Origin of the sequence: Pontibaca salina (assembly GCF_016307205.1) — a bacterium.
Lineage (GTDB): Bacteria > Pseudomonadota > Alphaproteobacteria > Rhodobacterales > Rhodobacteraceae > Pontibaca > Pontibaca salina.
Map to the genome: position 1 here is coordinate 1 of NZ_JAEIJD010000003.1, position 55264 is coordinate 55264.

60 protein-coding genes and 1 pseudogene (1 of these 61 cut by a window edge) are annotated in these 55264 nt (G+C 60.4%); 24 read left to right on the forward strand and 37 right to left on the reverse strand.

Annotation, left to right across the window (positions count from 1 at the left end):
* The 3 genes from JAO82_RS04895 to parC all read right to left on the reverse strand — a co-directional run.
* Positions 1-95: GTP-binding protein (locus JAO82_RS04895; RefSeq protein WP_198685248.1), on the reverse strand; the 95-nt coding region annotated here is incomplete at its 3' end.
* Positions 96-185: 90 nt separating this feature from the next.
* Positions 186-797: a hypothetical protein gene (locus JAO82_RS04900; RefSeq protein ID WP_198685249.1), complete on the reverse strand. Its 612-nt coding sequence runs from the start codon at positions 795-797 to the stop codon at positions 186-188.
* Between the two features lie 169 nt (positions 798-966).
* Positions 967-3306, reverse strand: coding sequence for a DNA topoisomerase IV subunit A (gene parC, locus JAO82_RS04905; protein WP_198685250.1), 2340 nt, complete (start codon positions 3304-3306; stop codon positions 967-969).
* Between the two features lie 150 nt (positions 3307-3456).
* Between parC and JAO82_RS04910 the strand changes: the two genes are divergently transcribed.
* From JAO82_RS04910 to JAO82_RS04940, 7 genes are all read left to right on the forward strand, one after another.
* Positions 3457-4044, forward strand: a complete 588-nt coding sequence (locus tag JAO82_RS04910; protein ID WP_332872485.1) for an SH3 domain-containing protein — start codon at positions 3457-3459, stop codon at positions 4042-4044.
* A gap of 70 nt (positions 4045-4114) precedes the next feature.
* On the forward strand, positions 4115-4942 hold the full coding sequence (locus JAO82_RS04915; RefSeq protein ID WP_198685251.1) for an SDR family NAD(P)-dependent oxidoreductase: 828 nt from the start codon (positions 4115-4117) through the stop codon (positions 4940-4942).
* Positions 4943-5012: 70 nt separating this feature from the next.
* Positions 5013-5216 carry a twin transmembrane helix small protein gene (locus JAO82_RS04920; protein WP_198685252.1) on the forward strand — a complete coding sequence of 68 codons (204 nt, stop codon included), beginning with the start codon at positions 5013-5015 and terminating at the stop codon, positions 5214-5216.
* Positions 5217-5220: 4 nt separating this feature from the next.
* Positions 5221-5793, forward strand: coding sequence for a cob(I)yrinic acid a,c-diamide adenosyltransferase (locus tag JAO82_RS04925; RefSeq protein ID WP_198685253.1), 573 nt, complete (start codon positions 5221-5223; stop codon positions 5791-5793).
* Between the two features lie 133 nt (positions 5794-5926).
* Positions 5927-6685 (forward strand): electron transfer flavoprotein subunit beta/FixA family protein, encoded by a 759-nt coding sequence (locus tag JAO82_RS04930; RefSeq protein WP_198685254.1) that lies wholly within the window; start codon positions 5927-5929, stop codon positions 6683-6685.
* Positions 6685-7614 (forward strand): electron transfer flavoprotein subunit alpha/FixB family protein, encoded by a 930-nt coding sequence (locus tag JAO82_RS04935; RefSeq protein ID WP_198685255.1) that lies wholly within the window; start codon positions 6685-6687, stop codon positions 7612-7614. Before JAO82_RS04930 ends, JAO82_RS04935 begins: the two co-directional genes overlap by 1 nt.
* Before the next feature lie 361 nt (positions 7615-7975).
* Positions 7976-8851, forward strand: a complete 876-nt coding sequence (locus tag JAO82_RS04940) for a 3-hydroxybutyryl-CoA dehydrogenase (RefSeq protein ID WP_198685256.1) — start codon at positions 7976-7978, stop codon at positions 8849-8851.
* A gap of 30 nt (positions 8852-8881) precedes the next feature.
* Here JAO82_RS04940 and JAO82_RS04945 read toward each other — a convergent pair whose 3' ends face one another.
* The 7 genes and pseudogenes from JAO82_RS04945 to JAO82_RS04975 all read right to left on the reverse strand — a co-directional run bounded on the left by JAO82_RS04945 (position 8882) and on the right by JAO82_RS04975 (position 13090).
* Positions 8882-9778, reverse strand: coding sequence for a lysophospholipid acyltransferase family protein (locus tag JAO82_RS04945; protein WP_332872486.1), 897 nt, complete (start codon positions 9776-9778; stop codon positions 8882-8884).
* A 29-nt stretch (positions 9779-9807) separates the two neighbouring features.
* Positions 9808-10077: an HPr family phosphocarrier protein gene (locus JAO82_RS04950; RefSeq protein WP_198685258.1), complete on the reverse strand. Its 270-nt coding sequence runs from the start codon at positions 10075-10077 to the stop codon at positions 9808-9810.
* A gap of 17 nt (positions 10078-10094) precedes the next feature.
* Positions 10095-10487 carry a PTS sugar transporter subunit IIA gene (locus JAO82_RS04955; RefSeq protein ID WP_198685259.1) on the reverse strand — a complete coding sequence of 131 codons (393 nt, stop codon included), beginning with the start codon at positions 10485-10487 and terminating at the stop codon, positions 10095-10097.
* Complete coding sequence (gene rapZ / locus JAO82_RS04960) at positions 10484-11380, reverse strand: RNase adapter RapZ (protein ID WP_198685260.1); 897 nt, start codon at positions 11378-11380, stop codon at positions 10484-10486. The genes JAO82_RS04955 and rapZ overlap by 4 nt, the downstream gene beginning before the upstream one ends.
* Positions 11377-11799, reverse strand: coding sequence for an HPr kinase/phosphorylase (locus JAO82_RS04965; protein WP_198685261.1), 423 nt, complete (start codon positions 11797-11799; stop codon positions 11377-11379). Before JAO82_RS04965 ends, rapZ begins: the two co-directional genes overlap by 4 nt.
* A pseudogene (locus JAO82_RS04970) lies at positions 11799-12287 on the reverse strand (histidine kinase dimerization/phospho-acceptor domain-containing protein); the annotation flags it as partial. The gene JAO82_RS04965 and the pseudogene JAO82_RS04970, both read right to left, overlap by 1 nt.
* 101 nt (positions 12288-12388) lie before the next feature.
* The gene (locus tag JAO82_RS04975) at positions 12389-13090 is read right to left on the reverse strand and encodes a response regulator transcription factor (RefSeq protein ID WP_198685262.1); all 702 of its coding nucleotides are present in this window, start codon (positions 13088-13090) and stop codon (positions 12389-12391) included.
* Between the two features lie 310 nt (positions 13091-13400).
* Here JAO82_RS04975 and JAO82_RS04980 point away from each other — a divergent pair, with 310 nt between their 5' ends.
* Positions 13401-14999 carry a phosphoenolpyruvate carboxykinase gene (locus JAO82_RS04980; protein WP_198685263.1) on the forward strand — a complete coding sequence of 533 codons (1599 nt, stop codon included), beginning with the start codon at positions 13401-13403 and terminating at the stop codon, positions 14997-14999.
* A 187-nt stretch (positions 15000-15186) separates the two neighbouring features.
* Complete coding sequence (locus JAO82_RS04985; RefSeq protein WP_198685264.1) at positions 15187-16884, forward strand: acyl-CoA dehydrogenase family protein; 1698 nt, start codon at positions 15187-15189, stop codon at positions 16882-16884.
* 8 nt (positions 16885-16892) lie between these two features.
* On the opposite strand, the gene recO is transcribed toward JAO82_RS04985, so the two are convergent.
* From recO to folK, 11 genes are all read right to left on the reverse strand, one after another.
* Positions 16893-17618, reverse strand: a complete 726-nt coding sequence (gene recO, locus JAO82_RS04990) for a DNA repair protein RecO (protein WP_198685265.1) — start codon at positions 17616-17618, stop codon at positions 16893-16895.
* A gap of 23 nt (positions 17619-17641) precedes the next feature.
* Entirely contained in the window at positions 17642-17971 is a 330-nt protein-coding gene (locus tag JAO82_RS04995) for a DUF1491 family protein (protein WP_198685266.1), read from the reverse strand.
* A gap of 5 nt (positions 17972-17976) precedes the next feature.
* A complete protein-coding gene (era, locus tag JAO82_RS05000; RefSeq protein ID WP_198685267.1) occupies positions 17977-18879 on the reverse strand; it encodes a GTPase Era in 903 nt (300 codons plus the stop codon).
* A complete protein-coding gene (gene rnc, locus JAO82_RS05005; protein ID WP_198685268.1) occupies positions 18876-19562 on the reverse strand; it encodes a ribonuclease III in 687 nt (228 codons plus the stop codon). The genes era and rnc overlap by 4 nt, the downstream gene beginning before the upstream one ends.
* Positions 19559-20395, reverse strand: a complete 837-nt coding sequence (gene lepB / locus JAO82_RS05010) for a signal peptidase I (protein WP_198685269.1) — start codon at positions 20393-20395, stop codon at positions 19559-19561. The genes rnc and lepB overlap by 4 nt, the downstream gene beginning before the upstream one ends.
* Before the next feature lie 57 nt (positions 20396-20452).
* Positions 20453-20872, reverse strand: coding sequence for a holo-ACP synthase (gene acpS, locus JAO82_RS05015; protein ID WP_198685270.1), 420 nt, complete (start codon positions 20870-20872; stop codon positions 20453-20455).
* A 13-nt stretch (positions 20873-20885) separates the two neighbouring features.
* On the reverse strand, positions 20886-21632 hold the full coding sequence (locus tag JAO82_RS05020; RefSeq protein ID WP_198685271.1) for a pyridoxine 5'-phosphate synthase: 747 nt from the start codon (positions 21630-21632) through the stop codon (positions 20886-20888).
* Positions 21633-21712: 80 nt separating this feature from the next.
* Positions 21713-22369 carry a DUF2062 domain-containing protein gene (locus JAO82_RS05025; protein ID WP_198685272.1) on the reverse strand — a complete coding sequence of 219 codons (657 nt, stop codon included), beginning with the start codon at positions 22367-22369 and terminating at the stop codon, positions 21713-21715.
* 23 nt (positions 22370-22392) lie between these two features.
* A complete protein-coding gene (locus JAO82_RS05030; RefSeq protein ID WP_198685273.1) occupies positions 22393-24531 on the reverse strand; it encodes a RelA/SpoT family protein in 2139 nt (712 codons plus the stop codon).
* 29 nt (positions 24532-24560) lie between these two features.
* The gene (gene rpoZ / locus JAO82_RS05035; protein ID WP_198685274.1) at positions 24561-24914 is read right to left on the reverse strand and encodes a DNA-directed RNA polymerase subunit omega; all 354 of its coding nucleotides are present in this window, start codon (positions 24912-24914) and stop codon (positions 24561-24563) included.
* Between the two features lie 97 nt (positions 24915-25011).
* On the reverse strand, positions 25012-25581 hold the full coding sequence (gene folK, locus JAO82_RS05040; RefSeq protein WP_198685275.1) for a 2-amino-4-hydroxy-6-hydroxymethyldihydropteridine diphosphokinase: 570 nt from the start codon (positions 25579-25581) through the stop codon (positions 25012-25014).
* Between the two features lie 139 nt (positions 25582-25720).
* Here folK and JAO82_RS05045 point away from each other — a divergent pair, with 139 nt between their 5' ends.
* Complete coding sequence (locus JAO82_RS05045) at positions 25721-26296, forward strand: LabA-like NYN domain-containing protein (RefSeq protein ID WP_198685276.1); 576 nt, start codon at positions 25721-25723, stop codon at positions 26294-26296.
* Positions 26297-26317: 21 nt separating this feature from the next.
* Here JAO82_RS05045 and JAO82_RS05050 read toward each other — a convergent pair whose 3' ends face one another.
* Entirely contained in the window at positions 26318-26779 is a 462-nt protein-coding gene (locus JAO82_RS05050) for a c-type cytochrome (protein ID WP_198685277.1), read from the reverse strand.
* A 140-nt stretch (positions 26780-26919) separates the two neighbouring features.
* Between JAO82_RS05050 and ispH the strand changes: the two genes are divergently transcribed.
* Genes ispH through rnhA form a run of 3 tightly spaced genes read left to right on the forward strand, consistent with a single transcriptional unit; the run spans position 26920 to position 28821 of the window.
* Entirely contained in the window at positions 26920-27870 is a 951-nt protein-coding gene (ispH, locus tag JAO82_RS05055; RefSeq protein ID WP_198685278.1) for a 4-hydroxy-3-methylbut-2-enyl diphosphate reductase, read from the forward strand.
* Positions 27870-28319: a DUF3429 domain-containing protein gene (locus tag JAO82_RS05060; protein WP_408635503.1), complete on the forward strand. Its 450-nt coding sequence runs from the start codon at positions 27870-27872 to the stop codon at positions 28317-28319. Before ispH ends, JAO82_RS05060 begins: the two co-directional genes overlap by 1 nt.
* Before the next feature lie 31 nt (positions 28320-28350).
* Positions 28351-28821 (forward strand): ribonuclease HI, encoded by a 471-nt coding sequence (gene rnhA / locus JAO82_RS05065; RefSeq protein WP_198685279.1) that lies wholly within the window; start codon positions 28351-28353, stop codon positions 28819-28821.
* A 254-nt stretch (positions 28822-29075) separates the two neighbouring features.
* On the opposite strand, the gene dapA is transcribed toward rnhA, so the two are convergent.
* On the reverse strand, positions 29076-29951 hold the full coding sequence (gene dapA / locus JAO82_RS05070) for a 4-hydroxy-tetrahydrodipicolinate synthase (protein ID WP_198685280.1): 876 nt from the start codon (positions 29949-29951) through the stop codon (positions 29076-29078).
* A gap of 137 nt (positions 29952-30088) precedes the next feature.
* On the opposite strand from dapA, the gene JAO82_RS05075 reads away from it, so the two are divergent.
* Complete coding sequence (locus tag JAO82_RS05075) at positions 30089-32047, forward strand: lytic transglycosylase domain-containing protein (protein ID WP_198685543.1); 1959 nt, start codon at positions 30089-30091, stop codon at positions 32045-32047.
* On the opposite strand, the gene JAO82_RS05080 is transcribed toward JAO82_RS05075, so the two are convergent.
* Both JAO82_RS05080 and mnmD read right to left on the reverse strand, forming a co-directional pair.
* Positions 32021-32893 carry a DMT family transporter gene (locus JAO82_RS05080; RefSeq protein WP_198685542.1) on the reverse strand — a complete coding sequence of 291 codons (873 nt, stop codon included), beginning with the start codon at positions 32891-32893 and terminating at the stop codon, positions 32021-32023. The genes JAO82_RS05075 and JAO82_RS05080 overlap by 27 nt on opposite strands.
* On the reverse strand, positions 32890-33555 hold the full coding sequence (gene mnmD, locus JAO82_RS05085) for a tRNA (5-methylaminomethyl-2-thiouridine)(34)-methyltransferase MnmD (RefSeq protein WP_198685281.1): 666 nt from the start codon (positions 33553-33555) through the stop codon (positions 32890-32892). The genes JAO82_RS05080 and mnmD overlap by 4 nt, the downstream gene beginning before the upstream one ends.
* Positions 33556-33623: 68 nt before the next feature.
* Here mnmD and JAO82_RS05090 point away from each other — a divergent pair, with 68 nt between their 5' ends.
* A complete protein-coding gene (locus JAO82_RS05090; protein WP_198685282.1) occupies positions 33624-34661 on the forward strand; it encodes an NAD(P)/FAD-dependent oxidoreductase in 1038 nt (345 codons plus the stop codon).
* A 36-nt stretch (positions 34662-34697) separates the two neighbouring features.
* Here the strand turns inward: JAO82_RS05090 and JAO82_RS05095 are convergent, their stop codons facing one another.
* Together JAO82_RS05095 and JAO82_RS05100 are read right to left on the reverse strand one after the other, a co-directional pair.
* The gene (locus tag JAO82_RS05095) at positions 34698-35354 is read right to left on the reverse strand and encodes an OmpA family protein (protein ID WP_408635504.1); all 657 of its coding nucleotides are present in this window, start codon (positions 35352-35354) and stop codon (positions 34698-34700) included.
* Positions 35355-35431: 77 nt separating this feature from the next.
* Positions 35432-36325 carry a methylated-DNA--[protein]-cysteine S-methyltransferase gene (locus JAO82_RS05100; RefSeq protein ID WP_198685284.1) on the reverse strand — a complete coding sequence of 298 codons (894 nt, stop codon included), beginning with the start codon at positions 36323-36325 and terminating at the stop codon, positions 35432-35434.
* Positions 36326-36538: 213 nt separating this feature from the next.
* Here JAO82_RS05100 and nth point away from each other — a divergent pair, with 213 nt between their 5' ends.
* Genes nth through JAO82_RS05115 form a run of 3 tightly spaced genes read left to right on the forward strand, consistent with a single transcriptional unit; the run spans position 36539 to position 38765 of the window.
* Entirely contained in the window at positions 36539-37183 is a 645-nt protein-coding gene (gene nth, locus JAO82_RS05105; RefSeq protein ID WP_198685285.1) for an endonuclease III, read from the forward strand.
* Positions 37180-38169, forward strand: a complete 990-nt coding sequence (locus JAO82_RS05110) for an adenosine kinase (protein ID WP_198685286.1) — start codon at positions 37180-37182, stop codon at positions 38167-38169. The genes nth and JAO82_RS05110 overlap by 4 nt, the downstream gene beginning before the upstream one ends.
* 2 nt (positions 38170-38171) lie before the next feature.
* Positions 38172-38765, forward strand: a complete 594-nt coding sequence (locus tag JAO82_RS05115; RefSeq protein ID WP_198685287.1) for a GNAT family N-acetyltransferase — start codon at positions 38172-38174, stop codon at positions 38763-38765.
* Positions 38766-38829: 64 nt separating this feature from the next.
* On the opposite strand, the gene JAO82_RS05120 is transcribed toward JAO82_RS05115, so the two are convergent.
* Complete coding sequence (locus JAO82_RS05120) at positions 38830-40776, reverse strand: AsmA family protein (protein WP_198685288.1); 1947 nt, start codon at positions 40774-40776, stop codon at positions 38830-38832.
* A gap of 184 nt (positions 40777-40960) precedes the next feature.
* Positions 40961-41683 carry a M48 family metallopeptidase gene (locus JAO82_RS05125; protein ID WP_198685289.1) on the reverse strand — a complete coding sequence of 241 codons (723 nt, stop codon included), beginning with the start codon at positions 41681-41683 and terminating at the stop codon, positions 40961-40963.
* Positions 41684-41835: 152 nt separating this feature from the next.
* On the opposite strand from JAO82_RS05125, the gene JAO82_RS05130 reads away from it, so the two are divergent.
* The gene (locus tag JAO82_RS05130) at positions 41836-42093 is read left to right on the forward strand and encodes a hypothetical protein (RefSeq protein WP_198685290.1); all 258 of its coding nucleotides are present in this window, start codon (positions 41836-41838) and stop codon (positions 42091-42093) included.
* Here JAO82_RS05130 and JAO82_RS05135 read toward each other — a convergent pair.
* The gene (locus JAO82_RS05135; RefSeq protein WP_198685291.1) at positions 42078-42356 is read right to left on the reverse strand and encodes a DUF167 domain-containing protein; all 279 of its coding nucleotides are present in this window, start codon (positions 42354-42356) and stop codon (positions 42078-42080) included. The two genes, JAO82_RS05130 and JAO82_RS05135, sit on opposite strands and share 16 nt — an antisense overlap.
* A 485-nt stretch (positions 42357-42841) precedes the next feature.
* Between JAO82_RS05135 and JAO82_RS05140 the strand changes: the two genes are divergently transcribed.
* Positions 42842-43420, forward strand: coding sequence for a nitroreductase family protein (locus JAO82_RS05140; protein ID WP_198685292.1), 579 nt, complete (start codon positions 42842-42844; stop codon positions 43418-43420).
* A complete protein-coding gene (locus JAO82_RS05145; protein WP_198685293.1) occupies positions 43417-44121 on the forward strand; it encodes an EI24 domain-containing protein in 705 nt (234 codons plus the stop codon). Before JAO82_RS05140 ends, JAO82_RS05145 begins: the two co-directional genes overlap by 4 nt.
* 3 nt (positions 44122-44124) lie before the next feature.
* On the opposite strand, the gene JAO82_RS05150 is transcribed toward JAO82_RS05145, so the two are convergent.
* Together JAO82_RS05150 and mce are read right to left on the reverse strand one after the other, a co-directional pair.
* Complete coding sequence (locus JAO82_RS05150; protein WP_198685294.1) at positions 44125-44400, reverse strand: DUF1467 family protein; 276 nt, start codon at positions 44398-44400, stop codon at positions 44125-44127.
* Between the two features lie 9 nt (positions 44401-44409).
* Positions 44410-44814, reverse strand: coding sequence for a methylmalonyl-CoA epimerase (mce, locus tag JAO82_RS05155; protein WP_198685295.1), 405 nt, complete (start codon positions 44812-44814; stop codon positions 44410-44412).
* A gap of 148 nt (positions 44815-44962) precedes the next feature.
* On the opposite strand from mce, the gene JAO82_RS05160 reads away from it, so the two are divergent.
* Positions 44963-45682 (forward strand): response regulator, encoded by a 720-nt coding sequence (locus JAO82_RS05160; protein ID WP_198685296.1) that lies wholly within the window; start codon positions 44963-44965, stop codon positions 45680-45682.
* Positions 45683-45787: 105 nt separating this feature from the next.
* On the opposite strand, the gene JAO82_RS05165 is transcribed toward JAO82_RS05160, so the two are convergent.
* The gene (locus tag JAO82_RS05165; protein WP_198685297.1) at positions 45788-46510 is read right to left on the reverse strand and encodes a GNAT family N-acetyltransferase; all 723 of its coding nucleotides are present in this window, start codon (positions 46508-46510) and stop codon (positions 45788-45790) included.
* Between the two features lie 66 nt (positions 46511-46576).
* The gene (gene aspS, locus JAO82_RS05170; RefSeq protein WP_198685298.1) at positions 46577-48352 is read right to left on the reverse strand and encodes an aspartate--tRNA ligase; all 1776 of its coding nucleotides are present in this window, start codon (positions 48350-48352) and stop codon (positions 46577-46579) included.
* Between the two features lie 241 nt (positions 48353-48593).
* Here aspS and JAO82_RS05175 point away from each other — a divergent pair, with 241 nt between their 5' ends.
* Both JAO82_RS05175 and carB read left to right on the forward strand, forming a co-directional pair.
* Positions 48594-49766, forward strand: coding sequence for a cyclopropane-fatty-acyl-phospholipid synthase family protein (locus JAO82_RS05175; RefSeq protein WP_332872488.1), 1173 nt, complete (start codon positions 48594-48596; stop codon positions 49764-49766).
* Between the two features lie 218 nt (positions 49767-49984).
* Complete coding sequence (carB, locus tag JAO82_RS05180) at positions 49985-53317, forward strand: carbamoyl-phosphate synthase large subunit (protein ID WP_198685300.1); 3333 nt, start codon at positions 49985-49987, stop codon at positions 53315-53317.
* 38 nt (positions 53318-53355) lie between these two features.
* Here the strand turns inward: carB and JAO82_RS05185 are convergent, their stop codons facing one another.
* The 3 genes in view from JAO82_RS05185 to proC are tightly spaced (each overlapping or abutting the next) and all read right to left on the reverse strand, a layout consistent with a single transcriptional unit that may run on beyond the window.
* On the reverse strand, positions 53356-54309 hold the full coding sequence (locus JAO82_RS05185) for a 2-hydroxyacid dehydrogenase (RefSeq protein WP_198685301.1): 954 nt from the start codon (positions 54307-54309) through the stop codon (positions 53356-53358).
* On the reverse strand, positions 54309-54647 hold the full coding sequence (locus JAO82_RS05190; RefSeq protein ID WP_198685302.1) for a tRNA-binding protein: 339 nt from the start codon (positions 54645-54647) through the stop codon (positions 54309-54311). Before JAO82_RS05190 ends, JAO82_RS05185 begins: the two co-directional genes overlap by 1 nt.
* Positions 54640-55264, reverse strand: the 3' portion of a protein-coding gene (gene proC / locus JAO82_RS05195) for a pyrroline-5-carboxylate reductase (RefSeq protein ID WP_198685303.1). 191 nt of this gene lie beyond the right edge of the window; 625 of the gene's 816 nt are visible here — the last part of the coding sequence; its start codon lies off the right edge, out of view; its stop codon occupies positions 54640-54642. Before proC ends, JAO82_RS05190 begins: the two co-directional genes overlap by 8 nt.

Sequence of the window (55264 nt, forward strand, 5' to 3'; positions counted from 1 at the left end):
ATCGCCGCCGTCAGCGTCGTCTTGCCGTGGTCAACATGGCCAATCGTGCCGATGTTCACATGCGGTTTGTTGCGTTCAAACTTTGACTTTGCCATCGCGTTGGCGCCCTTTTGCATTGATGGGGTCGCGCGGCGACCCGGTTTTCCCTTATACCGCGCGCCTAATATTCACTTCGCAAGTGAAAATCAAGCGTTTGATGCTTCCGTGTCTGGGTTGACAGCAGCAGCACCGGCAGCCGGTTTCTCTGTCGCTTCGGGCCGCTTGTCGAACCATCCGTTTTCACGATGCTGTTCGGCCAGCCACTTGCCGATCTGATCCATGGCATTCTCGGCAAGCCCCTGCATCTGTTGCTCTTTTGTGCGATTGCGACCCGAACCGCCGATCGCGGTTTCCGCTGTCGTATCTTCGAGCACCTGAAAGGTCTCGGTTTTCTCATTCAGCTTTTCACCGGCAGCGTCGTCCCAGACCGTCAGGTTGATGATCAGCATCGAGCGCGGGTTGTAGATCAGCGGCACGCCCTTGGGGGCCAGCATATAGCCCTCGACGCTCATCCCGAAATGATAGAGCTGATCGCCCTCGAACCCGCCGAACCGCCGATCCACGGCCTCGGTCAGCACATCAACCCATTCCTGCTCCGTTGCATCGCGCGAAATCGGGCCTTGCCGCATCTTGCTGGCCACGACGATGTTGTGGCCCAAATGAAACTCGCCCAGATCCTCGGGCGGCTGGCTCGGGTTCAGATTTGTGCAGGCTGTCATCGTCAACAGCGTCGCCAGCAAGGCAAGGATACGGGTCATGGCGTTCTCTCATTCATGCGTTTGGCGAGGAAAATAGTGTAGATATCGGCATGGCGCAAATATCTTGCGCAGATCGGCGGGTAGGACGGGGGCTGCTGCCCCCAATCGCCTACGGCGATTTCCCCCGCGGGTATTTTCAACCAGAAAGATGAAAACCGAGCGCAATATTTTAGGCAAACCGGTTGTTTCGCGGGAATCCATGGGGCGGACGTTTGCCGACGCCGGCGCGCTTGCCCAGCCATTCGCTGAGGTCTGGCTCGTGGCGCGTTCGGCCGCCGCCCATTTGCCAGGTCAGTCCGTTGGCCCAATCGAATGTGGTGACATCCGACAGCCCGCCATCAAGTTCCAGTGCCCCCTGCTTGCCCCGTGCCATGTTGTATTTTTGCATCCGCACGCCCTTGCCGCGCCCCATTTCGGGAAGTTCCGAAATCGGAAAAACAAGGAACCGCGCGTTTTCCGAAATCACCGCCACATGGTCGCCGGTGACCGGCTTGCAGATCCGGGCCTGCGCGCCGTCATTGACGTTCAGCACCTGCTTACCGGCCCTGGTCTGCGCAATGACATCGTTTTCGGTGACAACAAAGCCGTTGCCTTCCGAGGATGCCACCAAAAGCTTGCGATCCGGTGTGTGGATGAAAAGATCGACAATCTCCGCCTCATTGGGCAGATCGACCATAAGACGCAGCGGCTCGCCCATGCCGCGGCCGCCGGGCAGATTGGCCGCCGGGACGGTATAGAAACGCCCGTTCGAGCCGAACACCAGCAACCGATCCGTGGTTTCCGCATGGAAGATAAAACGCGGACCATCGCCGTCGCGGTACTTCAACTCGCGATCGAGGTCGATATGGCCGGTCATGGCCCGGATCCAGCCCATCTGCGAGCAGACCACCGTAATCGGCTCGCGGTCGATCATCGCCTCGAGTGGGACATCAGGCGTCTCGCCCGCTTCGGCCAGCAAGGTGCGGCGCGCACCGCCGGGGTAATCTTTGCCGAATTGCTTCTTTGTCTCTTTCAACTGCTCTGAGATACGCGCCCATTGCTTCGTGGCATCGTCTAATAGAGCTTCCAGTTCGGCGCGCTCCGCCGTCAAATCGCTCTGTTCGCGCAACAGTTCCAGCTCTTCCAAGCGTCGCAGCGAGCGCAGGCGCATGTTCAGAATCGCATCGACCTGCACTTCGCTTAGCGACACCTCGCCCGCCGGCGCGGGCGGCACGTAATCGGCCTCAGTCATGGCACGGACGTGTTCGCGACCCCAGTCCTCGCGCATCAGGGCCGCCCTGGGATCATCGTCATAACGGATGATGTCGATCACCCGGTCGAGATTGAGGAAGGCGATGATGAAGCCTTCCAGCACTTCCAGCCGGTGATCGATCTTGCCGAGCCGATGACGCGCACGGCGCAACAACACTTCTTGCCGGTGATCGAGAAAGGCGCGCAACACCTCCTTGAGCGAGCAAACGCGGGGCGTCACCCCGTCGATCAGCACGTTCATGTTCAGCGAGAAGCGCACCTCAAGATCGCTGCTGCGGAACAGCACACCCATCAGCACCTCGGGGTCGACATTCCGGGAGCGCGGCTCAAGCACCATGCGGACGTCATCAGCGCTTTCGTCGCGGATATCGGCGAGGATCGGCAGCTTCTTGGTCTGGATCAGATCGGCGATCCGCTCGATCAAGCGCGATTTCTGAACCTGATAGGGGATCTCGGTGACTACAATCTGCCACTGGCCACGGCCAAGATCCTCGACTTCCCACTTGCAGCGCAGGCGGAACGACCCGCGCCCGGTACGATAGGCGGTGGCAATGCTCTCGGGCGGCTCGACCAGCACACCGCCAGTCGGAAAATCAGGGCCGGGAACATATTTCAGCAGCGTATCATCGCGCGCGTCGGGGCTGCGGATCAGATGCAGGCAGGCGTCGCAGAGTTCGGCAATGTTGTGGGGCGGGATATTGGTCGCCATGCCCACCGCGATTCCGGATGACCCATTGGCCAGCAGGTGCGGAAACTGCGCCGGCAGCACCACAGGTTCAGAGAGAGTGCCGTCATAATTGGAGCGAAAATCAACCGCGTCTTCGTTCAGGCCGTCGAGCAGCGCCTCGGCGACGATGGTCATGCGGGCTTCGGTATAGCGGGCTGCGGCGGGGTTATCGCCATCGATATTGCCGAAATTGCCCTGCCCGTCCACCAGCGGGTAGCGCACGTTGAAATCCTGTGCCAGACGCGCCATCGCATCATAGATCGCGGCGTCACCGTGGGGGTGGTAATTCCCCATCACGTCGCCGCTGATCTTGGCGGATTTACGGAACCCCCCATTGCTGGCCAGACGCAATTCGCGCATCGCATACAGGATGCGGCGATGCACCGGCTTCAGCCCATCGCGGGCATCCGGCAGCGCACGGTGCATGATCGTGGACAACGCATAGGTCAGATACCGCTCGCCAATGGCGCGGCGCAGCGGTTCGGCGAATTCGCCGGTCTTGGGGGTTTGGTCATCGGTCAGATCGGTCATTCGTGCCTGATACGCCGGCTGCGCACGCCCGTAAAGCCACTCAGTGAAGCCTAGGCGTCGCAACGAATCCTGACAGGGCAGCGCAGAAAGAGGAACCGGCACGCCCTGCTGGCAGTTGTGCTTAAAAGGTGGGCCAGGGGAGAGTTTGTTGTGAAACGCTTTGTTCTTCTGACATTCTTTTTTCTGGGCTGGGCTTTCTACGAAATGAGTGGGGGGAGCGACTTTCGCCCCCCCGAACCGCCGACGGCTATAGCGCAGGCAGAACCGGGCGAAAACCGCCCCACCGCCACAGGAAATTCAGATGGTTTTGATGCCCGCCCGATGATCACGAATTTGCGGGCAAAACCCGAGAAACGGCCAATACAAGAAAGTGCGTCCCGAAAAGATGCCATCCAGACCAGCCTTGAGAGCGGCCCCGTGATCCTTTCGGATTCGCGCGCCGATTCCGGCGATGGCACAGGCGTGCGAGTGGCTACGCTGGAGCCAAATGACATCACTCTTGCACCCTCTGGCCCGCATAAGACCGATTTCCGCGAGATCGACATTCGCCTGGTTATCGGCACCAACGTGAATATGCGGCAAGGGCCGGGAACCTCATATCCGGTGATTGCCCGCATGGATCTGGGCGACAAGGTTGAAGTGCTGAGTGATCCCGGCAATGGCTGGCTACGGCTGCGCAATTTGCGCGAAATGCGGATCGGGTGGATTGCGGCGTCGCTGATTGGCAAGGAGCGCTGAGACGGTTTGCTTGCCCCCAGTACAGCCAGAGGGCATAGCAGCACCAACACGCAGCTAAGAACCGAGCTTCATGCAGAAAACCATTCTTATCACCGGTTGCTCTTCGGGCATCGGCGCGGATGCGGCACACGGATTGCGGGCGCGCGGCTGGCGGGTCTTTGCCTCTTGCCGCCAAGAAGCCGACTGTGAACGTCTGCGCAGCGAGGGGTTCGACAGCCCCCGCATCGACTATTGCGATGAAGATTCCATCCGCGACGGTCTTGCCGAAGTACTCGAGGCCACGGGCGGACGGCTGGATGCGCTGTTCAACAATGGCGCACACCAGATGGCCGGACTGGTCGAGGACCTGCCCCGCGACGGCATGCGCGCGATTTTCGAAGCCAATCTGCTTGGCTGGCACGATCTGACGCGGCAAGTGATCCCGGTGATGCGCGCGCAAGGGCACGGGCGCATCGTACAATGCTCTTCGGTGCTTGGGCTTGTCGCGATTCCTTGGCGCGGGGCCTATATCGCGACCAAATTCGCGCTGGAGGGGCTGAGCGACACCATGCGCGTCGAATTGCGCGGCACCGGTATCGATGTCGTCTTGATCGCACCCGGTCCGATCACTACCAAACTCCGCGAAAAGGGCATCCCCTATTTCGAGCGTTATATCGACTGGAGAAACTCGGCCCGGCGCGCGGATTACGAAGCCCACCTTATTCCCCGTATGTATCAGGACAGCGGGCGCGACCCGTTCGAGCTGGCCGCCTCGGCGGTCACCGCCAAGCTGGTCCGCGCCTTGGACAGCCGCAAGCCAAAACCGCGCTATTATGTGACCACCCCCACCTATTTGGCTGGTTATCTGCGCCGGGTATTGTCGACCCGAATGATCGACCGGATCGTGTCGCGACTTTGAAAAAGCGGTTCGCTTTTTGGCGGACCATGCGCTAGGCCTTGATGCAGAAACAAACAGGAAGCGCAAACGCATGGACGATCCCTTTTTCGTTGTGGTTCTGGTATCGGTACTGGTCGTTGCCGTCATCCTGCTGATCGGGATCGGCGGCTTTGCCAAAGGCGGGAGATTTAACCGGAAGTACAGCAACAAGTTGATGCGCTTGCGGATTGTGGCACAGTTGATCGCGGTTGTGCTGATTGCGATCTATGTTTGGACGCGCGGCTTCGGAGGATAGTAACATGGTAGTCCTGAACAAGATCTACACACGCACCGGCGATGCCGGGGAAACGGCGCTGGGGGATGGCGCCCGGGTGCCGAAATATTCGCCGCGTGTCGCCGCCTATGGCACCACGGATGAATTGAATTCCCATCTCGGGGTTGCCCGGCTGCACGCGCAGGGGGAAACCGATACCGCCCTGTCGCGCATCCAGAACGACCTGTTCGACCTGGGCGCCGATTTGTGTCGGCCCGATATGGCAAGTGACGACAAGGCGGAATACCCGCCGCTGCGGATCAATGACGAAATGGTCAAACGTCTGGAAGCCGAGATCGACGTGATGAATACCAGCCTTGACCCGCTGCGCAGCTTCATCCTGCCCGGCGGCACGGCACTGGCGGCGCATCTGCATGTCTGCCGCACTGTGGCCCGCCGGGCCGAGCGGCTGGCCATCGAATTATCGGCAACCGAGGATGTGAACGGCGCAGCGATCCGTTACCTCAACCGCCTCAGCGACTGGTTTTTCGTGGCGGCGCGCATGGCCAATGATAGCGGCAAGGACGATGTGTTGTGGGTTCCGGGGGCGAATCGATAGCCGCGACGTAATAATGTTGCGCGCGACGCGGCTTTTTGCCCTATTTTCGTGTGCATTGGCCCGCTATCACATGCAGCACTAGTCTTTGGGAACGAGTCGCGCAAGACTCGGCAGTACGAGGAGAGAACCGCAGATGAAGGTATTGGTGCCCGTCAAGCGCGTGATCGATTATAACGTGAAGGTCCGCGTCAAGGCGGACGGAAGCGGCGTCGATCTGGCCAATGTTAAGATGTCGATGAACCCGTTCGATGAAATTGCCGTGGAAGAGGCGATTCGCCTCAAAGAAGCCGGGAAGGTCGAAGAGATCGTCGCCGTGTCGATCGGTGTGAAACAGGCGCAGGAAACGCTGCGCACGGCGCTGGCGATGGGGGCAGACCGGGCCATTTTGGTCGTCGCTGCCGAGGACGTGCATCAGGATATCGAGCCGCTGGCCGTGGCCAAGATTCTGGCCAAGGTGGTCGAAGAGGAACAGCCCGGCCTTGTCATCGCGGGCAAACAGGCGATCGACAACGACATGAACGCCACCGGGCAGATGCTGGCCGCGCTGCTGGGCTGGAGCCAGGGCACCTTTGCCAGTAAGCTCGCGATTGAGGGTGATCACGCGCTGGTCACGCGCGAGGTGGATGGCGGGTTGCAGACGGTCAAGGTCAAGATGCCTACGATTGTGACCGTTGATCTGCGCTTGAACGAACCGCGCTATGCGTCCTTGCCCAACATCATGAAGGCAAAGAAAAAGCCGTTGGAAGAAAAGACCGCCGCCGATTACGGCGTCGACGTCACCCCGCGCCTCGAAATTGTAACGACCAGCGAACCGCCCCAGCGCGCCGCCGGGGTCAAGGTCGGCTCGGTCGATGAACTTGTTGCGAAACTGAAAGAAGCGGGGGCTGTGTGATGGCTGTTCTTCTCCTTGCCGAAGTGACCGATGGTGAACTGGCGCTGGACGCCACCGCCAAAACTGTGACCGCCGCCGCCGAACTGGGCGAAGTCACCGTGCTGTGCTGCGGCACGAGTGCCGCCGCCGCCGGCGACGCTGCCGCGAAGATCGAAGGCGTCGCGAAGGTGCTGGTGGCCGAAAACGAAAGCTTGGGCCATCGTCTCGCCGAATCGACCGCGGCGCTGATCGTCAGCTTGGCCGATGATTACGAACATATCGTGGCCCCGGCGACCACTGACGCCAAGAACGTCCTGCCCCGCGTCGCCGCGCTTCTGGATGTGATGGTGATTTCCGATGTCTCGGCTGTGGTCGATGGCGATACCTTTGAACGCCCCGTCTATGCCGGTAACGCGGTGCAGACGGTGAAATCGAAGGATGTAAAAAAAGTCGTTTCGATCCGCACCTCGACTTTTGACGCCGCCGGAGAGCAGGGCGCCGCGCCAGTTGAAACCGTCAACGCCGCCGAGGACCCCGGCCTGTCGGAATGGGTTGAGGACAAGGTCGCCGAGAGCGACCGCCCTGAATTGACCAGCGCCGGCGTTGTCGTCTCCGGTGGCCGCGGTCTGGGATCAGAAGAAGATTTCGAACTGATCGAAAAGCTGGCCGACAAACTGGGCGGCGCGGTCGGAGCCTCGCGCGCGGCGGTCGATTCGGGCTATGCGCCCAATGACTGGCAGGTGGGGCAGACCGGCAAAGTCGTTGCACCAGACCTATACATCGCTGTCGGCATATCTGGTGCGATCCAGCACCTCGCGGGGATGAAGGATTCCAAGATTATCGTCGCGATCAATAAGGACGAAGAAGCGCCGATTTTTCAGGTGGCAGATTACGGACTGGTCGCCGACCTGTTCACCGCGCTGCCGGAACTGATCGAGAAACTCGACTGATCCAAGGCCGCCCCAGCCCTCGGGATTTGGAAAGGCTCGCCATGATTGGCGGGCCTTTCTATTGTCCATCTCACAAGGCCAACTCCGCCATCAGGCGATCCGCGATGACGCGATGCATGGCCGCACCGATTAAGTGCCCCGCCCCATAGCGACAAGACATTTCATATGGCGAGCGCGCGCTTCTCACTCCAGAATCGTTGCAGCCAACTCAGTTCCTGTTTGTCCGTGATCAGGTTTGCAGCCCATCCGTTGCCATTCAGTCAAACCGAGAATTTGCGATAAATTTGCAGCATCGCGGCCCCTTGTGGCGTCCCCCGCATCGCCGATAAGGTGCTGCAAAATAGCTTGAAGGGCACAATGGATGAGCATTCAGTCAGTCGGTGTGATCGGAGCGGGACAAATGGGCAATGGCATTGCCCATGTTATGGCGCTGGCCGGATATGACGTGCTGGTGACCGACATCAGCCAAGACGCACTGGATGAGGCCCTGTCGCTGATCAAAAGGAATATGTCACGTCAGGTGAGTCGCGAAAAAATCGCGCCCGAAGCCATGGATGCCGCGCTAAAGCAGATCCGGACCACGCTGAAACTGTCGGATCTGGGCCATAGCGACCTGATCATCGAAGCCGCGACCGAACGCGAAAGTGTGAAACAGGCGATATTTGAAGACCTGCTGCCGCATCTCAAACCCGAGACGATCCTCACTTCGAACACATCCTCGATCTCGATTACCCGGCTTGCCAGCGTGACCGACCGCCCTGAACGGTTCATGGGCTTTCATTTCATGAACCCGGTGCCGGTGATGCAATTGGTCGAACTGATTCGTGGCATTGCCACCGACGAGGCGACCTTTAAGGCCTGCAAGGCCGTGGTGGATCGGCTGAACAAAACCGCAGCTTCAGCCGAAGATTTCCCCGGTTTCATCGTCAACCGCATCCTGATGCCGATGATCAACGAGGCGGTTTACACCCTGTATGAAGGTGTGGGCAGCGTGCTTTCCATCGACGAATCGATGAAACTGGGTGCCAATCACCCGATGGGGCCATTGGAATTGGCGGATTTCATCGGCTTGGATACGTGCCTTGCGATCATGAACGTGCTGCATGAAGGATTGGCCGACACCAAATACCGACCCTGCCCGCTTTTGACCAAATATGTCGAAGCCGGATGGCTGGGCCGCAAGACCCAACGGGGATTTTATGATTATCGCGGCGAGACACCGGTACCAACGCGGTAAGGCGACCCAATCCCGCTTTGTGCAAACAGGTCAGCCGCGATCGGCCAATGAAAGGGTATGATCACGCAGCCATGCCATGAAGCCGCGCGGATCGGTCTCCAGCAAGGCCATCTGCTCGTCACTGAGCGGCGGGCCGACCACGGGCGCTTGCGGCTTTTTGCAGGAACGCACGATTTCATGCAGTAAAAGCCCCTGACGCAAGGTGGGGGAAATCCGGCAGGCGATCTGATACCAGCGTGAATTGTGCCCCGGGAAATAGATCGGCACCACCCGCGCGCCTGATCGGCGGATCATCTTGGCGGTAAAGACATTCCATTCCCGCTCAATCGGGGGACCAAACCAATTGTCTGACGACATGACCACGCCCGATGGAAACAGCGCGACGACGCCACTTTGGGAAAGATGCTCCATGGCGGCCGCGCGCATTGCAACCATCTTGCGTTGAACATCGGGATCATGTGGGAAGGGCACCGGGATCATGAAAGATGTCGCCGCCTCGTCGAGTCCGGTCAGAACCGAGCGGGTGAGAATACGATAATCCTCTCGAACACGCCCGATGAGGTCAGCCAGAACCATTCCATCGACCATTCCATGCGGATGATTGGCAACCACAACGACCGGCCCGTCCACCGGAATGTTAGCGATCTGTTCTTCCGGCGTGAGCAGATCAATCCCCATAGTGTCAAGCGCGCCGCGCCAGAACTTCTGGCCGCGATAGCTCTCATTTTCCTTTTCGAAGGCGTTGACCATGCGCAGAATCGTCAGCTTTCCGGTCATCCATTCCAAGGCACGGATTATGAATCTGGTCCGGGGATTGTCGAACGAATTGGCATAGGTCAGTGTGCGCCGATCATAGACTTCGCCCGGTTGGGGTACATCCTCCCCCGCCTTGCCAAGGGTGCTGCCGTCTTGCGTGGTGTCTGCCACTGCTAATTTCATTCCTTAGGGTCGGGGGCTTAAAACCCTTCTCCGAACTTGTCCGCAACGAGGGCTTCAAGTGCTTCGGCAAGCGCCTCGGCATCCGGACCGCTGGTCCGGACCTCAATAGTCGTTCCCCGCGATGCTGCCAACATCAAAAGCCCCATGATACTGTCGCCTGACGCCGACAAGCCGTCGCGCGACACCTCGGCGCAAGCATCGAACCCTTCGACCACTTCGACCAGCTTTGCGGATGCCCGCGCATGCAAGCCTTTTTCGTTTACGATTTTCAATGTTCGCTGGGTCATGGTGATCATCCGGGCCGTCATTCGGCGCTTATATTTTTAGTATTAATGTATTTACGCCCCGCCTCCATAGCCGAGCGTGCGGCGTCGGCCACCGGCAGGTGACGGCTTTTGGCCAGTTTTATCAGCATCGGAAGATTGGCCCCATAAAGAATCCGCCGGTTGGTGACACGTCCGGCCTTCATGCTGAGATTGGAGGGCGAGCCGCCGAACAAATCGGTGACCAATATGACCCCGCCACCGGTATCGACCGCATCTGCGGCGCAGGCGATCTCGCGCTCTTTCTCGGCCCGGTTATGGTCGGCTTCGATGGACACGGCTGCCAGCCCCGGCTGTGAACCGACGACATGCACCATTGCAGCAAGATATTCCCGTGCCAGCCCGCCATGGGCAACGATCACGATTCCGATCACACCGGCCTCTCATCCGTTTTGCGGCGCTCTAGCTCACGATGTCTTATTGACACCTGGCGCCCATCCTCTGCAAGGGCTTTGGCCAGCCCTTCGACCATGGCGACCGACCGGTGTTGCCCGCCTGTGCAGCCAAAAGCAATCGACAGATGCGCTTTGCCCTCGTCCATATAGGCGGGCAGCAGCAGCCGAGTCAGGTCCAGCACCCGGTCGAAAAACGGTGTGAACAACGGATCTTGCGCCACATGCGCGCGAACGTCTTCATCGCGGCCATCCAAAGCGCGTAATTCGGCCACCCAATGGGGATTGGCCAGAAATCGGCAATCGAAGACCATGTCGATGCCCCGCGGCAGCCCGCGCTTATAAGAAAACGAATGCAGCGACAGCGCCAGCGGGAGTCCCGAGCGCGGTGCAAACAGGTGCTCGATCTCGGCGCGCAACTGATGCACGTTCAGTTCCGACGTATCAACCAGCGTATCTGCACGCACCCGGATCGCCACCAGCAGATCCCTCTCGCGCGCGACTCCGATTTCCGGGCTTTCTCCGGGTGCCATCGGGTGCCGGCGGCGGGTTTCGGAAAACCGGCGCAGCAGGATCTCCGTCCGGCAATCAAGATAAAGCACGGTCAGATCCATATCCGGTCGCACCGACAACCGGTCGATCATTTCGATCAGCGGCATCGTGGCAAAATCGCGGTTTCGCGTATCGATGCCCAAGGCCATCGGGCGCACCGTCGGCGGCCCCTCCAGAAGGCGCGGTAAAAGATGCAGGGGCAGATTGTCGATCGCCTCATATCCCAGATCTTCGAGAACATTGATAGCGGTCGACCGTCCGGCGCCCGAAGGGCCAGTCACCAGCACCAGCCGTGTATTCGAAGGCACCTGCCCACCGTTCATGTTTCTTGCCGTCCCTCCTTGAGGTACTGCATCAGCATTGATGCAAAATGTATGTTTTCAACACGATAAAGCAAGGGCAGTTCCTGCTCTAGAAGCCGTGTGTGACGGAATGGCGGCAGGCGGTGGGATTCGGTGTGGTCCAGATCGACCACCAGATCAAGCGCGGCCTGCTCCGTCGCTTGGGCATTCAGAAGGCCAATGCCGCGCGCCTCGATCAACCCGCGTATCGGGACAGGGGCGCTGGCCATCACGCGATCCCCTCTCCGCCGCAAAATGGTTCGATCGTCAGCGACCAGACGCGCGCCCAAGGCCATAAATGCCAGCGCAAGCGAGGACTTTCCGCTGCCTGATGCCCCCCGGATCAGCAGCCCGCGCCCGTGTGCCGCCACACAACTGGCATGGACAATAACTTCCTCCATCAACGTGGAAGGCTCTCGACAAATCGCGCGCCGGACGGTTCCGAAATGATATCCGCCTTGGTCGGGCGGATATTTTCGGCCCACAGAATGCCATCATATGCCTCGATAAGCTGACGGAAAATCGCAAGCCCAAGCCCTGATTTGTTGCCGATATTCTGTTCCGGGCGCTGCGAATAGAAGCGCGGGAGAACCATGTCCAGAAGATCACGACTTTGCTGCTCTTCCTGCCCCGACTCTGCATCCAAGCGCGAGGCTCGGGCGATATCGCTGGCCGACCGGTGGAGACGGCGCATATCATGGTTAATCACATCCAGAAGCCTCTCACGCTGATCATCGCGCCCGACCCGGCGCAAGGTATTGACCGCCGATTGCAGGCTCGCAAGCGGAGTCTTGATCTCAGGTGCGATATCGGCGGCGAATTGTTCACGTCCCTTGAGCCGAGTATAAAGTGCCGCCACCATTTCGCACAAGGCACGACCGAGGCGGCCCTCGACTATGCGGGTGGTGCTGTCACCGGTTAATTCAGCGGAAGATGCCGTATCACCCACGGACGATCCTTTCGCACGGCGGGCAAGGCCCGGCAGTCGGCCTAGTCCTCGTTATATCTGTATCCGACGCCATATAGTGTCTCGATCGCCGCAAACTCGGGGTCTACCGATCGCAGTTTCTTGCGCAGCCGTTTGATATGACTATCGATTGTCCGGTCATCGACATAAACCTGATTGCCATAGGCGACTTCCATCAACTGATCGCGGCTTTTGACAAAGCCGGGGCGCTGCGCCAGCGCGTGCAGCAATCGGAATCCGGTGGCGGTCAGTATCACGTCACGGCCGCGCCATGTTACATTGTGGCGCAATGAGTCCATACGCAACGGGCCACGGGTCATCACGTGGTGCTCGGCGCCGCTTTCATTTTTGGTGGCCGCGGTTATTTCCTGACGCCGCAACAAGGCACGAATACGCTCGACCAGCAGCCGGTGTGAAAACGGCTTTGTCACGTAGTCGTCGGCCCCCAAGCGCAGCCCCATAACCTCGTCGAGTTCTTCGTTTCTTGCCGTTAGCAGTATCACTGGCATCTGGGTTTTCTGGCGTAGACGCTGCAACAACTCCATGCCGTCCATCCGCGGCATCTTGATGTCCAAAATCCCCATGTCCGGCATCCTGCGGCTGAACGCCTCCAATGCTGCTTGTCCGTCACGATGGGCTTCGACACCGAATCCTTCCGCCTCCAGCGCCATTGAAACCGACGTCAAGATATTCCTGTCATCATCAACCAATCCGATCCTTAGCATCTGAACGCCCCTCTACCGCATATCCGTCATTCGTTGCGTTCGGTGCGCTATCGCATCACCGCGAATCACCCTGACGATCTGCGTCTATTGAGCCAAAAACTTCTTAGTAATGACTGAATTGCCGCAGTTTCGCCCAACTCCGCGAACCGCCCGATAAATGGTGGCGCTAAACCTTAGGGTGATGGCGCTAACTGTGCCAGACGGTCCTGTTCAGCTTACAAAACAACGTGCTAAGACCTTCTATACGGATGTCGGAAAACAGTTTGTGCTCCGCAATCATTCTCAAATCGTCGGCACAGGAGACGGAAAAATGACAGTTGGACGGGTCAACCCGAAATTTCGCCTTGAAGATCAAGGAATCAATGGGCTGGGAAACGTCTATTACAACCTGATCGAGCCGGCGCTGGTCGAAGCGGCGCTTGAACATGGTGAAGGCACGCTTGGTCAAGGCGGCACGCTGCTGGTCACCACGGGCAAGTTTACCGGCCGCTCGCCGAACGACAAACACGTGGTAAAAACCGACAGCGTGAGCGACTCGATCTGGTGGGAAAACAACGCGGCCATGTCGCCCGCGGGATTCGACGCTCTTTATACCGACATGCTGGAGCATATGAAGGGCCGTGATTACTTCGTGCAGGATCTGATCGGCGGCGCCGACCAAGCTCATTCGATCAATATGCGCATGGTCACAGAACTGGCGTGGCACAGCCTGTTCATCCGCCACATGCTGCGCCGTCCAGACAGCGAGGCGTTGGATGATTTCACCGCCGATTTCACCGTCATCAACTGCCCTAGTTTCCGCGCCGATCCAAAGAAACACGATTGCCGCAGTGAAACCGTGATCGCGATGAATTTCGACCGCAAGCTGATCCTGATTGGTGGCACCGAATATGCCGGCGAGAACAAGAAATCGGTGTTCACGCTGCTGAACTACCTGCTGCCGGAACAGGACGTCATGCCGATGCACTGCTCGGCCAACCATGCGCCGGGCAATCCGGTGGACTCGGCGGTGTTCTTCGGCCTGTCGGGCACCGGCAAGACCACGCTGTCGGCTGATCCCGAACGCGTGCTGATTGGAGACGACGAGCACGGCTGGTCCGACCGTGGCATTTTCAACTTCGAGGGCGGCTGCTATGCCAAGACCATCAGCCTGAGCCGCGAAGCCGAGCCGGAGATTTATGCAACGACCACGAAATTCGCCACCGTGATTGAAAATATGGTTTTCGATCCCGACACGCTGGAACTGGATTTCGAGGATGACAGCCTGACCGCGAACATGCGTTGCGCCTATCCGATGCACTATATCTCGAACGCCTCTTCAACAGCGATTGGCGGGCATCCCAAGAACATCATCATGCTAACCTGCGACGCCTTTGGTGTTCTGCCGCCTATTGCGCGGCTGACCCCGGCACAGGCAATGTATCACTTCCTGTCCGGCTTTACCTCCAAGGTGGCCGGAACCGAACGCGGAGTCACCGAACCCGAACCGACGTTCAGCACCTGTTTCGGTGCCCCCTTCATGCCCCGCCGCCCCGAAGTTTACGGTAACCTGCTGCGTGAAAAGATTGCCCAGCACGGCGCGACCTGCTGGCTGGTCAATACCGGCTGGACCGGTGGCGCCCATGGCACCGGCTCGCGCATGCCGATCCACGCCACCCGCGCGCTGCTGACCGCCGCGCTGGATGGCACCTTGACCGAAGGGCAATTCCGCAAGGACGAGAATTTCGGCTTCGAGGTGCCGCTCACCGCACCGAACGTACCCGAAGTGCTGCTCAACCCCCGCCGCACATGGGACAACCCCGAATCCTATGACCGGCAAGCCGCCCGACTGGTCGAATTGTTCGCCAACAATTTCGAACAATATCTGCCCTATATTGATGACGACGTGAAAGCCGTTAAGATTGGCTGACCGCTCATCACCTTAAATTCAGAACGCCCCGCACCAAAATGCGGGGCGTTTTCCTTTCTGCGCTGATGACAGCCACAGCAACCGGTCGCGCAACTATCATTCGAACTGGTGCCGCCTTTAGTATTTATGTTGCGCCGCAGCTGCGAAGTGATTAGGACCGAATCCGTGCGACAGAAGGAATAGAGCCATGGCCCATGACGGACAGGACCCGACTATGAACGATATTGCAGAAACCGCCACGATCCTGCCGGATCTTCTGACCCTGACCCGCGCGACATTAAACCCCGTAGATGTGGTCTTTGAAACCGCGCGCGACCGGCTGCGCAATCAGGTCAGCACAGATGGCCGCGTTTCCGGCGCACTGGTCGAGGCCCAACAATCCGCCGCCCACGGGCTGGCCTGGCTGGAAACCTACCGTCAGAGCCTGACGCAAATGCAGGCTTGGGCCGAACGGCTGAACGACCAAGGCCGCTTGAGCGAGATGGAGAAACTGATTCACCAGATCGCATTCGGTGAATATCTCTCGCAGATCGCCGGCGGCATTCCGATGAGCCAAGGCGAGATCATCCGGCTTCAGGATATGGGGCTCTCACAAGACGAGCGGCGCGCTTTGATGACCCCGGAGGTCGTCGCGCTGTGCGAGACTGGCAACAACCAGAATGCCCGCACCCGCCTTGTGGAACTGATGCAGGACCAGACCGCCAATGCCACCTTCGGGGCCACCGGGCTGGACGAGGAACTGGAGATGATCCGCGACCAGTTCCGCCGCTATGCCAGCGAAAAAATCGCCCCCTTCGCCCATGACTGGCACCTCAAGGACGAGTTGATTCCGATGGAGGTGATCGAGGAATTGGCCGAAATGGGCGTGTTCGGCCTGACCATCCCCGAAGAACACGGCGGGCTCGGCCTGTCCAAGGCGTCGATGTGCGTGGTCAGCGAAGAATTATCGCGCGGCTATATCGGCGTCGGCTCTCTGGGCACCCGAAGCGAAATCGCTGCCGAGTTGATCCTGTGCGGTGGCACCGAGGCGCAGAAGGCGCAATGGCTGCCGAAGATCGCCAGTGCCGAGATTCTGCCCACGGCCGTATTCACCGAACCCAATACCGGCTCGGATCTGGGCAGTTTGCGCACCCGCGCAGTCAAGGATGGCGATGATTACCGTGTCACTGGCAACAAGACCTGGATCACCCATGCCGCGCGCACCCATGTGATGACCCTGCTGGCGCGCACGGATCCCGACAGCACCGACCATCGTGGCCTGTCGATGTTCTTGGCGGAAAAGACTCCTGGAGCGGATGCAGAGCCCTTCCCCACCGAAGGCATGACCGGCGGCGAGATCGAGGTGTTGGGCTATCGCGGCATGAAGGAATACGAACTCGGCTTCGACAATTTCCACGTCAAGGGCGAGAATCTGCTGGGCGGCGAAGAGGGCAAGGGCTTCAAACAGCTTATGGAGACCTTCGAATCGGCCCGTATCCAGACCGCGGCACGCGCCATCGGCGTGGCGCAATCGGCGCTCGACATCGCCATGCAATACGCGGTAGAGCGCAAACAGTTCGGCAAATCCCTGATCGAATTCCCGCGCGTCTCGGGCAAATTGGCGATGATGGCGGTCGAAATCATGGTGGCGCGGCAGCTGACCTATTTCAGCGCTTGGGAAAAGGACCATGGCCGCCGCTGCGACCTCGAGGCCGGCATGGCCAAATTGCTGGGCGCGCGCGTCGCTTGGGCGGCCGCCGATAACGGCCTGCAAATTCACGGTGGCAACGGCTTTGCGCTGGAATATCAGATTTCCCGCGTGCTCTGTGACGCGCGTATCCTCAACATCTTCGAGGGCGCGGCCGAGATTCAGGCACAGGTGATTGCGCGGCGTCTGCTGGGCTAAAAGCGCCCCTACAGCCTGCGCGCAAAGGTTTCGACAAAGCGCGCGCGGGAATCGGGCAGAGGATTATTGCCCAATGCGGGGGCAAGGTGATCGGTCAGGAAATGGCCGGTTACGCGCAAGCCTTCGGCGATTTCCTTGTCCGGTGCTGGCCCAATGCCGCGCAGGCAATCAGGCAGCGGCAACAGGCGGTGCGCCCAGTCCCCGGCCCCATCCCGCGACACCGCCCGCCCAGAGCGCGGCGAGATATAGGCCAGATTACCGGTCTCACCGGTGACGGCACAGCACGCCAGATCAAGGCCGAAACCGACCTCTTCCAGCAGCACCAGTTCCCAGTGCAGATAGGCCAGCGGCCATAGATCGTCCTGCCCCAGAAGGTCCAGCAATTGTTCGCTGCGCTGGTACAGCGCGGCATGCGCCTCGCGTTCGGGCAGGCAGAAGGACAAGAGCGCGGTCACCGCGTTCAGCCCCGCCAGCGCCAGCCGGCTGGACATCGCCGCGGCGGCGCGACTGCGCATCGGCTCGGCCCGGTAAACCCCCAGATGTTCAGGCAAGCGCGCGCGCCAGGTCAGGTCCAGTTGCGCCCCCGGTTGCAGCATCGGCGTGCTGCGCCGGCTGGCACCGCCGCGCACGACGCCCATATGACGGCCATGAGCGCTGGTGAATGCATCAATGATCGCGCCGGTCTCGCCATGCCGACGCACGCTCAGAAGAATGCCCTGATCGCGCCATTCCATATCGCCGCTCCTGCCGGATCCTGCTATTCCAGCCCCGGCTGCTCAAGCAGATGCCGCCCCTGCCGGTCTTCGACCTCGATCACCCAGAGATCGGGATCAAAGCCGCGCTGCCGGGCGATGACATTGTCCACGTCGCTTTCCCCACCCTCGGCCAGCACATCCCAACGCCGCGCCCCCGAAACCAGGTCGAAGCCGCGCTGAAACACCCGCGCCTGCCCATCCAAGGTGTTGAGTTTGACCAGTACCGCGCCGGCGGTGTCATCGCCATGCGACACCACAAAGGCCGGAATATCCGCCAGCCGCAGCCGCGCCAGATAGGCCTGCACCCAGAATTGCGCGGTCAGGCGCGTCATCGCGCTCAGTTTCCGTCCTTAAAATCCAGCCCCATCTGGGAATAGCGCTCGGCCTCTTCCAGCCAGTTTGGGCGCACCTTGACCTGCAGGAACAGATGCACCTTGCGGCCCAGAAATTCGCTCAGCTCCTCGCGCGCGGCCTTGGACACTGCTTTGATCGTTTCGCCCTTGTGGCCCAGCACGATGCCCTTGTGCCCGTCGCGGACCACATAGATCACCTGTTCAACGCGGGCCGAGCCATCCTTGCGCTCTTCCCAGCTCTCAGTCTCGACGGTCATCTGATAGGGAAGTTCCTGATGCAGCCTGAGGGTCAGCTTCTCGCGGGTCATCTCGGCGGCAATCATCCGCATCGGCAGATCCGCGATCTGGTCTTCGGGGTAAAGCCACGGACCTTCGGGCAGTTCACCGGCCAGCCATTGGCGCAGCTTGTCCACGCCATGTCCCTTTTCCGCCGAAATCAGAAAGGTCTCTGCAAAGGTGAAGCGGTCGTTCAGGTCGCGGGTTAGGCCCAGCAGCGCCTCGGGTTTTACGCGGTCAATTTTGTTGATGACCAGGGCCACATTGCGCCCCCCGGTCACCTCTGGCAGCGCATCAAGGATACGTTTCACGCCCTCGGTCACGCCGCGATGGGCCTCGACCAGCAGGACGATGATATCGGCATCGGCCGCCCCGCCCCAAGCCGCGGCGACCATGGCGCGATCGAGCCGGCGGCGCGGCTGAAACAGGCCCGGCGTATCGACAAAGACAATCTGCGTCTCGTCCTCAATGGCGATGCCGCGAATCCGGGCGCGGGTGGTCTGCACCTTGTGGGTAACGATCGCCACCTTGGCCCCGACCATACGGTTCAGCAGGGTGGATTTGCCGGCGTTTGGCTCTCCGATCAGGGCAACGAATCCGGCGCGGGTCATGTGGCTTGCTCCAGTTTATTCAGCAACGCGGTGGCGGCACCCTGCTCGGCCTGACGTTTCGATCCGGCGCTGGCCTGTGCTTCGGTGCCGTCGGGCAGACGGGCAGATATAGTGAAAATCGGCGCGTGATCGGGGCCGCGGCGATCAAGTTCGACATAGGCCGGCGGCTTCAGCCCGCGCGCCTGCGCCCATTCCTGAAGCGCCGTCTTGGCATCGCGCGCATCCGCATCTACTTGCGCGATCCGCTCCCCCCACAGGCGCAGGATCAAGTCCCGCGCAGCATCAAGCCCGGCATCCTTATAGACGGCGGCGATCACCGCTTCAATGGCGTCGCCCAGCAGCGCCTGCTTGCGCCGACCGCCGGAAATCATTTCGGACCGGCCCAGTTTCAGCACCGCGCCCAGATCAATGTCGCGCGCGATCTCGGCACAGGTTTCCTTGCGCACCAGCGCGTTGAAGCGCGGCGCAAGCTGGCCCTCGGAGGCCGCGCGATCCTGTTCCAGCAACTCGGCTGCCATGACAAGACCCAGCACCCGGTCGCCCAGAAATTCCAGCCGCTGGTTATCCTCGCGCGTGGGCGACGAGAACGACCCGTGCGTCAGCGCCCGGATCAGCAATTCGGGCTGGGCAAAGCGGTGGCCGATACGCTTTTGAAAAGCGGCAAGTTCCGATGACAGCTTCACTCGATCCCCTTGAAGAAGCGATCGCCGCGCCAGGTCCAGAAGAACAGCATCGAGCGACCCGCCGATGAGAACATGATCCGATCGGCCCGCCCGATCAGATTTTCATAGGGCACGAATCCGACCCCCCCTGCCGTTTGTGGCATGCGGCTGTCGCTGGAATTATCGCGATTGTCGCCCATGAAGAAATAATGCCCCTCGGGAACCGAGTAAACACCAGTGTTGTCCGAGCTTTGCACGCCGATATTCAGAATTGTGTGCTCCTCGCCGTTTGGCAAGGTCTCGATCTGGCGCGATTTCAGGCAGGTACCGCCCGGTCCCACCGGGCCGTTCTCGCAGCGCGGCCTGGTGCCCATCGGCCCTTGCGGGGCAAAAGCTTCCTCGAACACACCGGCATCGCGCAAGTCAACTGGCGTGTCGTTGATATGCAGGACACTGTCCTTCATCTGAATACGGTCGCCGGGCAGGCCGATCAGACGTTTGATGAAATCCTGCCCTGTCACCGGATGCCGGAACACCACCACATCACCGCGTTCGGGTTCGCCGCCGAACAGACGTTTATTGTCATTCTGCAGAAAGCCGCACACGTCCTTGGCGTCGATCTCGATTCCAACGCTGGGCAACATCAGGCTGGGACACGAGGCGTAGGAATACCCATAGGCCATTTTGTTCACGAACAGGAAATCGCCAATCAGCAGCGTTTCCTTCATCGAGCCCGACGGAATCCAGAACGGCTGGAAGAAGAGCGTACGGAAAACCCCGGCGATCAACAGCGCATAGACGACGGTTTTTACGGTCTCGATGATCGCGCTTCCTGTTTTGGCTTTACTGGCCATGGGGTTCTCCGATAGTTTGGCAGGTCCGGCGCTTCATGCGGGCGAGGCGGTGCCGTGTCAAGACAGGCCCGGCGTGTCGGTTAGAGGGCGGGCCTCGATTAACACAAATGCCTGCGCCCAAGGATGATCGTCGGTCAGGGTCACGTGAATTATCGCCCGGTGTCCCGGCGGGGTCATTTGCGCCAGACGGTCGGCGGCCCAGCCGGTGACATGCATGACCGGCTGGCCGGTCGTCAAATTGGTGACCGACATGTCCTTCCACGCGATCCCCATGCGCAACCCGGTGCCTAGCGCCTTGGAACAGGCCTCTTTCGCGGCCCAGCGCTTGGCATAGGTGCCGGCGATATCGGCGCGCCGCTCGGCCTTGCGCTGTTCGATATCCGTAAAGACACGGTTGCGGAATCGATCGCCAAAGCGGTCCAGCGTCCGCTGGATCCGCTCGATATTGGCAAGATCGGTTCCAATGCCCAGAATCACGGATAACCCGTCATTACGTGCGGGCCTCGTCCATCAGCCGGCGCATTTCGGTAATTGCCGGATCAAGGCCACGAAAAACTGCCTCGCCGATCAGGAAATGCCCGATATTCAATTCGCGCACCTCGGGAAAGGCCGCAACCGCCTGCACTGTTTCATAGCTCAAGCCATGGCCTGCGTGCACCTCAAGCCCCTGCGAATGGGCAAAGGCCGACATTTCGCGCAGGCGCTCAAGTTCTGCCGAGGCCTTGGCGCTGTCTTCTGCGGCGACATGATCGCAGTAAGGCCCGGTATGCAATTCCACAATCGTCGCGCCGACGCGCGCAGCACTTTCGATCTGCAGCCGGTCGGCCGCGACGAAACACGACACCCGGCATCCGGCCTCGCGCAGCGGGACGATGAACCGGGCAAGATTGCTTTCATCCTTTGCCACATCCAGCCCGCCTTCGGTGGTGCGCTCTTCGCGAGTTTCGGGAACCAGACAGACTGCGTTTGGTTTATGTTGCAGCGCAATTTGCTGCATCTCGTCGGTCACCGCCATTTCGAAGTTCAAAGGTGCTGTAAGCACCGACATCAGTGCCCCGACATCCTCATCGCGGATGTGGCGGCGGTCTTCACGTAGGTGGATTGTGATGCCATCAGCCCCTGCCTCCTGTGCCAGAAGCGCTGCCCGCACCGGATCGGGCAACGTCCCGCCGCGCGCGTTGCGCAAGGTGGCAACGTGATCGATATTCACGCCCAGACGCACCCGTTTATTTGTCATTGTTTATCCTTTCATTACAAATCGGCGATAGCCTATCGCCTTTTGCTTTCATGTTGAAGCAATCGCCACCGGAGCAAGCTCTAATCCGCTTTCAGACCGGTATCACCCTTGCTCGCGGCTTTTTGCTTGATCGCCTCAAATTTCTTTTTAATGAGATTTCGGCGGCGGCGCTTATAGGCGCGGATCACCGGCACGGTCAGGTAATATGTAAGCGCACCCGCCAGCACACCGACAATCGTTCCCCCGATCATATAGGGAAAGAAAATTGTGTCGTAAAACACGTGCAGACCGCGCCAATCGGCGACCCGGTCGGTGAATATCGCCAGAAAGTTGCTCCACAAATCTTCCCAGGCATCCGCGAACTTGCCTCCGAACGAACGGTGCGAGCGTTCGTCAAATCGCGTGCCCGACAGGAAATGCCCGGTTTTCAGAGCAATGACACCAATCGGCACATAAGTCAGGGGATTGCCGAAAAACGTTCCCATCAGCGCCGCCAAGATATTGCCGCGCAGCGCCCGCGCGGCCAGCGCCGCAATGACGAAATGCAGCCCGTAAAACGGCGTGAACGTGGTAAAAACCCCTGCGGCGATGCCCCGCGCGATACGCTCGGGCGAATCCGGCAATCGGCGCAGACGATGCTTTACATAGTGAAACGCCCGCGTCCAGCCACCGCGCGGATAGAAGAAATCCGCAGTCGCTCGCGTCCAGGTGCGTGGGTCACGGCGTCTGAAAACCACGGATTATGCCCTTTATACTCAGCCTATGAATCAGTTGCGACATGCGTTTTGCGAGCCTCTTCCCTGAACCGCTCGACCGCAGCAACATCGCTGTCCGCTTCCAGCGTGAGCATCAGCGAATGAAGTTGCTCGACGTCGCGTAGTTCGACTGTGATCAGCAATCGGTAAAAATCAGGTTTCCGGTCAACGAAACTCAAATCGCCAATATTTGCCTTTCTCTCTCCGATCATCGTGCAGACACGCCCAAGAACCCCGGCGTCGTTTCCGATCGTCATATTCAAAGTCACGCCATAAGCCGCCGGGTGTGTGCCCGAATGCCAATGCAAATCAAGCCAACGCTCCGGCTGGCTTTCATATTCGCTCAGCCGATCGCAATCGATGGCATGAACCACGACACCTTTGCCGCGAAAAGTGATACCGACGATGCGCTCTCCGGGCAATGGCTGGCAACAGGGCGCACGCTCGAACGACTGCCCGTCCATCAGACCAATCACCGCCCGACCGGGGGCGATCTCGTCGCCCTTTTCGGGGGCCAGTTCGGGATAGACTGCCTGCACCATCTCATGTGCGGTCAGTTCAGCACTACCCAGACGCGCCAGCAATTCGCGCCGACTGTCGAGGCGCAACCGCTTGGCCGCCGTATCCAGCACCTTGTCGGTGGCCTTCCGGCCGACATGTTCGAACGAGGCGCGGGCCAGCTCCTGTCCCAGTTTGACGAAACGGTCGCGATCGACCTCTCGCAAGGCCCGGCGAATGGCGGTCCGGGCCTTGCCAGTGGTGGCAATATCCAGCCAAGCCACTTGAGGGGTCTGCCCCTCGGCGGTGATGATATCCACCGACTGGCCATTCTTCAGCCGCGTCCACAGCGGCACCCGCAACCCGTCGACCTTGGCCCCCACGCAAGCGTGGCCGATCCGCGTATGGATGGCGTAGGCGAAATCGATCGGCGTCGCCCCACGCGGAAGCTTCTCGACATCCCCCTCAGGGGTGAAGCAGAACACCTGATCGGCATACATCTCAAGCTTGACCGCTTCGAGAAAGTCCTCGTGATCTTCTTCCGCATCAAACTGCTCGGTCAGCGAGGCAATCCATTTTGCCGGATCCACGGCAAAGGGGTTCTCGGTGCGCACGCCATCACGATAAGACCAATGTGCAGCGACACCGGTTTCGGCGACATCATGCATCTGGACGGTCCGGATCTGGACCTCGACACGGCGACCGTCGCGGCCCGAAACCGTCGTGTGGATGCTGCGATAGCCGTTGATCTTGGGTTGGCTGATAAAGTCCTTGAACCGCCCCGGCACAGCCCGCCAGCGCTGATGAATCGCGCCCAGCGCACGATAGCAATCTTCCTCGCTGTTCGTGATGATGCGAAAGCCGTAGATGTCCGACAGGCGCGAAAACCCTTGCTCTTTTTCCTCCATCTTACGCCAAATGGAGAATGGTTTTTTGGCACGGCCGAAAACCTCGGCTTCGATCCCGACCTTCTCCAACTCGCGGCGCATATCGCCCGTGATCCGGTGGATGACATCACCGGCTTCACGCTGCAACGTGATGAACCGGCGAATGATTGATTGCCGCCCTTCCGGGTTCAGCACCCGAAACGACAGATCTTCCAGTTCCTCGCGCATCCACTGCATCCCCATACGCCCGGCCAGCGGGGCAAAGATGTCCATGGTTTCGCGCGCTTTTTGGGTTTGCTTGTCGGGCCGCATCGAGCGAATGGTGCGCATATTGTGCAACCGGTCCGCCAACTTCACCAGAATGACCCGCAAATCGCGCGACATCGCCATGAAAAGCTTGCGGAAATTTTCGGCTTGCTTGGTTTCGCGACTCGATAATTGCAGATTGGTCAGCTTGGTGACACCGTCCACCAGCATCGCGACCTCATCCCCGAACAATTCAGCGATTTCGCCATAATTGGCCTTGGTGTCTTCGATCGTGTCGTGCAACAGCGCGGTGATGATCGTCGCATCGTCCAGCCGTTGTTCGGTCAGAATTGCGGCGACCGCGACCGGATGGCTGAAATAAGGCTCCCCCGAATGGCGGTATTGCCCTTCGTGCATTCGCCGGCTGAATTCATAAGCCGCGACTATCCGTTCGGTGTTGGTCTTAGGATTGTAATTGCGGACCAGTGCAATCAGATCGTCAACTGAAATCATCCCGGCCCGCACCTTCGTGTATTGCTAGCTCAGCGTTGGCCCTGAGCCTCCATCAGTTGGCGCAAAAGTTTCTCTTCCGACATGTCATCTTCTGCTGGTTGGTCCGATTCGGCCCCCATCAGAACTGCCATCTGATCGTCTTCTGGCTCATCCACCTCAATCTGGTGCTGATTGCTTTCGATCAGACGCTCGCGCAGGTCGTCGGCGCTCTGTGTCTCGTCCGCAATCTCGCGCAAGGCAACAACCGGGTTCTTGTCATTGTCCCGATCCACGGTCAACGGCGCACCCGCAGAGATTTCGCGTGCCCGATGCGCCGCAAGCATTACCAGTTCAAACCGGTTCGGAACCTTGTCTACGCAGTCTTCAACCGTCACGCGGGCCATACGGGCACTCCAACATCATGAATTCGTCCAGAAGACTTGTACCTAGTGCCGAATCTGCCGCTTGACAAGCAGAAACCCGGAAACGGCATCCCTCCACTCAGAGAGGGATGACATCGCCGATGGCCTCCGGCGCAAGTGCATCGCACATTTGCACGACATTCTGCCCCAGTATCGGATGGGTCCATGTCGGCACAATATCACGCATCGGGACCAATGCAAATGCGCGATCCTGCAGCCGGGGGTGAGGCAGGATCAGACGGTCGGGCATCACACTGGCCTGCTGATCGTCTGGCAGGTGCCGCCAGTGCTCGTAGGTTTCCCTGTCGGGCTGCACGCATTCGCCAACAGCCAATAGATCCAGATCAAGCGTGCGCACACCCCAGCGCAGGATTCGCGTGCGCCCGAACTGCCGTTCGATCTCGTGCAGTTTTTGCAGAATTTCGCGCGGATCTTGATCGCAGGTAACACAAACGGCGGCATTGACAAAGTCAGGACCGGCACCGGCGGGGAAACAAGGCGTGCGAAAGAAACGGCTGACGGCGCTGACGGTCATTCCCGCCTGCGCCATCGCTTCGATCGCCGCCGCCAGCGTCTGCTCGGGCGCGCCAACTGCCGAAGGCAGATTACCGCCCAGCGCGATTACGGCTGATGACCTATCGGTGATCAAACGTGACTCACTGCATGATGAATGATACTCTTGTTGTCCATCTATTCCGCCTTATTTTACGATTAGCCGCTTCGACACCCTTTAGAGCGTTACACCCTATGTGAACAGTGGCGAACCGGTATATCGGAAGGACATTTTAATGTTTTATAAAGACGAACGGCTTGCGCTGTTCATCGATGGGGCCAACCTATACGCGTCGGCCAAGGCGCTGGGATTCGACATAGACTATAAATTGCTGCGACAGGAATTCATGCGCCGCGGAAAATTGGTGCGCGCCTGCTACTATACCGCCATGCTCGAAGGGGACGAGTACTCGCCCATTCGCCCCCTTGTCGACTGGCTACAATACAATGGCTTCACCATGATCACCAAGCCGGCCAAGGAATATACCGACAGCATGGGCAGGCGAAAAATCAAGGGCAATATGGACGTCGATCTGACGGTGGATGCCATGGAACTGGCTCCGCGCACCGATCATGCGGTACTGTTTTCCGGCGACGGTGATTTTCGCCCGCTGATCGCCAGCATCCAGCGGCAAGGCGTTCGGGTGTCCGTGGTTTCCACCATCCGCAGCCAGCCGCCGATGATCTCGGACGAATTGCGCCGACAGGCCGACAGCTTTATCGACCTTGAAGACCTGAAAGAGGTGATCGGCCGCCCGCCGCGCGATCATTCGGGCGACGGGCAGGAAATTACAGCTGTCGACAACAGCTGAGCACCTGCGACCGATGCGCGTTTAACCGGCAGTGGCGTTAAGCGTGTCATGCCGCTCCTGAATCGCGCGCGGCCAAGTGCTCTTGATATAAGCCAACACGGCAAGGATCTCGTCAGGTGACAGGACATCGCTAAATCCCGGCATCCTGCTTTTGTATCCCTTCCCAACCAGCTTTGCAGTTCCCAATGCGGTGATTGCAATTAACTGCTCATCGGGGTGATGCCATGTATGCCCGCTTTCATCATGCGGTGGTGCGGGCAGATATCCAGTGGCATCGCGCTCGCGCCAGTTCGGCTCTCCTTGCAGGCGCAAGCCATGACAGGATGCGCATTGCGCCACATAAATGTCTTTGCCTTCAGCGACCGCAGTCGCGTCACGATAGGGCAATACCCCGTGCTGGTCGCCGAGCCCGGCGATCAGCCATACCGCCCCTGACCCGACGATAGCCAGCGCGCTGCCGGCAACCCACAGTTTTTTCCTCATGTGAAATCCTTGGACAAAACGATGATCGCCCCTGTGGTGCCTTCCTGCACCGGAACGTCCATTCACAACTGCGTGAACGCGACACTCTCTGGACCCAGCCCTCGCAAAGCCTTAGGTCTTGCTGCAAGGAGACACGAACAATGCCAAAACCACCCCTGAATCTCTATTTGGCTGCGCCACGCGGCTTTTGTGCCGGCGTCGACCGCGCGATCAAGATTGTTGAAATGGCGCTGGAGAAATGGGGCGCGCCGGTTTTCGTGCGGCACGAAATCGTGCACAACAAATTCGTCGTCGACGGGCTGCGCGAAAAGGGCGCGATATTCGTTGAGGAACTGGATGAATGCCCCGAAGACCGCCCGGTGATTTTCTCCGCCCACGGCGTGCCCAAATCAGTGCCCGCCGAGGCCCAGCGCCGCGAGATGGTCTATGTCGATGCCACCTGCCCGCTGGTCAGCAAGGTCCATATCGAAGCCCAACGCCATGCCGATAATGGCCTGCAAATGATCATGATCGGCCACAAGGGTCATCCTGAAACCGTCGGCACCATGGGGCAATTGCCCAAGGGCGAGGTCCTATTGGTCGAAACCGTGGCCGATGTCGCAGAGGTGCAAGTGCGCGACCCCGAGCGTCTGGCTTTCGTCACGCAAACCACGCTGAGCATCGACGATACGGCCGAGATCATCACGGCGCTAAAGGCACGCTTTCCCGGCATCGTCGGTCCGCATAAGGAAGACATCTGCTATGCCACCACCAATCGGCAAGAGGCGGTCAAGGCGATGGCCCCGAAATGCGATGCGATGCTGGTGGTCGGCGCGCCCAATTCGTCGAATTCGCGCCGTCTGGTCGAGGTTGGTGCCAAAGCCGGCTGTGGCTATACGCAACTGGTTCAGCGCGCCGCCGACATCGACTGGCGCGCGCTTGAGGGGATATCCAGCATCGGAATCACCGCCGGGGCCAGCGCGCCCGAGGCGCTGATCGACGAGGTCATCGCGGCCTGTCACGAGCGCTTCGAAGTTGCCACCGAACTGGTCGAAACCGCCGTTGAAAACGTCGAATTCAAGATCCCGCGCGTGCTGCGCATTCCAGCCTGATGCGCATTCCTAAAGTGCCACTGATCCTTGGCCTTGTCGCGCTGATCCCCTTTATCTGGGGCGCGGCGACACTGTTGAATGGCAGCTTGATGAGCTGGGGCGCATCACAGTTTGGACCCCGTTTTGTCGGACCCTATGTGCAGTTGTTTTACGGCACGGTAAACCTAACTTTCATGTCCGGTATCCTGTGGGGTTTTGCCACCAAGGCGCGCGGCGCGCTATCGCTCATCACCTATGCGCTGGCGGCGATCCCGATGCTCTGGGCGTTCATCATGACCGGCGGCGGCCCAATCAGCGCGGGCATGAACCTGATCTTCGGCTTTGCCGGTTTGCTGCTGCTGGATTTCGCGTTCTATCATTGGCGTCTGACCCCGAATTGGTGGCTGCGGCTGCGCTTGTTCATGACCGCCGTCACGGTCGCTTGCCTGGCCATTGTCGTCTGGGGTTAGGCGCGGACCTTTTACTGGAGAGTATTCATTAATGGCTGAACTGTTCGCCTATACTGACGGGGCTTGCTCCGGCAATCCCGGCCCCGGTGGCTGGGGGGTTTTGATGCGCGCCGTGCAGGATGGGCGCGTCGCGAAAGAGCGTGAACTCAAGGGCGGCGAACCCGATTCTACAAACAACCGCATGGAATTGCTGGCAGCCATCAACGCGCTGGAAACTTTGGCCCGTCCTAGCACCATCACGGTCGTCACCGACAGCCAATATGTGAAGAACGGCGTCACCAACTGGATCCACGGCTGGAAGCGCAACGGCTGGAAAACCGCGGCAAAGAAGCCGGTCAAGAATGCCGAGCTCTGGCAACGGCTGGACGCCGCACAGGCGCGCCACAAGGTGACTTGGGAATGGGTCAAAGGCCATGCCGGCCACCCTGAAAACGAACGCGCTGACGAATTGGCCCGCGAGGGGATGAAACCGTTCAAGCCGGCCCGCACCCCGTCGGGTTGAATGCGATAATGGGTTGCGTCCACTTAGATCCAAGGACTCAACGCAACATGCTTGTCTTAAGCTGATTGTGGCACTTGTGCGAAGATGGAGCCACTACACGCCATTTATCGCGGTAGTGGCTGTGGCTGTTGTTAGCGCGGGCTGAGCATGGGGTTGGGTTCTGCTACCGGCTGCGCCGAGCCCGTTACGCCGTGCAGGACCGGGGCTTTGCCCCGGACCCCAGGATATTTTCCCGCAAGAAGAAGGAAAATCGGTTAGGAGAGCAGCCCGGCGTGGCGCATGGCCTTATCGATGGCAGATTTGGTGCTGTCTTCGATTCCCGTCAGCGGCAGGCGCACCTCTTCGCTGCACAGGTCGAGCTGCGACATCGCATATTTGACGCCGGCAAGGCCGGGTTCGATGAAGATGGCCTCGTGCAGGGGCATCAAGCGGTCCTGATATTCAAGTGCCAATGCGTAATCTCCGGCCAATGTGGCCTGCTGAAATTCGGCGCAAAGCCGCGGCGCGACATTGGCAGTGACCGAGATACAGCCGACTCCGCCCTGGGCATTGAAGCCCAGCGCCGTGGCGTCTTCGCCCGAAAGCTGGGTGAAATCCTTGCCGCAGGTGATACGCTGCTGGCTGACCCGCTCAAGTTTGGCGGTGGCGTCTTTGACACCGATAATCCGGGGCAGTTTGGCCAGTTGGCCCATCGTCTCGGGGGTCATGTCGATCGCCGAGCGGGGCGGGATGTTATAGATGATGATCGGCAGTTCGCAGCAATCGTGCAGGGCGGTGAAATGTGCGATCATGCCGCGTTGGGTGGGCTTGTTGTAATAGGGCGTCACCACCAGCGCTGCATCGGCTCCGACACTTGCGGCATGGCGCATCAGGCGAATGCCTTCCAGCGTGTTGTTCGATCCGGCTCCGGCGATCACCGGCACCCGCCCGTCGGCGGCCTTGACCACCTCTTCGATCACGGCTTCGTGTTCCCGGTGGCTGAGCGTCGGGCTTTCGCCCGTGGTGCCCACCGGCACAAGTGCGGTCGAGCCTTCGCCGATATGCCATTCGACCAGCTGTTTGAGCGTATCCAGATCCAACTCGCCATTGCGGAAAGGTGTGACGAGGGCCGGCATAGAGCCTTTGAACATGGGCACGCTCCCTTTTGCTATCTCGGTCGGCGGGCCAAAATGAGATTCCGCCACCGTTGCTGTGAATGTCAGTTGTACCCGCGCATGCACGCGGTATCGTGCAGGCTGTAGCCTTGGTTGATCGGGATATGCAAGAGATGACGCGCATTCTGGCGCTTGTTGCGGTGTTTTGTTCAGCATTTGTGCTGCCCGCCGTCGCTGGCGACGCTCGGCAGTTAATGCGCGCCATGGACCAGATGCGCAAGGGCGACTGGACGGCGGCGATTCGCGCTGCTGGTTCGGACGGATCGATTCCCAATGACATCATCGAATGGCACCGTCTGCGCGCCGGACGCGGCACTGCGGATCAGGTGCGAGATTTTCTGGCGCGGCGCGGCGACTGGCCGGGGGTTGCCTGGCTGCGGCAGCGCAGCGAGCCGGCTTTTGTGGGGCAGTCAGCCGATGCGATTTTGGACTTTTACGCCGACGCACCACCGCAGACCGGCGAAGGGGTACTGACCCACGCCAGCGCTCTGATTCAGAAGGGGCGCCAGGGCGAGGCCGAGGCCAGTCTGGTGATGGCCTGGCGCACCCTGGCGATGGGCGGCGCGCAACACGCTGAATATCTCGAGAAACAGCGCGAGTTGCTGGCTCCGCATCACGACGCGCGGCTGGACCGGATGTTATGGGATGGCAAGCTGGATGATGCCAAGCGGATGCTGCCGCTGGTCGATGAAGGTCAGCGGGCCTTGGCATTGGCGCGGATGGCGTTACAGGAGATGGCCCCGGGCGTCGATGCGCGGATCGAGGCGGTGCCCGCGGCGCTAAGGGGCGCGCCCGGTCTGGCGCATGACCGTTTTGCCTGGCGCTATCGCAAGGGGCGCAGGGATGACGCAACGGCGCTATTGCTGGAGCGCTCAGACAGTGCCGATTCGCTGGGCGAGCCGGCCTATTGGGGCAAACGCCGGGCGATTCTAGCGCGACAGGAGATGCGCGAGGGCGACCCGGTCCGCGCCTATCGCATGGCGGCACAGAATTACATGTCCGAGGGGGCGGATTTTGCCGAACTGGAGTGGCTGGCTGGATTTATCGCCTTGCGCAAACTGAACGATCCGGCCGCCGCACTGGCGCATTTCACCCGCTTTGACGGCGCCGTGGCAACGCCGATTTCCAAAGGCCGAGCCGGATATTGGATCGGGCGCGCTTATGAGGCGCTGGGCCAGCCGGAACAGGCGCAGCAGGCCTATGCTGGAGGCGCGCGCTATCAAACGTCGTTTTACGGGTTGCTGGCCGCCGAGCGGGGCGGGCTGCCCTTTGATGAGCATCTGGCCGATCCGCCTGCGTTCGGGCCGTGGAAAAGCGGTGCGTTCATGGGTTCCAGCGTGCTCAAGGCCGGTCTGTTGTTGTTTGACGCCGATGAGCCGGAACTGGGCACGCGGTTCCTGACCCATCTGGTCGAAAGCCAGGACGAAGCCGCTGCCGCCCAGTTAGGTGAAATGGCGATTGAGATGGAGCGCCCGCATCTGGCCGTGATGATCGCCAAACGCGCGGCACAGCGCGCGCTGCTGCTGCATGCGGCCTATTACCCGTTGCATCCAGTGGCGCGCGAGCCCCTGCCCATGGCACCTGAAATGACTTTGGCGATCGCGCGGCGCGAAAGCGAATTCGACCCTGCCGTTGTCAGCCATGCCGGCGCACGGGGATTGATGCAGGTGATGCCGGCGACCGCGCAAGCGATGGCCAGCCAGATGGGGATTCTCGGCGGTCACGATACCGCGCGGCTGACCCGAGAATGGGATTATAACGCCAAGCTGGGCGCAACCTATCTGGCCGGGCTGGCCGGGGGATTTGACGGCAATGTGGTGATGATGTCGGCAGGTTATAATGCCGGGCCGGGGCGGCCCCTGCAGTGGATGTTGAACTATGGCGACCCGCGCAAGGGCGAGATCGATGTGGTGGACTGGATCGAACACATCCCGTTTAACGAAACCCGCAACTATGTCATGCGCGTCACCGAGAGCCTGCCGGTCTATCGTGCTCGGCTAGGGCTGGAGCCGCTGCCGATACCGTTTTCAGAAGAATTGACCGGCTCAACGCTTCGTGCGTTCGCGCCATAAGGTAAACAATCCTGCAGCCACGATCAGCCCGGCACCGATGGCAACGTTGAGTCGGATGGTTTCGCCGAACACCGTGATGCCGATTATCGAGACGAACATCAGTTGGAAATAGGCGAATGGCTGCACCGCGCTGGCCTCGGCGGCCTCATAGCAGCGGATCAGCAGCCAGTGGCCGGTCACGCCGGTCAGGCACAGCACGCCCATCCAGCCCCAGTCCGGGGCAATCATCGGCTCCCAAAACCACAGGCCGACGGCAGTCATGACCACGGCCCCCGCAACGCCGGTATAGAAGAAACTGGTCGAAGCTCGGTCACGGCGCGCCACATAGCGGGTCAAAAGGCCATAGATCGCGAACATGGTCGCCGCAATAAACGGCACCACCGAAGCCGGGTCGAAGACACCCCAGCCGGGTTCGAGGATGATCGTCACGCCGATAAACCCCACGGCAATGGCGCTCCAACGGCGCCAGCCGACCTGTTCGCCCAGGATCGGGCCGGACAGGGCGGCGATCAGCAGCGGATAGCTGATGAACACCGCCGTGGATTCGATCAGTCCCAGCAGGACGAAGGCCAACACTGCGACGCAGACCTCGCTGGCCAGCAACACGCCGCGCAGGATCTGCACCCAGATCTGCTCGGTATGAATGGCGGCGCGCAACCCGCCCCTGCTGCGCACGGCAAGGGCGATCACAAAAGCGGCGAAGAACCAGTAGCGGATCATCACCACCATCAATACGTTATATTCCGAAGCCAGATGTCGGGAAACGCCGTCCTGAAAGGCGAAAACCATGGTGGTCGCGATCATCAATGCGATGCCCAGCGGCACGTTATTGCTTTGCGCCGTCATGGCATGGTCGCGCGCGTCATGTGGCGTTTGCGCCCGTACCCCTTGCACCGGGTGACGGTGAAACCGGCGTCTTGCAGGTTGCGGCGTACGAAACCGGCGGCGGCATAGGTCGCGGCGGTGCCGTTCGCTGCGGTGTGGCGGGCCACTTCGGCCAACAGATCAGGCTGCCACAGTTCCGGGTTCTTCGCAGGTGAAAACCCATCGAGAAACCACGCATCCGCCCGCCCGGTCCAATCCGGTAAAACCGTGCGCGCGTCGCCCTCTATCACGGTCAGTTCCACTCCATCAAAATCATAGCTGCCGCCCCGCCCCGTCCAGCGCGACACCAGCACATCCGCCAGCGGTGCAAGTTCGGAAAAAGCCGAAAGCGCACGGGCCATGTCATCGCGTGCCATTGGATAGGCTTCGAAACTGGTGAAGAACAGCCGACCGGAAACGCCCGCCGCCCGCCATGCCGCAAGCGTCGTCAGAAAGTTCAAGCCGGTGCCGAACCCCAGTTCGGCAATGGCGAAGCCGTCGCGAAAGCGCGCGGGCAGATCGTTGCCGGCCAGAAACACATGCCGGGTTTCCGCCAAGCCGCCGGCAAGGCTGAAATACGGGTCATCGAACCGTGTGGAAATCGGTACGCTGCCATCTCGCCATTGCAGTTCCGGCTGCCGCATGAAAAATATCTCTGACCGTCGTATTAAAACCTTTGACGCGACAGTGAAGAAAGGCGGCACGCTTGGCAATGGTCGACGTCACTATCCGCGGCGCGGGAATTTTTGGGCTCTCAATTGCTTGGGTCTGCGCGCGGCGCGGCGCGAGGGTCCGGCTGATCGACCCTTACGGCCCCGGCACCGGGGCCAGCGGCGGCATTCTTGGCGCACTGGCACCGCATGTGCCCGACCAGTGGGGCGCCAAAAAGGCGTTTCAGTTTAACAGCCTGCTGATGGCCGAACCCTTCTGGGCCGAGGTTGAGGCGACAGGTGGTTTATCCCCCGGCTATGGACGCACCGGGCGTATTCAACCGATCGCGGACGAAGCGGCACTGGCGCTGGCACAGAAGCGCTGCGAAGGGGCCCGCCTCTTCTGGCAGGGTCAGGCAGAATGGGATGTGCTATCGGGTGCCGATCTTGGGCCGTGGGCACCGCCCTCACCGACCGGATATGTCGTGCGCGACACGTTGAGCGCCCGCATCCATCCGCGCCGGGCCTGCGCTGCATTGGTTGCCGCGCTTGGCGTCATGGGGGTGTCTGTGCAAACCGACGCGCCCGACGCAGGGCGGGTGATCTGGGCCACCGGCATTGCCGATCTCGAGCGGATCAATGCGCATGTCGGGCGGGTCTTTGGCAATGGCGTCAAGGGTCAAGCCGCGTTGTTACATTACGATGCCGGGCCAGACCAGCCGCAGCTATATATCGATGGGCTGCATTTTATCCCCCATGCGGATCGCACATTGGCCATCGGATCAACCAGCGAACGCGCGTGGAATGAGGCAACCGCCACCGATGCACAGTTGGATGATCTGATCGACAGGGCAACCGCAGCCTTGCCGTTGCTGCACGGCGCGCCGGTGATCGAACGTTGGGCAGGCGTGCGCCCCCGCGCGCGAAGTCGCGCGCCGGTACTGGGCGTACATCCGATGTTACCGGGGCAATTCATCGCCAATGGCGGCTTCAAGATCGGGCTTGGGATGGCTCCGAAAATCGCACAGGTGATGGCCGATCTGGTCTTGGACGATATCGACAGGCTTCCCGACGAATTCCGCGCCGAGGCATCTTTATAGCGGCAGGGCGTGACGTCCACACCCTGCCCGGATCGATCAACGTGGGATAATGATGATCTCTACGCGACGGTTGCGCGCCTTGCCCTCAACCGTGAGATTCGACGCAATTGGCTGGCTTTCGCCACGGCCCAGCGTCACCAGCCGGTTATAAGACACGCCGCCCTGCGCCAGAACGCTGGCAACCGCGCTGGCCCGGCGCTCGGACAGATCCTGATTGTACGACGCAGCCCCGGTGCTGTCGGTATGGCCGATGACCTGCACATGGGAGTTCGGATAGCGCTGAAGATGTGCCGCGACTCGGCGCAGATCCGCCTGCAATGCGGGACGCACCGTAAAGCTGTCGGTGGCAAAGGTGATATCCTGCGGCAGCGAGACAACCAGTTGCGTGCCGGTATTGGTGATGGTGATGCCGTCGCTGGCCAGTTGACTGCGCAACTCGGCGGCTTGCTTATCCAATTGGCTGCCGATCAGACCGCCTGCCGCAGCCCCGGCCGCCGCTCCGATCAACAGGTCGCCTTTTTTGCCACCGGTCGCCACGGACAGACCTGTGCCCACCAGCGCACCCATCAGCGCGCCCTGCTTGGCTTGCTGGTTGGGATCGGCGGAGAGGCTGCTCAGCGAGCCCGGCTCGGTGCAGGCACCAAGGAAAAAGACGCAGCCGAGAGCAGCGAAAGCGGTAGTTTTCAGGGTCATGGTCATATCAGCCTTGTGTTTTGGTCCCGTAATCCGGGTGTTATAGCATTCCTATAACACATGTGGCGGGGTAACGCTCAAGGCGTGAAGTTGTTCCGATCGGCAAAAGCCTGCCCACCTCTGGCGTCAGTTCGCGCGGCTTCCCACGCCAGCATGGCACGTTTGACCGGCATGCCCCAATGATAACCGCCCAATGCGCCGGACTTGCGCAAGGCACGGTGGCACGGGATCAGCCAACTGACCGGGTTGCGCCCTACAGCGGTGCCCACCGCCCGTACCGCACGGGGATGGCCGACCGCCTGCGCGATCTCGGAATAGGTTGTCACTTGCCCCGAGGGGATGCTCAACAGCGCCTCCCAGACCTTGATCTGGAACGGCGCGCCAATCAGATGCACCTGCGTTTCTCCCTGCTGACGAAACGCCGCCTGCGCCCAAGGAGTGACAGCCGCGCGATCCTCGACGAATTCGGCTTCGGGCCAGCGTCCGGTCAAATCGGCCCAGATCGCGTCCCGCGTCGCTTCGCCAGCGAACCCGATCCCGCACAGCCCCCGGTCGGTCGCCATTACCAGTGCCGCGCCGAACGGACTATCGAGCCAGCCATAGCGGATGTGCAAACCCGCGCCCTTGCGAGCAAATTCACCGGGGCTCATCGCCTCCCAGCGCACGAAAAGGTCATGCAACCGCCCGCTGCCCGACAGCCCGACCGTATGGCTGGCATCCAGCGTGGTGAATCGTTCGCGCAACAGCGTCTTGGCATGGCCAAGCGTCAAATATTGCTGATAGCGCTTGGGTGACACGCCGACCCAAGCCGAAAAGATGCGCTGAAAATGGGCCGGGCTCATCGCCATCTGCGCGGCCAGTCCATCCAGCGTCAAATCCGCGCCCCCTGCGTCGATCAGATCAATGGCGCGGCGCATGACGCCATAATGATAGGCTTGCGACTCCATTGATTGGCTGGCCTGACAATTCATGATGGCATCCCCGTGCTATGTCAGGCCATCTTACCGCACATCAAGGCGCATCCGCGACCCGCTTCTTGCGTAACCGGCACAAGGTCACCGCGACCGATCGCCAGCCTGGACATGCTCTCGACGTGCAAAGATCCTCGACCAGAAGGACCGATGACGGTCTGGCAGCACGCCGCTCTCTTGCCCTACGGGCAAACTGCGGGCATAGCTGCTTTCATGTCCAGACAGCTAGATTATCACACGATCCGCGAAATTTTTGACCGCTTCCACGCGGCCGAGCCCGAACCCAAGGGCGAACTGGATCACACCAACCTCTATACGCTTCTGGTCGCCGTTGCCCTGTCGGCACAAGCCACTGATGTGGGCGTCAACAAGGCCACGCGCGCCCTGTTTGAAATCGCCGACACACCGCAGAAAATGCTCGACCTTGGCATTGACGGGCTGACCGAGCATATCAAGACTATCGGCCTTTTCCGCCAGAAGGCCAAGAACGTCATCCGCCTCAGCGAAATTCTGGTCGCGGAGTACGGCGGCGAAGTTCCAAATTCCCGCGCCGCGCTAAATTCGCTGCCCGGTGTCGGGCGTAAAACGGCCAATGTGGTGCTGAATATGTGGTGGCGCTATCCCGCACAGGCGGTTGATACACACATCTTTCGCGTTGCCAACCGCACCGGCATTGCCCCCGGCAAAGATGTCGTCGCCGTTGAACGCGCGCTTGAGGACAATATTCCAGTGGACTATCTGCAACACGCCCATCACTGGATGATCCTGCACGGACGCTATATCTGCAAGGCACGCAAACCGATGTGCCCCACCTGCCCGATCCGCGATCTCTGCCCCTACAAGGACAAAACCCTATGACGACCTATCAACTCGTCGGCATTGGAAATGCCGTTGTCGATGTAATTGCCCAGTCTGACGATAACTTTCTGTCAGAGATGGATATCGAAAAAGGCATCATGCAATTGATCGAGCGCGACCGCGCCGAACAGCTTTATGACGCGATGTCCAACCGAATACAGACGCCGGGCGGATCGGTGGCCAACACTATCGCGGGGGCCGGGGCACTGGGCCTAAAAACTGCCTTTATCGGGCGGGTGCGCGATGACGAACTGGGCCATTTTTATGCCGATGCGATGAATGATGCTGGCATCGCATTCGTCAACCCTCCAGCCGCAAACGGCGAACTGCCGACCTCGCGCTCGATGATTTTCGTCTCGCCCGATGGCGAGCGCTCGATGAACACCTATCTGGGGATTTCCGCCGAGTTCGGATTGCACGATGTCCCCGCCGCGGTTGCCGGTCGCGCGCAGATCATGTTTCTTGAGGGCTATCTGTTCGACAAGGAAAAAGGCAAGGCCGCGTTTCTCGAAGCCGCGCGCCAATGTCGTGCAGGCGGTGGCAAGACCGGCATCGCCATCTCAGACCCGTTCTGTGTCGATCGCCACCGCGCCGATTTCCTGTCGCTGATCGAGAACGAAATGGATTTCGTGATCGGGAATGAGGCTGAAATTCGTTCACTTTTTCAAAACGATAATCTTGACGCCGATCTGCAACAGGTCAGCAAGCTCTGCCCACTGGTGGTCTGCACCCGCTCGGGCGACGGGGTTACGATCATGGATCGCGGCACCCGTATCGACGTTCCGGTGGAAAGGATCACCCCGGTTGATGCCACCGGCGCTGGCGATCAATTCGCCGCCGGATTCCTGTTCGGGCTGGCCACCGGGCGAGATCTGGAAACCTGCGCGCGTATCGGCACGGTCTGCGCCCGCGAAGTGATTTCCCATATCGGCCCGCGCCCCGAAACCGACCTGCGCGTGGTATTGCGCGAGCAGGGACTGCTGTAACCATGCTGGCGGACGGGCTGCACGATGTACCACCGGGCAAAGTTGCGGCGGTGGTCACGCACCTTGAAATGCGCCGCCCTCCGGCGCTGCGCCCGGCCCCGACAGACCTGGCGATCCGGCGCGTCACGAACCCCGACCTTGACTGGTATCGATCCTTGTTCCGGCGTGTTGGTGGTTACGACTGGCTGTGGTTTTCCCGCCTTAACCTTGATGACGACGCCCTGCGCACCATCATCACTGACCCGAATGTCGAGATCTGGCCTATCAGCAAAGATGGTGCCGAGGAGGGCTTTCTAGAACTCGACTTTCGCACGCGCGGCACTTGCGAACTTGCCTTTCTGGCCCTCGCTCCGGCCCTGATCGGCACCGGGACAGGCCGCGCGCTGATGAACTACGCCATCACCCGCGCATGGGCCCGTCCCATCAGCCGGTTCCACGTTCAGACTTGCACGCTCGATTCTCCGCGCGCGCTGGAGTTCTACCGCCGCAGCGGGTTCACCCCGACCCGTCAACAAGTGGAAATCGCAGATGACCCCCGTCTGACCGGAAAGCTGCCCCTAGAGGCCGGTCCGCATGTGCCGCTCTTGCGCCCGTAACCTCACCTAACCTGTCGTCTTCCGCAAAACTCCTTGGCGTAACGCCGTCCCTGCCGCTGCCCTTTCAGTCGCCGCGCAGCAGTTTCAGCAAGCCCTTCTTGACCTCGCTCTCCAGCTTGTCCTTCAACTCCTCAATCGGATCCCGATTGCCATGCCGATCCGGCTTTGGCTTAATCTTTTCACGCAGTTTGTCCTTCACTTTCGCCTCAAATTCGTCGCGATCGATGTTGATCTCTTGCTGCAGCACGGCTTTGACGTCGGGCGTGATGCTGGGGTCGGCCCACGGCCCCTTGATGCGGATCGGAATCCGCAGCCCGGTGCCCGCATTGGCGCGCAGCGCAACCGGTGTGAAGACATAATCAATGTCCCGCGCCCCCAACCCGACACGCCCTTCCCCGTCGGCACGATAGTTCGGCAGGCTCAGCAAGAGATCCTTGTTGAACAGATCACCGTCACGGATCGTAAAGCTTGCGTTCAGCGAATCGAATACGGTGGTGCCATCGCTGACATCGCCGCCGCCCATCAATCGATCCAGATCGATCCCTGAAATCACGCCCCGCGCCATCGCGACGCTGCCCGAGCCCGAAAGCGACCGCATGATTGCCGCCTGAGTCTTGCCGCTGCCCAGCACGTCGATGCGCGCTTCGCCGCGCCCCGACAGCCGCTTGAGGCCCGCCATGTCACTCAGCGCCATCTGCGTGTCGATTTTCGAAGCGGTCACATTTGCGCGCACCGAAAAGCCGCTCCGATTATTTGCGACAAGCTGACCCTTCACGATGCCACCGAAAACCTCCGCCGCGCTCAGGTCCAGAACCGCGCGCGACTTGTTCAACGACAGGTTGGCGCGCAGCGCGCCGATCTCGGTTGTGTCCAAGAGAATCCCCTGAACCGTCAGATCGATCGCCCCATCCACCAATGCCAAAGCGCTGGCGTCAATGGGCCTATCCGACCAGCCTTCCGTTTTCGGCGCATCAATCGCACTGCCCGAACCCGTTTCAGTGCGCAGATCCAGAACCCCGGCAGAGATCTGTCCGGTGATCCGCGGCGGGCTGGACAAAGCGATATTGACCGCCCCCGACAGACGGTTGCCGTCCAGATTCGCCGCGAAATCCCGAAGAACAATTGGCCCATTCGGGGCAAAGCTCATATCCGCAGACAGGTGCGCCACCTGCCCCAACCCCTTGGGAAGCTCGGCCCCTGCCACGCCCAGCGCCGCCATCATCCGGGCGGTATTGTTTGAATCAAACGTCACCCGCCCCGCCGCCTCGCCGGTCACTTTGACGCGCCCGTCGAAGATGATCTGTCCCTCTGCGGCATCGACGCTTGCGGTTATTTCTGTTGCCTCGCCCGCCAGAAACGACGCGAAACGCCCGATCTGCGCCGCGAGCCGGACCGGAGTTCCCGCTGGCCGGATTGTGGCTTTGAGATCCGCGGCCCCCTCTTGCTCGGGCCAGTTCAGCGCCAGATCCACACCGTCAAGAACGCGCGGGTCCGCCCCTGCTTGGCTCCAGGTCAGGCGGGCATTGGTCAGGTTCAGCTTTTCCAGAATCGGCAATACGGCCCTGTGCCCGTCAGCCCGCGCTTCGGGGCCAGATGCTGTCGCCGGTGACGCCGGTGGCGCAAATTCCCAATTGCCATGCCCGTGGGCACGGGTTGCCAGGTGCAGGTCTGGGCTTTGGGCGGTGATTTCGGTGATGCGGATTTTTCCCCGCAGCAGGTCGGGCGCGGCCAGCCCAACAGTTAATGCCTGAGCGCGCAGTAGCGGCTCGGGCCCGGCCCAGTCGGCATTGCCAAGGATCACGGGCCCGGTCGTGACGCCCAAAACCGGCCAATAAGTAAACGAGACATCGCCGGAGAACTCAAGGTCGCGCCCGGTACGCGCCCGGACCTGATCGACGGCAATCTGCGCGATCCGTTCGCCCGGCAAAATGATGGGCAGGACAATCAAGGCCGCCCCCAGCAAAAGGCTCGCCACGACAAGCGCCCCGACGATCCGAAACAGCCAACGCATGAATGGTCCTCCCGCCTGAATAGCCGCCAAGCTAGCCACTCAAAGCCGGTGCGCAATGCGCAACACCGTCACGTGGCATATACTTGCTTAGCGCGTGTTGCGTTTACTTGAGGGCGCACGGCGATACCGGCTTTGACTATTGGGTCCGTCGCTGCGGACACGCCCTTCTGACCGTTTTCACAACCTAGCGACGCTCAAGCGTGGCCACTGTGCGGCGCACGATATCGATGCGGGCGGCATTGGGTGGATGGGTGCCCAGAAAACGGTCGCCGGGGTCGGGAATGCGACCGAAATATTCCGCGCCGCGTACCGGATCATAGCCCGCACGCCAGGTGATGACCGTGCCAAGCCGGTCCGCCTCAAGCTCGAAATCCTTGGAGTAGTTACGCGCACCGACATTCGCCCCCAGTCGCGCTGCAGTCTCAACATCGCGGGCACTGCCTCCGGTCAGAGTGGCCAGACCGCCAAAAATCTCTGCCCCCAAAGAGGCGTTGATAGACTGGCGATCAAGGTGGCGCTCGATGTGATGCGCGGCCTCGTGGCCCATGACAAACGCCAGTTCATCGGTATTGGCGACGTCGGCGATCATGGCGATGGTAAAGGTCAAAACCGGACGGCCATCGCTGGCGCGACTTTGATACGCATTGGGGGGTTGGCGCGGGTCATTATCGACACGGATCATGAAGTTGCAGTTCAGGTCGCGGGCACGGTTGCGGCACTCCTGTTCAGCCACGGGCCGAACGTCATTCACCACCTGCGCAAAATTGCGCGCAGCCTGTTGCGGCGTGGGCAATACCGGCGCGCTTTGCAGATTGGGCGCGGGCGATGGGCCGACGGGTACGACCAGATTGCACGCCGTTAATGCAAGACTGGCAATCAGGGCCGTGAGCAATCGTGTCCAGCGCATGGGGCCTCCTCTTGAGCCGTTCTGGGCATGCACAGCCCGCTTGGCGACATTATCACAGCGCTGATGCGGCACCAGTGCCGATGCAACCGATCGTGATCAGGGCGGGCAGGATGCCGCTTGCATCCCGGTTCCACCCGACGCACCATGGGCGCATGTTTAGCATTGAACACGAGTTCGACGCCACCGTGATCACCCTTGTGGACGAGGGACCGGCCCCCTTGCAGGAAGATGTGGTGATCAACGGGTTCGCGGAATGTGTCACCCTTGAGCAGTTCGATCCCCGGACCGATCAGGTTGTCACCATCACACTATCTCCATGGCAACTGCGCGAACTCGCGGCGGCGCTCGACCTGCCTGAAGGTGTCTATCGCCTGAAAAAAGTTGCGGACAGCACTCAGGACCCCGAGTAAACAAACAGCTTGTCGCGCGATGTATGGCCACGCAGCAGCGACAGGCGCGACGGCGCCACTCGCAGCGCCCGCGCCAGCAGTTTGCGCACGGCCTCGTTCGCTTTGCCATCTTCGGGCGGCACGGTGACCGCGATGCGCAAGTTTCCATCTTTATGTGAAAATGCCGCCTGACGCGCACCCGGCGTCACATGGACCGCGATCTCGGCACCGGAGCGGGCGAGATGGGATAGATCGGGCAGATTACGGATTCTTGGTTTAGCCATAGTCCCAGTTTGCCTTGCGCCGCCAAGAAAGACCAGAATGCGACCGGGGCGAGGCCATCCCGCCCCGCCCCGTCCATTGTTATGCTACCAGATTACGACTAGCGCTCCCCCCCGCGTGAACCGCAATACATGCAATGATTCTTCACGGGTGCCGTGCTCGTTCCCGGAATAGCTGTGGTCATGACGTTCTGCTGTTGATTGGGGCCATCCGGCTGCGCAATGGCGGGCGCAGCGAAAGTGACAAATGCGGCAATCAGGCCGACCGTCGATACAAACGCGACAAGGCGTTTAGCAACGTAAGTCACCGCAAACTCCTTTCCTGAGTTTACTCACCGGTTGGGTTAGTGGTCCGGTGGCGCGCAGATCATACTCCTCTGTCTGATTCCTAAATAGTGCGCTCCGCGAGATGTGATCCAGCGGTCACATTGACTCTCGGACCCGTGATGCCGAGATAGACGAGATTCACGATCAGAAAGGCCCCTGACATGACATCCGATAGCCGATCCGCAATCGACTTTCTTTTGACCCGGCGCTCACGTCCGGCGAAAACCCTGCAGCGGCCTGTGCCGACCCGCGACGACCTCATGCCGATCCTCACCGCCGCGGCGCGCTGTCCCGACCACGGTCGACTGGAGCCATGGCGTTTCATTGTGATCGAAGGTGCCGCGATGGCACGGCTTGCCAAGGCCGTGCAAAAGCGGGGCGAGGCTCTGGATCTAGACGAGAGCCAGATTGCGAAAGGGCGTTCTCAATTCGATCAAGGCAATCTTGCGGTTGCTGTTGTCGAGATACAGCGCGATTCAGAGAAGATTCCGGCTATTGAACAGACTTATTCTGCCGGCGCAGCCTGTTTGTCTCTGTTGAATGCGGCGCTGGCCTCGGGCTGGGGCGCGAATTGGCTGACCGGTTGGGCCGCACATGACCAAGAGTTCTGCGCAACCGCGCTGGGGCTTGCGTCGAATGAAGGTATCGTCGGCTTCGTCCATATCGGGACCGAGCGGATCACCCCCACTGATCGCACCCGCCCCGATGTCGCCGCAATTACTCAATGGCTCGATGAATGATTTTAAGCGCCTTTTTTACAGCGCTGGGGCAACTGGGCGATCCGCGCTTTCGCCGAGTGCTGTTTCTGGGCGTCGGCCTGACCATCGCGCTGCTGATCGCCAGCTATGTGGGCGTGCTGTGGCTGGTGCGCTGGCTGGTGGGCGAGAATGCAAGCCTGCCGTTCATCGGGTCCGTTACTTGGCTGAACGATCTCGCGGGCTGGTCGTCGGTCGGGCTGATGCTGGTATTATCGGTGTTCTTGATGATGCCGATTGCCTCGGCGATCACCTCGCTGTTCCTGGACGAGGTCGCGCAGGCGGTTGAGGACCGGCACTATCCTACATTGCCACCCGCACAACCGGTTCCTTTGATCGATCAGGCGCTGGACGCGCTGGGGTTTCTCGGCGTTCTGATCTTGGCCAATATCGTGGCGCTGTTACTGGCGACGGTACTGCTCTTCTTTGTTGCCCCGGCTTGGGCGGCAGTATTCTGGGGGTTGAACGGCTTTCTGCTGGGACGGGAATATTTCACCCTTGCGGCCATTCGCCGTGTCGGTCGTGTGGAGGCCAAGCGGCTGCGGAGCCATCATGCCGGGACGATCTGGCTGGCCGGAACGCTGATGGCGGTGCCCTTGTCGGTACCGCTGCTGAACCTGCTTATCCCGATAATCGGGGCCGCCACATTCACCCATATCTTCCACAAAACACAGGCCCGCCGGTAGGGATTACTGAATCGGGCGCATCTTGTTGAAAATATCCAGATCGCGCACCGAGATCCAGCCCGACAGGATAACGCCCACGGCGATAACCCAGACCACCAAAGCCACCGCCGTGGTTATCAGCGCCTTTTTGCCCAGATTGTGAACCTGTGGCGCACCCTCATGGGTGCCCGGCTCGACCTTGCCGCTTTCGGCCTGCGTCGTCACCCGGATCGGCAGCGCGATGAAAAAGACCATCACCCATATGATCGCCAGCAGAACCAACGCCGATGTCAGACCCATCTCATTCTCCTAGGCTTGCTCTAATTCGATAAGGCAGCCATTGAAATCCTTGGGGTGCAGAAACAGAACGGGCTTGCCATGGGCTCCAATTTTCGGCTCACCGCTGCCTAGAACGCGGGCTCCGGATTGCTCCAGACGATCGCGGGCGGCGTTGATATCCTCAACCTCGTAACAAATATGATGGATCCCGCCAGCCGGGTTTTTATCCAGAAAACCCTGAATCGGACTGTTTTCACCCAGCGGATACAGTAATTCGATTTTGGTATTGGGCAGTTCGATGAACACGACTGTCACGCCGTGGTCAGGTTCATCCTGCGGTGCACCGACAGTGGCGCCCAGCGCATTGCGATATTGTTCGCACGCGACCTCAAGGTCCGGCACGGCGATGGCGACATGGTTCAGGCGACCGATCATGAGACACTCCTTTCGGGGCTTGTGTCGCTGTAGGTTATGCGGGCCCCACGCGCCAAGAGCAAGAGGGCGATAAACTGCGTGGCGGCGTTTACCTCCTATTAGCCAGCATTCCCTAGGCTGGGCCTGTCTGCCGAGAAAAGGAAACGTCATGGACGATCTGGACCCGTTCACTGCGCGCCGCAAACAGGCAACTGCGGCCCGTCCACTGCTGGGACTGACGGTCCTTGTGGTTGAGGACAGCCGATTTACCTGCGATGCTATCCGCCTGTTATGCTTGCGCAGCGGCGCACGGATCCGCCGCGCCGATTGTCTCGCCGCGGCGCGCCGACATCTCAAGACCTATCGTCCCTCGGTCATTATCGTCGATCTGGGGCTGCCGGATGGCTCTGGGTTGGACCTGATTTCGCAATTGCACCGCGCTGTGCCGCGGATTGGCGTGATTATCGGTATGTCCGGCGACGATCTTTCCGAAAACGCGGTATTGGCGGCGGGGGCAAACGAATTTCTGCCCAAGCCGATCACCTCTCTGTCCACTTTCCAGAACCTCATCCTGTCGCACTTGCCTTATGATCGGCAGCCACCCGGCTTGCGGCTGGTGTGCAATCGCCACGTGCATCCGGATCCGCTGGCCTATCAGGACGATATGGCGCAGATGGCGGAATTGCTGTGTGATCGCAGTGAAAGCCAGATGATCGACTACGTCGCACAATTTGTCCGCGGCGTCGCCCAAAGCGCCGAGGATACGGTTCTGGCGCAGGCGGCCGCCGATCTGGCCAGCGCCCGCGCAAAAGGTGCGCCCTATATCTCGGCCGCGGCACGGGTGGCGGCGCTGATCCAGCAGCGGTTGCAAAAGAAACGGGCGATCTGACGTGCTGAAACTATTTTTCCTATCGCTTGTCAGTCTTGCCGTCGTTCTCTATCCGCGGGCGTACAGGGCGGCGCGCCGGACCCGCCGAAAACGCGGGCCTGAAGCTTAAATCAGTGGATCAGATGACACCCGCGCCGGTGCTGTCAGATCGCGTAACGCGATGATCTGATGCCCCTTATCGTCGAAGTTTGACGGCTCCAGCCATTGCCGAAAGGCTGTGCGCAAGATGGGCCAGTCGCAGTCGATCACGGCAAACCACGCGGTGTCGCGGTTGCGTCCCTTTACGACCATGGCTTGTCGGAATACGCCCTCGTAACTGAACCCCAAACGCTGCGCGGCCCGGCGCGATGCTATGTTCAGGGCATCGCACTTCCACTCATACCGGCGATACCCGGCATCAAAGGCCCAGCCCATCATCAGTGCCATTGCCTCGGTGGCGGCGCGCGTCTGCTGCAGGATCGGGGCGTAATTGATATGACCGACCTCAATTACCCCGGCGGCGGGCTTTATCCTGAGATAACTCGCCACCCCACCGACCTGATCCGTTTCCAGTTTGCGCACCGCGAAGAACACAGTATCGGCGCCGGCAACCGCCTGCTCCATCCAATCGCGATAGCTGTCGAAACCGGCGAAAGGGCCGTAGGCCATGTAATCCCACAGCGCCTCATGCCCTTTGTAAGCGTCATACAACGCCCTCGCATGCTGGTCCGGCGACAGGGGTTCCAGACGCACATACTGCCCCTGTAGCATAGCTGCCGCAGGCCACGGCGGCGGAGTCCAGCCGCGCACCACAGCGCCCAAACGCCGGTCAGACGAGTCAGCTTTCATGCGACCGCTTTTAACCGCAAGACCGGGTTCCGCCAAGCGGAGAACCCGGCGCGGTCAGCCGCGGCCCTAATCCTGAGGAATCACCCGCAGGCCCAGCTCCATCAATTGATCCGGTTCTGGCTCCGACGGAGCATTCATCATCAGATCCTCGCCGCGCTGGTTCATCGGGAACATAATGACCTCGCGGATATTCGCCTCATCCGCCAACAACATCACGATCCGATCGATGCCTGCCGCACACCCGCCATGGGGCGGCGCGCCGTATTGAAACGCGTTGACCATGCCGCCAAAACGTTTGCGCACCTCGTCCGGCTCGTACCCGGCGATCTCGAACGCTTTGAACATGATCTCGGGCTTGTGATTGCGGATCGCACCGCTGACCAACTCATAGCCGTTACAGGACAGGTCATATTGATAGCCAAGCACATCAAGCGGATCACCTTCCAGCGCTTCCATGCCGCCCTGTGGCATGGAAAATGGGTTGTGCTCGAAATCAATCTGACCGGTCTCCTCGTCCCGCGCATAGATCGGGAAATCGACGATCCACGCAAAGGCAAAGCGATCCTGTTCGGTAAGGCCCAGTTCATCGCCAATCTCGACCCGCGCGCGTCCGGCCACCGCCTCGAAATCAGACGGTTTGCCACCCAGGAAAAAGGCCGCGTCGCCCGTGCCAAGGCCCAGTTGCTGGCGGATCGCCTCGGTGCGCTCGGGGCCGATGTTACGGGCTAGCGGGCCTGCTGCTTCCATACCGTTTTCGCCCTCGCGCCAAAAGATGTAGCCCATTCCCGGCAGCCCTTCTTTTTGGGCAAAGGCGTTCATCCGGTCGCAGAACCGGCGCGACCCGCCACCGGGAGCAGGAATCGCGCGGATTTCAGTTCCGGGCTGCTCTAGCAGCTTGGCAAAGATGGCAAAGCCGCCGCCCGCAAAATGGTCGCTGACGATCTGCATCTTGATCGGGTTGCGCAGATCGGGTTTGTCGGTGCCATACCACAGCGCTGCATCGGCATAGGAAATCTGCGGCCAATCCTGATCAACAGCGCGGTTATTGCCGAATTCCTCGAACACGCCGGCAATCACCGGCTGGATCGTATCGAAAACATCCTGCTGGGTGACAAAGGACATCTCCATGTCCAGTTGATAGAAATCGGTGGGCGAGCGGTCGGCGCGCGGGTCTTCATCGCGGAAACAGGGCGCAATCTGGAAGTATTTGTCGAATCCGCTGACCATGATCAGTTGCTTGAACTGCTGCGGTGCTTGCGGCAGCGCATAGAATTTGCCCGGATGCAGGCGCGACGGCACCAGAAAATCACGCGCCCCTTCGGGGCTGGACGCGGTGATGATCGGCGTCTGAAATTCGCGAAAACCGGCGTCCCACATGCGTCGCCGCATAGACGCCACAACATCGCTGCGCAATGTGATATTGGCCTGCATCGCCTCGCGCCGCAGGTCCAGATAGCGATAGCGCAGGCGGGTCTCTTCAGGATATTCCTGATCGCCAAAGACGATCAACGGCAGTTCCTTGGCCGCGCCCAGTACTTCGATATCGCGGATATAAACCTCGATCTCGCCGGTCGGCAGTCTGGGGTTGACCAGACTTTCGTCGCGCGCCCTGACTTCGCCATCGATGCGAACACACCATTCGCTGCGCAGCTTCTCGACCTGATCAAAAACCGGGCTGTCACCATCGCACAGCACCTGTGTCAAGCCGTAATGGTCGCGCAGATCGATGAACAGCACACCGCCGTGGTCGCGCACACGGTGCACCCAGCCGGACAGGCGGACAGTATCTCCGACATTTGCGGCGGTCAGATCGGCGCAGGTATGGCTGCGATAGGCGTGCATGTTTGATGTCCCTTCGGGCGGAATTACGTGGCGCCGATACACCTTGCCGTGGGCACAAAGTCAAGGGCCGCACAGAAATCGCCCCCATCAACAACAGGGTTCCATTTTGCGGATATTGGCCTAAGGTACTTTAGGCGCAATGTTATTGCCGCGCCGGGTGAGGGGTAAACAATAGACAGGTGCAGTGATGTGGCAAACCATTTTCGATAGAATGGCTTCCCGCTTGATTCAATCCGGCAGATTGACTGTCACGATGCCTTCGGGAGCGCGCCAAATTTATGGACCGGGGGGAGCAATCGAGGTTGAAGTCGCCATCCGGGATGACGCCACTCTGCGCGCGCTATGTCTTAGCCCCGAACTCGCCCTTGGCGAGGGCTATATGGATCAACGCATCACCGTAGCAGACGATGATATCGAGGGGTTGCTGCGCCTATTGCTTGCCAACCTGACCGACGACTTCGCGCCGCTATGGGTGCGCAGCGCCGAACGGATACGCTATTGTCTGCGCCATCTGCTGATGCGCAATACCACGAAAAGCGCCCGCGCCAATGTGATGCATCACTATGATATTTCCGACGATCTCTATCGGCTGTTTCTCGACGACGACATGCAATACAGTTGCGCCTATTTCAAACAGCCCGGCATGAGCCTTGATGCGGCGCAAGAAGCGAAAAAGGCGCATATTGCCGCCAAACTGTGCTTAGAGCCGGGCATGCGGGTGCTGGATATCGGCTGCGGCTGGGGCGGCATGGCGCTAACGCTGGCCCGCGATCACGGCGCACGAGTGACCGGCGTGACCCTGTCGCAGAACCAGCTTGCCACTGCCCGCGCCCGTGCGTTCGAACAAGGGCTGCAGGACCAGGTTGAATTTCGCCTAACGGATTATCGCGAACTTGACGAGGATTTTGACCGCATCGTGTCGGTGGGCATGTTGGAGCATGTCGGGGCGCCGCATTACCCGCAATACTTCAACCAGGTTGCGCATCTTCTGGCTCCGGACGGGGTGGCGCTTATCCATACGATCGGACGTTACGCACCACCGACCGTGCCTTCCGCCTGGATCGACCGGTATATCTTTCCGGGGGGCTATATACCCTCCCTGTCGGAACTGGCGGTGCCGGTCGAGAAAGCCGGGCTCTGGCATCTGGATATCGAGATCCTGCGCCTGCATTACGCCGTTACCCTGCGCCATTGGCTGACACGCTTTGACGCGCAGCGCGCTCAGGTGCAGAAGATGTATGACGAGCGGTTCATCCGCATGTGGCGCTTCTACCTCATTAGCTGCATGATGACCTTCGAGGTCGGCAAGCTGGGGGTATTCCAATTGCAGCTCGGACATCAACGCGACGCTGTGCCGCTGACGCGCGACTATCTATACCACCTTGATTCCAGCGCGCGCGCCGTCGCGGAATAGTCTCCCCTTGCTGGATCCACGCGGCAGGCAATCCTTGCCGCTGCCTTGGAAGAGCCTCGCTTTCGGCGAAAAGGGGATGTCAGGCTTTTTCCAGCCCTCAGGCAAGGGAAAGTGTGAAGACAATGGATGCGCCCCCTTGCACCCGTTCGTACCATGCCTATAACGCAGCCAGTTTGGGCGCATTCGGGGCGCCCGCCTGCAGAAAAGGGGGCCACGCCATGCCGAAGAGAACCGACATTTCGTCGATCATGATCATCGGGGCGGGGCCGATCATAATCGGGCAGGCCTGCGAATTTGACTACTCTGGCGCACAGGCCTGCAAGGCCCTGCGCGAAGAGGGGTATCGGGTGGTTCTGGTGAACTCGAACCCGGCCACGATCATGACCGACCCGGAACTGGCCGACGCCACCTATATCGAGCCGATCACCCCCGAAGTCGTCGCCAAAATTATCGAGAAGGAACGGCCCGACGCGCTGTTGCCGACAATGGGCGGGCAGACCGGGCTGAACACCGCACTTGCGCTCGAAGAAATGGGTGTCCTTGCCAAATATGGCGTTGAGATGATCGGCGCGCGGCGCGAGGCCATCGAGATGGCCGAGGACCGCAAACTTTTCCGCGAGGCAATGGACCGCCTGGGCATCGAGAACCCCAAGGCGACCATCGTCACCGCGCCGATGGCCCCGAACGGCAAAAGAGATCTGACCGCCGGCGTCGCGTTGGCGATGGAAGCACTGGAAGAGATCGGCCTGCCGGCGATTATCCGTCCCGCCTTCACTTTGGGCGGCACCGGTGGCGGCGTCGCCTATAACCGCGACGACTACGAACATTTCTGCCGGTCGGGCATGGATGCCAGCCCGATGGGCCAGATATTGATCGACGAAAGCCTATTGGGCTGGAAAGAGTACGAGATGGAGGTCGTGCGCGACAAAGCCGACAATGCCATCATCGTCTGCTCGATCGAAAACATCGACCCGATGGGCGTGCATACCGGCGATTCCATCACCGTGGCCCCGGCGCTGACCTTATCCGACAAAGAATACCAGATCATGCGCAACGGTTCGATCGCCGTTCTGCGCGAGATCGGGGTCGAGACCGGCGGCTCCAACGTGCAATGGGCCGTTAATCCCCAAGACGGCCGCATGGTGGTGATCGAGATGAACCCGCGGGTCAGCCGCTCGTCGGCGCTGGCCTCCAAGGCCACCGGCTTTCCCATCGCCAAGATCGCCGCGAAACTGGCGGTGGGCTACACGCTGGACGAACTGGACAATGACATCACCAAGGTGACGCCCGCCAGTTTCGAGCCGTCGATAGACTATATTGTCACCAAGATCCCGAAATTCGCCTTCGAAAAATTCCCCGGCTCAAAGGTCGAGCTGAGCACCGCGATGAAATCCGTAGGCGAAGCGATGGCGATCGGGCGCACCATCCACGAATCGCTGCAAAAGGCGCTGGCATCGATGGAATCCGGTTTGTCCGGCTTTGATGAGGTCGAGATTCCCGGCGCGCCCGACCGGGCCGCCATTGTCAAAGCGCTTGCCGCTCAGACCCCGGACCGTATGCGCACCATTGCACAGGCCATGCGGCACGGTCTGAGCGATGATGAGATTCACGCTGTCACGATGTTCGATCCATGGTTCCTTGCCCGGATCCGTGAAATCGTCGAGGCTGAAGAGCGCATCAGGGCCAATGGATTGCCGCGGGATGAACATGGCATTCGCGCGCTCAAGATGATGGGCTTTACTGATGCGCGACTGGCTGACCTTACCGGCGATTCGGAGGGCAACATCCGCCGCGCGCGGCACGATCTGGGCGTGGTCGCCGCCTTCAAGCGGATCGACACCTGCGCTGGCGAATTCGAGGCCCAGACACCCTATATGTATTCCACTTACGAAGCTCCAATGATGGGCCACGTGGAATGTGAGGCGCGCCCCACCGACCGCAAGAAAGTCGTGATCCTGGGCGGTGGCCCGAATCGAATCGGACAGGGAATTGAATTCGATTATTGCTGTTGCCACGCCTGTTTCGCGCTGACCGACGTCGGCTATGAAACGATCATGATCAACTGCAACCCCGAGACCGTGAGCACCGATTACGACACCTCGGACCGGCTGTATTTCGAACCGTTGACCTTTGAACATGTGATGGAAATCCTGCGCGTCGAGCAGGAGAGCGGCACCCTGCACGGCGTCATCGTGCAATTCGGCGGCCAAACCCCGCTGAAGCTGGCCAACGCGCTGGAAGAAGAGGGCATTCCGATCCTCGGCACCACCCCCGATATGATCGATCTGGCTGAGGATCGCGAGCGGTTTCAGCAGCTTGTGCAGGAGTTGGGACTGAAACAGCCGCGCAACGGCATCGCCTCGACCGACCAGCAAGCGTTCGAGATCGCCAAGACGCTGGGCTTTCCTTTGGTGATCCGTCCGTCCTATGTACTCGGCGGTCGCGCCATGGAGATCGTCCGCGATCAGGCGCATCTGGAGCGGTATATCGATGAGGCTGTGGTGGTTTCCGGCGACAGTCCCGTGCTTCTGGACAGCTATCTGTCGGGCGCGGTCGAACTGGATGTGGATGCGATCAGCGACGGCACCGATGTGCATGTGGCGGGCATCATGCAACACATTGAAGAGGCTGGCGTCCACTCTGGTGACAGTGCCTGCTCGCTGCCGCCCCATTCGCTGGACAGCGCCATCATCGAAGAAGTTGAGGAACAGACCCGCGCCCTTGCCAAGGCGCTGAATGTGGTCGGATTGATGAACATCCAGTTCGCGGTGAAGGACGGCGAGATCTACCTGATCGAAGTGAACCCGCGCGCCAGCCGTACCGTGCCCTTCGTCGCCAAGGCCACCGACAGCGCGATTGCGGCGATTGCCGCGCGGGTGATGGCGGGCGAGAAACTGGCCAACTTCCCGCAGCGCCCGCGCTACGAGAGCTCGACGGATTACGACTCACCGCGGCCAGTGGCCGACCCGATGACGCTGGCCGATCCGAACGTGCCGTGGTTCTCGGTCAAAGAGGCAGTCCTGCCTTTCGCACGCTTCCCCGGCGTCGATACCATCCTCGGCCCGGAAATGCGCTCGACCGGCGAGGTCATGGGCTGGGATCGCGACTTCCCGCGCGCCTTCCTCAAGGCGCAAATGGGTGCGGGCATGACACTCCCGGCGCAAGGGCGTGCCTTCATTTCGATCAAGGATAGCGATAAGACGGCAATGATGATCGAGGCCGCGACAATCCTGACCGATCTCGGGTTCGAGTTGATCGCGACGCGCGGAACCCAGGGCTGGCTGGCGCAAAACGGGATCACCTGCGCTGTCGTCAACAAGGTTTATGAGGGGCGTCCCGATATCGTGGACATGCTCAAGGACGGGGCGATTCAACTGGTGATGAACTCGACCGAAGGCGCCCAGGCAGTCGAGGATTCGCGCGGTATCCGTTCGGTCGCACTCTATGGCAAGATCCCTTATTTCACCACCGCCGCAGGCAGCCATGCTGCCGCGCTTGCGATCAAAGCGCAGGCCGAAGGGGAAGTGGACGTCAAGCCCTTACAGGGCTAGAGAAATTTGGCGGAGGCATGAGGCCTCCGCCAGTTACGTCAGTTCACCGGGTTGGGCAGGTCGCGCCCGGCAACAAAGGCGGCGACATTATCCAGCGCCATCTGGCCCATGTCGGTGCGCACGTCCAGCGCAGCCGTGCCCAGATGCGGCAGCAAGGTCGCATTATCAAGCGCGATCAGCGCCGCCGGTACTTTCGGTTCGTACTCATAGACATCCAGTCCGGCACCGCCGATTTTTCCGCCTTCCAGCGCGGCGATCAAGGCCGCTTCATCAACGATATCGCCCCGTGCGATGTTGATCAGATGCGCATGTGGTTGCATCGCCTCGAACACATCCGCACCGATCAGATGCCGGGTGTCGGCCCCGCCCGGCACCGAGATCACCAGGAAATCGACCGCAGCTGCAAGTTCGGCCAGCGAACCGTCAAGTTCCGCCGGGAAGTCCAGCTCCTTCGGGCTGCGGCTGAAATAGCGCACATCCATGCCGAACCCGAAATGGCAGCGCCGTGCGATGGCCTGCCCGATCCGCCCCATGCCGACGATCCCGACCGTGCGGCCGGATGCATGCAAGCCCAACATCTGCGTCGGATGCCAGCCCTGCCATTCGCCGGTGCGCACCAGCCGCTCGCCCTCGGCGGCACGGCGCGCGCTCATCAGTATCAGGGTCATGGCAATATCGGCGGTAGCATCGGTCACCGCGCCGGGTGTATTGGTCACGCGGATTCCGGCAGCCTTGGCGGCGTTGACATCAATATGATTAAAGCCGACGCCAAAATTGGCCAGCAACCTGCAGCGGGGTTCCGCCACATCCGCAAACACCCCAGCATCGAAAATATCGCCAAGCGTGGGCAGAACCAGATCATAATCCCGCAACGCAGCGCGCATCTCGTCGCCGCTCAGCGGTGTGGTTTCCTCGCGCAGGACCGCGTCGAATTCCTTGCGCGCGCGATCTATGACCGCATCAGGCATGGGCCGAGTTATAAATAAACGCATCAGTGCATCCTTCCTCCAATTGGCACAGCTTCATCCGGGCCAATCAGAACGATTTCGCCCGACTCATCTGGCAGGCCTAGCACAAGCACCTCGGATTGAAACGGTCCGATCTGACGCGGCGGAAAATTGACCACCGCCAGCACCTGTTTGCCGACCAGCGCGTCGGGTTGATAATGGGTGGTGATCTGGGCCGATGACTTGCGTTCACCGATCTCCGCGCCGAAATCGATCCACAGCTTGAGCGCGGGCTTGCGCGCCTCGGGGAATGGCTCGGCGCGAATCACCTTGCCGACCCTGACATCGACTTTCAGAAAATCGTCGAACGAAATGTTACTCACCGGACAACTCCTTGCTTCTTCTGGCCGCCGCTGCCACCGCCCGCTCCAAAAGCGGCGGAAAGCCGGTATCTGGGTCCATCAAAACCTCCAACGCGGCCTGCGTGGTGCCGTTGGGACTGGTGACATTGGCGCGCAATTGTCCGGGATCCTCCTCCGCTGCTTCGGCCAGGGCACCTGCACCCGCGACCGTGGCCTTGGCCAACTGCAGCGCCAACTCTTGCGACAAACCCTGTGCTTGCCCGGCTGCAGCCAGCGTTTCGATCAGGTGGAACACATAAGCCGGCCCCGAGCCGCTGATCGCGGTCACCGCATCCATCTGGCCCTCGCTCTGCAACCGCACCACTTGCCCCACCGCAGACAGCAGGCTTTCCGCCAGCGCCAATCCGCTTTCGCCGGTCTGCGCATTGCCGATGATCGCGGTGATCCCGCGCCCGATGGCGGCCGGCGTATTGGGCATGGCGCGCACGATCGGCGTACCCGGCCCCAAAAGCTTCTCATATGCGGCAATCGGCGTGCCCGCCGCCACCGAAACGAACAGGCTGCTACCACCGCCGAACCCGGCAATGGCGGGCAGCGCCTCGCCCATCAGCTGCGGTTTCACCGCCAGCAGCACAATG

Excerpts from the sequence above, each read along its gene's own strand:
- JAO82_RS05020 (WP_198685271.1), bottom strand. The coding sequence starts at position 21,632 with ATGACAAATAAACGGGTGCGTCTGGGCGTGAATATCGATCACGTTGCC.
- JAO82_RS04920 (WP_198685252.1), top strand. The coding sequence starts at position 5,013 with ATGGACGATCCCTTTTTCGTTGTGGTTCTGGTATCGGTACTGGTCGTT.
- JAO82_RS05185 (WP_198685301.1), bottom strand. The coding sequence starts at position 54,309 with ATGCGTTTATTTATAACTCGGCCCATGCCTGATGCGGTCATAGATCGC.
- JAO82_RS05030 (WP_198685273.1), bottom strand. The coding sequence starts at position 24,531 with ATGATTTCAGTTGACGATCTGATTGCACTGGTCCGCAATTACAATCCT.
- carB (WP_198685300.1), top strand. The coding sequence starts at position 49,985 with ATGCCGAAGAGAACCGACATTTCGTCGATCATGATCATCGGGGCGGGG.
- JAO82_RS04940 (WP_198685256.1), top strand. The coding sequence starts at position 7,976 with ATGAGCATTCAGTCAGTCGGTGTGATCGGAGCGGGACAAATGGGCAAT.
- JAO82_RS04995 (WP_198685266.1), bottom strand. The coding sequence starts at position 17,971 with ATGACGCGCCTGACCGCGCAATTCTGGGTGCAGGCCTATCTGGCGCGG.
- JAO82_RS05100 (WP_198685284.1), bottom strand. The coding sequence starts at position 36,325 with ATGAATTGTCAGGCCAGCCAATCAATGGAGTCGCAAGCCTATCATTAT.
- JAO82_RS05145 (WP_198685293.1), top strand. The coding sequence starts at position 43,417 with ATGATTTTAAGCGCCTTTTTTACAGCGCTGGGGCAACTGGGCGATCCG.
- JAO82_RS05050 (WP_198685277.1), bottom strand. The coding sequence starts at position 26,779 with ATGAGGAAAAAACTGTGGGTTGCCGGCAGCGCGCTGGCTATCGTCGGG.
- rnhA (WP_198685279.1), top strand. The coding sequence starts at position 28,351 with ATGGCTGAACTGTTCGCCTATACTGACGGGGCTTGCTCCGGCAATCCC.
- mnmD (WP_198685281.1), bottom strand. The coding sequence starts at position 33,555 with ATGCGGCAGCCGGAACTGCAATGGCGAGATGGCAGCGTACCGATTTCC.
- JAO82_RS04950 (WP_198685258.1), bottom strand. The coding sequence starts at position 10,077 with ATGACCCAGCGAACATTGAAAATCGTAAACGAAAAAGGCTTGCATGCG.
- JAO82_RS04975 (WP_198685262.1), bottom strand. The coding sequence starts at position 13,090 with ATGCTAAGGATCGGATTGGTTGATGATGACAGGAATATCTTGACGTCG.
- JAO82_RS05060 (WP_408635503.1), top strand. The coding sequence starts at position 27,870 with ATGCGCATTCCTAAAGTGCCACTGATCCTTGGCCTTGTCGCGCTGATC.
- JAO82_RS05090 (WP_198685282.1), top strand. The coding sequence starts at position 33,624 with ATGGTCGACGTCACTATCCGCGGCGCGGGAATTTTTGGGCTCTCAATT.
- JAO82_RS05115 (WP_198685287.1), top strand. The coding sequence starts at position 38,172 with ATGCTGGCGGACGGGCTGCACGATGTACCACCGGGCAAAGTTGCGGCG.
- JAO82_RS05165 (WP_198685297.1), bottom strand. The coding sequence starts at position 46,510 with ATGAAAGCTGACTCGTCTGACCGGCGTTTGGGCGCTGTGGTGCGCGGC.
- parC (WP_198685250.1), bottom strand. The coding sequence starts at position 3,306 with ATGACCGATCTGACCGATGACCAAACCCCCAAGACCGGCGAATTCGCC.
- mce (WP_198685295.1), bottom strand. The coding sequence starts at position 44,814 with ATGATCGGTCGCCTGAACCATGTCGCCATCGCCGTGCCGGACCTTGAG.
- recO (WP_198685265.1), bottom strand. The coding sequence starts at position 17,618 with ATGGAATGGCGCGATCAGGGCATTCTTCTGAGCGTGCGTCGGCATGGC.
- ispH (WP_198685278.1), top strand. The coding sequence starts at position 26,920 with ATGCCAAAACCACCCCTGAATCTCTATTTGGCTGCGCCACGCGGCTTT.
- JAO82_RS04935 (WP_198685255.1), top strand. The coding sequence starts at position 6,685 with ATGGCTGTTCTTCTCCTTGCCGAAGTGACCGATGGTGAACTGGCGCTG.
- JAO82_RS05160 (WP_198685296.1), top strand. The coding sequence starts at position 44,963 with ATGGACGATCTGGACCCGTTCACTGCGCGCCGCAAACAGGCAACTGCG.
- JAO82_RS04980 (WP_198685263.1), top strand. The coding sequence starts at position 13,401 with ATGACAGTTGGACGGGTCAACCCGAAATTTCGCCTTGAAGATCAAGGA.
- JAO82_RS04900 (WP_198685249.1), bottom strand. The coding sequence starts at position 797 with ATGACCCGTATCCTTGCCTTGCTGGCGACGCTGTTGACGATGACAGCC.
- era (WP_198685267.1), bottom strand. The coding sequence starts at position 18,879 with ATGACCCGCGCCGGATTCGTTGCCCTGATCGGAGAGCCAAACGCCGGC.
- JAO82_RS05135 (WP_198685291.1), bottom strand. The coding sequence starts at position 42,356 with ATGGCTAAACCAAGAATCCGTAATCTGCCCGATCTATCCCATCTCGCC.
- JAO82_RS05125 (WP_198685289.1), bottom strand. The coding sequence starts at position 41,683 with ATGCGCTGGACACGATTGCTCACGGCCCTGATTGCCAGTCTTGCATTA.
- rapZ (WP_198685260.1), bottom strand. The coding sequence starts at position 11,380 with ATGAACGGTGGGCAGGTGCCTTCGAATACACGGCTGGTGCTGGTGACT.
- JAO82_RS05095 (WP_408635504.1), bottom strand. The coding sequence starts at position 35,354 with ATGACCCTGAAAACTACCGCTTTCGCTGCTCTCGGCTGCGTCTTTTTC.
- JAO82_RS04925 (WP_198685253.1), top strand. The coding sequence starts at position 5,221 with ATGGTAGTCCTGAACAAGATCTACACACGCACCGGCGATGCCGGGGAA.
- JAO82_RS05140 (WP_198685292.1), top strand. The coding sequence starts at position 42,842 with ATGACATCCGATAGCCGATCCGCAATCGACTTTCTTTTGACCCGGCGC.
- JAO82_RS05045 (WP_198685276.1), top strand. The coding sequence starts at position 25,721 with ATGTTTTATAAAGACGAACGGCTTGCGCTGTTCATCGATGGGGCCAAC.
- nth (WP_198685285.1), top strand. The coding sequence starts at position 36,539 with ATGTCCAGACAGCTAGATTATCACACGATCCGCGAAATTTTTGACCGC.
- dapA (WP_198685280.1), bottom strand. The coding sequence starts at position 29,951 with ATGTTCAAAGGCTCTATGCCGGCCCTCGTCACACCTTTCCGCAATGGC.
- aspS (WP_198685298.1), bottom strand. The coding sequence starts at position 48,352 with ATGCACGCCTATCGCAGCCATACCTGCGCCGATCTGACCGCCGCAAAT.
- JAO82_RS04915 (WP_198685251.1), top strand. The coding sequence starts at position 4,115 with ATGCAGAAAACCATTCTTATCACCGGTTGCTCTTCGGGCATCGGCGCG.
- JAO82_RS04930 (WP_198685254.1), top strand. The coding sequence starts at position 5,927 with ATGAAGGTATTGGTGCCCGTCAAGCGCGTGATCGATTATAACGTGAAG.
- JAO82_RS05130 (WP_198685290.1), top strand. The coding sequence starts at position 41,836 with ATGTTTAGCATTGAACACGAGTTCGACGCCACCGTGATCACCCTTGTG.
- rpoZ (WP_198685274.1), bottom strand. The coding sequence starts at position 24,914 with ATGGCCCGCGTGACGGTTGAAGACTGCGTAGACAAGGTTCCGAACCGG.
- JAO82_RS04985 (WP_198685264.1), top strand. The coding sequence starts at position 15,187 with ATGGCCCATGACGGACAGGACCCGACTATGAACGATATTGCAGAAACC.
- JAO82_RS04965 (WP_198685261.1), bottom strand. The coding sequence starts at position 11,799 with ATGGAGGAAGTTATTGTCCATGCCAGTTGTGTGGCGGCACACGGGCGC.
- JAO82_RS05080 (WP_198685542.1), bottom strand. The coding sequence starts at position 32,893 with ATGACGGCGCAAAGCAATAACGTGCCGCTGGGCATCGCATTGATGATC.
- JAO82_RS05120 (WP_198685288.1), bottom strand. The coding sequence starts at position 40,776 with ATGCGTTGGCTGTTTCGGATCGTCGGGGCGCTTGTCGTGGCGAGCCTT.
- JAO82_RS05110 (WP_198685286.1), top strand. The coding sequence starts at position 37,180 with ATGACGACCTATCAACTCGTCGGCATTGGAAATGCCGTTGTCGATGTA.
- JAO82_RS05075 (WP_198685543.1), top strand. The coding sequence starts at position 30,089 with ATGACGCGCATTCTGGCGCTTGTTGCGGTGTTTTGTTCAGCATTTGTG.
- lepB (WP_198685269.1), bottom strand. The coding sequence starts at position 20,395 with ATGGCCAGTAAAGCCAAAACAGGAAGCGCGATCATCGAGACCGTAAAA.
- JAO82_RS05150 (WP_198685294.1), bottom strand. The coding sequence starts at position 44,400 with ATGGGTCTGACATCGGCGTTGGTTCTGCTGGCGATCATATGGGTGATG.